This is a genomic window from Sinorhizobium alkalisoli, assembly GCF_008932245.1.
In the GTDB taxonomy this organism is placed as follows: Bacteria; Pseudomonadota; Alphaproteobacteria; order Rhizobiales; family Rhizobiaceae; genus Sinorhizobium; species Sinorhizobium alkalisoli.
This window is the reverse complement of sequence record NZ_CP034911.1, coordinates 170417-228087: the sequence shown is the minus strand read 5'-3', so window position 1 is coordinate 228087 and position 57671 is coordinate 170417. Positions and strand designations below refer to the sequence as shown.

Here is a 57671-nt window from a genome sequence, read left to right as displayed (position 1 = left end):
GCATCAGGATCGTCCAGGCGGATGCGCGATCGAGCCGGGCAGCCTCGGTGATTTCGTCCGGAACACTCAGGAGGCTCGCATAAAGCACGATGGCAAAGAAGGGTGTCCACTGCCAGATGTCGACGAAGAGGATCGCGGCTAGCGCGGTCGAAGGCGAGCCGAGAATGCCCTCCGCCGGCACCGGCAACCACAGCGATTTCAGCACCCAGGTTAAGAGGCCTCCGCCCGGATCGTAGAGATAGCGGAACAGGAAGCCGACCACGATTGGGGCGATGGTCGTCGGCAGGATCAGCAATGCCCGCACGACATTCATGCCGGGGACAGCCTTGAGCAGCACGAGCGCAATGGCGAGACCGAGCGCGAACTCGATTGCCGTCCCGACGATCGACAGGAGCAGCGTGTTGCCGAGCGCTGCCCTAAAGTCGAAGGCATTGAAGGCCTGCGCATAGTTTTCGAAGCCGACATAGGCGAGCGGCTGCGGCCCGACCTGCAGGTTCCAGAAATAGAAGCTCGACCGCAAGGCAAAGAGCATCGGATAAGCGATCAGTGCGAGCAGCATGATGACCGAGGGCGCGATCAGGAGATAAGGCAGGTTGCGGCGGACAAAGCTCCGCCTGACAGGCGCAAGCACCTGCGGCGAACGGAAAGTGGTGGTGTTCATTGCGAGATCCAGTTCTTTTTCGCTCGTTTCGCCGGCGCGGCGGGCGGCCGCGCCGGCGCGAGGAGAACTCTATTACGCCTTGGCGAGCTTGCCGATCAGGGCCTTTGCCCCGTCGAGCGTGTCAGCGAAGCTCTCCTTCTGATAGGGGATCATCAGATTGCCCTTCAGAATGCTCTCGAACAGCCCATTGGTGCGTTCGAGTGCAACCTTCGGATCTTCATTGCCCGTAAGCAGTTGGTTCAAAGTGAGGCCGAGCACGCTCTCCACGGCGGTGTAGCCTGGAACCGGCGGCCTTGTAATCTTGCCGTTGCCCTGTTTCATCATGGCGTACTGCACGTCAAGATAAGGATAGATCGCCTTCACCTCGTCATCCTCATACAGCGACGCGCGTGCGAAGTCGGAGAACTGGTAGTTGAGGTCCGGCCAGAGCGCCATCTTCTTCTGGGTCGCTTTCGACGTCGCCCATTTTATGAAGGCGAAACCGGCGTCCTGCCGCTCCGAGCTCGACGGGATGCCCAGGCTGTAGCCGCCGAGGCTGACGGTCTGCGGGACGCCCTCGGCCTTCGGTAACGCCGCGGTCGCATATTTGCCCATGACGTCTGATTTCTTGCCGGTCATGTAGCCGGAGTTGTTGACCAAATAGAAGTAGGGCGTCCACCAGTAGAACATGCCGACATCACCCTTGGCGAAGCGGGTGCCGGCATCGAACCAGAGATAGTTGATCGCTTCCGGGGGCGAGAGCTTGTAGAGCTGCCGGTAGATATCCACAGACTTCGCCCAGGCTGGACCGGTCGGCTGCGGCGAGAAGTCCCAAGGCGCGCCGGGGAACGACTTGAACCAGCTTGCGCCGTGACTGACCGACAGCTGCGTGAACATGTGGGTGATCGGCGACGGCTGCGAGCCGCAGATCACGGTCGGGAAAATCGGCTGGCCGCCAAAGCTCTTGCCTTCGAGCGACTTCAGCGTGTCGACATATTTCGTCCAGGTCCAGTCCTCGGAGGTCTCGGTCGGGGGAGAGGCGATGCCGAACTCGTCGAACATGTCCTTGCGGTACATGACGCCCTGCGCATAGGCCGCCACCGGCAGCGTGCCGATCTGCCCACGCCACATGTTGGAGGAGTAGAGCACCTCCGGGATGAAATCCGAAAGCTCGACCTCGCTGTCATTGGCAATGAAATCGTTGAGCGAAACGATCCAGCCATTGTCGAGATATTGGCCAAGCCACATCTGGTCGACGACGATAACGTCGGCGTCTGAGGTTTTGGCAACGAAGGCGGAGACGAGACGAGATTGAAGCGCATCATAGGACAGGCTTTCGAGCTCCACCTTGATGCCGGTCTCCTTCTCGTATTCGGGCACCAAAGCCTTCATCGAGAAGAAGAACGGGTCTTCGACCGAGAGCACCCGCACCGTCCCCGCCCCTTGAGCGCCAGCGCGCCGTGGTGCCACCAGCGTACCGACCGAAGCCAGGATTGCTGCCGCCGACGCGGATTTCAGCATGTCCCGGCGCGACATATTACCGATATCGATAGTCATGAAAGCCTCCTCAGTTGCTTTGTAACGCGACCGCAATCACTCCGCCGAAGCATTTGGGCTCCCCTTCCGGACTGAGATCGTACCCCTCAAAATCTGCTCATGTTAGCAGGTTAGTTTGTACTTCGCACAAACTTATGCTACTGTCAAGAAGCCGTCACATTGGAATTGCGTCGGCGACTTGGGCCAAGATCGGTCCGCACTGGTACCTTTTCGCGCCCTGTCTGGCCCATGACGAAACTAACGGGTAAAACTGTCCGACAAATCGGAGACCTATTTTGAAATTCGAGAACCAATCGTCCTATTCCTTGGGCCACCGGTCCCCCACCAGCAAGGAAGCTTTGGTCGGGGAGAACGGGAGCCAGGTGACGCTTGTCTCGCAGTCAGCGCTCGGCGCGATCAACCGCGGGCGCGTGCTGCAGGCCCTTTATGACAATGGTCCCAAGAGCCGCGCTGATCTTGCGCGGCTGGCTGGCGTCAACAGGACAACGATTACAGGCATCGTCCAGCCTATGATCGAGGAGCAACTCCTCGTCGAGGGCGACGCCGTTCCCTCGGACTTCAAGGGCGGCAAGCCGGCGCGGCCGCTCTACTTCAATCCCGATGCCCCGATGCTCGGCGCAGTCCTGCTGTTGCCGGGCAAGGTCCAGACATGTCTTGTCACTCTGGCAGGTGAGATCAGAGCCGTGGCGAAGGCCGAGTTCGACCCTCAAGGGGAGAAGGACGCGTTTGTCGCGATCATCAAGAAGACGCTTTCGTCCACGCTCTTGCAGGCCCACAAGGCTCCGTTCGGCATCGGCATTGCCTCGGCCGGGATGATCGATAGCGACAATGGCGTGATTCTCGCGGTCAACCTGGCGCCCGTCCTGACTGGCCTCCCCCTCGTCTCTATACTGCAGAAGCATTTTTCGCTTCCGGTGGTCATCGATCATCATCCCCGCGCCCTTCTCGTCGGCGACAGATGGTTCGGGCCCGGGCGCGGCCAGCAGAATTTCGCGGCCATCTATACCGGTGAGGTTCTAGGCGGCGCTTTCTTCATCGACGGAAAAGTCTATCGGGGCCTTGCAGGTTCGGGTGGTGAACTCGGCCACACCGTGGTGCAGATGGGTGGGGCGCGCTGCAACTGCGGCAAGCATGGCTGCTGGGAAACCGTCGCGGCCCTTCCCTGGCTTCGCGAGGAAGCGAGCAAAATGGGAATGGCCGAGCCGAGCAAGATCAGCTGCGCGCGGCTAGTCAAGGAGACAGAAGAAGGATCTGGAGCCGCTGGCGACCTGCTCGACCGCTACACCCGCAATATCGCGGTTGGTATCGTCAACCTTCAACAAACCCTCTCTCTCAACTCCTATGTTCTGCACGGCGACGTCGCCGGCGGTGGGCCCGCGGCGGCAGAGCGGATCAAAGCGCATGTCGAACAGTCGATCATCATGCGGCCTGGCCAGGAGATTTCCGTCACCGTCAACGGTATCGGCGAGGGCCATACCGCGCTTCGCGGCGCGGCAGGCCTGGTGCTCTCGAGCCACCTGAAGCTGGTCATCTAGGCGCTTTGCGGACCGAGGTGATCAGACAAAGAGCTCGTAAAACCGACCCGGTTCGGCTCTGGAGAGTACATCGAGCGGCGGAGCGCCGCGACAAATTTTACCTACTGGAGGAGAATGGCAAGAAGCCAACGAAGCCGGTAATCTTCCATGCCCCCTCCTCTTTCGTGCAGAAGAATACGGACTGCCAGTTCAGCTTTTGATCTCCGCCCGCCGCAAGGGCTATGGCGTCATCGAAGGTTTTGCGTGCCGTGGCGGCATGACCTTCGACCCGGATGTCCAGCATATTGGTCGCGCGGTAAAGCGCGCGCCTACGGTCCTCCGCATAGTCCGTCTGGGCCGCTTTTCGAGCATCGTCGAGCCAGGCGTCGCGGTAGGCTTCGACCGTCGGGAAGCGGAGCTCCCATTGGGACGGATCGAGCGAGCCCTTCGCGTCGAGCCCGCAAAACCCATCCTGTTTGAAGCATTGCGCGAAGATCGACCAATCCTGACCGACGAAGCCGTCGACGTCCTTGCGCACCAGCATCTCCCAGATGGCATGATGGTCGGTTTCGGCCGGAAATGGGTTGATATCATGAGGCATTGATGGGCTCCCGTTTGTGATTGAGAGCCCGCCTTAGCCAAAATCGAGTTGACTTTCCAGTATGTTTGTGCGACGCACGTACAAATGGGTTGCGGTCCGGATTATCAGCGGGACCATTGCGAGGTGCATGCAGCGCTGCCTGCCTGCAAGCGGACCCCTCGCGATAGTCCCGCTCCGGTAAGCGGATAGATGAACCCAACCACCAGCATCAACGTCCTGTGCCTTTGCTCAGGGCTCTTCAGGCCACCCGAGGCAGGATCATGAGCCGTTACATCCTTGGTATCGATGGTGGAGGAACGAGTTGCCGTGCTGCGGTCGCTCTGCCCGACGGGCGCATTCTGGGCCGCGCCAAGGCCGGCCCAGCCAACATCCTGACAGCGCCCGAGACCGCGCTGAACAATATCGTCGAAGCCGCGCGCCGCCTTTGTCGAGGCTGGTCTCGATTCGCGCCAGATCCACGAAGCGTGTGCGCTTCTCGGGGTCGCCGGCCACAATATCGGCGATGTGGCCCGCATCGTTAGGCGAAATCTTCCCTTCGCCACCGCCGAAATCGAATCTGATGGGCTGATCGCCCTGCAGGGCGCGCTGGGCGATAAGGATGGCGCCGTCGCGATCCTGGGAACCGGCACGATCTACATTTCCCGCGCACAAGACGTCGTTCACACCATCGGCGGCTGGGGCTTCAATGTTGGCGACCTCGGCAGCGGCTCGCGCATAGGCCATGCCTTGCTGCAGGAGTGCCTTTTGGCGCAAGATGGCATTCATCCTCCCTCCCCGGTCACTTGTTCCGTGCTTGCGGAGTTCGATCAGGATCCCCGGCAGATCGTGGAGTTTGCACAGACAGCCAAACCGGGCGATTATGGGCGCTTTGCTCCCCGCGTGTTCGAACACGCCAGAGACCAAGACCCGACCGCAATCACACTTCTGCGGCAGGCGGCCGCGGCGGTAGACGAGGTTCTCGACGCGCTTGTGGGACGCGGTATGCGGCAGATTTGCCTGCTTGGCGGACTTGCTCCCCTTTATCCCACGTGGCTTTCCGAGCGCCACCGACCACGCCTTTGTAAGCCCGAGAGCGACGCTCTATCCGGCGCCGTTGCCATGGCGGTCCATCGTTTTGCCGATCTGCCGGAGCGGCAACCGTGAAAGAGATTCTGGCGTTGGTACTCCCTTATAGCGACATCGACGATGGCCGCGCCGGGCCGCTCTATCACCGGCTTCGATTATCATTGGAAAGTGCGATCCAATCCGGGAAGCTTCGTGCAGGGGATGTGCTTTATCCGGAACGCGACCTCGCCGCATACGCAAACGTCAGTCGGGTCACGGTCCGGAAAGCCATCGATCTGCTGGTGCGCGACGGGCTCCTCATGCGCCGGCAGGGTTCGGGGACTTTCGTCGTCCATTCGACCCCTGTCGAACAGAAGACGACCAAACCCATATCCGTGACGGAAGGCATTTTCTGGCGCGGCGCCTCAAGCAAGGCTGAATGGATCGAGCGGAGGCGTTCCCTTCCCTCCCCGCAGGAGATGATGGCGCTCGGACTTCGCGCCGATGAAGAGGTGGCACGCTTCACCCGCCTGCAAATAGCGGACGGGCGACCACTTGCGGTCGAACGGACCAGTGTCCCGGCTTTCTTGATTCCGGATCCTCTGTGTGTCACCGATTCCGTCTATGCGGCGCTTGCCGGGGCTCGGCCTGTGCGAGCAGTGCAACGCATTTTCGCACAACCGATCCGAATGCCCGACGCGGGCTTGCTCAACGCCAGCGAGGGCGCCGCCGGCCTCGTCACCGAACGCGTCGCATTCCTCTCGACCGATCGCGCCGTCGAACTAACCCGAACAAACTTCCGGGACGACGCTGACGGCTTCGTAAGCGAGTTCGCCATCCGGAACAGTGATATTCAATAAGGGATACCATATGCAGAATAGCTCCGAGACGAACATGCGCCGCGAGATTGATGAGATACCAGAGGCCGCCGCGCGCCTTCTTGACCGCTCCGCAAAGGAGTTCGCGGCCATAGGCTCCGCGCTTCGCGACAAGGATCCGGCCTTCGTCGTGACGATCGCCCGGGGCTCCTCCGATCACGCCGCCCTCTTCCTCAAATACGCGATCGAGCTCACCGCATGTTTGCCGGTCGCCTCGCTCGGACCATCGCTGGCGTCGATCTATCACGCCGATCTGAAACTAGGCCGTAGTGCGACTTTCGCTATCTCGCAATCCGGTAGAAGCCCCGACATCGTTGCGATGCTGGAAGCGGCGACCAAGGCCGGTGCCACCTCGGTCGCCCTCACCAACACCTTGCCATCACCCCTTGCGGAAGCGAGCAGCCACTCTCTCGACATTCTTGCAGGACCCGAATATGCGGTTGCCGCGACTAAGTCCTACGTCAATTCCATCGTTGCGGGCCTCGGCATTCTTGCCGAATGGACCGGAGACGCCCCTCTCAAGACGGCGCTGGCTTCGCTCCCGCAGCACTTCGCTGCGGCGGTGAAGCTGGAATGGCCGGAACTTGCCGCGTCCGTGGCGGAAGCGGAATCGCTTTATGTCTTGGGCAGAGGCCCCACGCTGGCGATTGCGAGCGAAGCAGCGTTGAAGTTCAAGGAGACGACGGGCGTTCACGCGGAAGCCTATTCAGCTGCCGAAGTCCTGCATGGGCCGGTCGCACTCATTGGACATCGCTTTCCGGTGCTGGTGCTTGCCGCACGCGATGCGGCCGAGACATCCGTCGTCGAGATCGCCGACGGGCTCTGCGCCAAGGGGGCAATCGTTCATGCAACATCATCGCAGGCCGCGAGCGCGATGAGGCTTCCCTTCGTCAACACTGGCCACCCCATTACCGATGCTCTCGTCCTTATTCTCCCCTTCTACAGTTTCGTCGAAGCCAGTTCACGTGCGCGCGGCCGCAACCCCGACGCGCCTCAGAATCTCAAGAAGGTGACCGAAACCCGATGAAGACGACACTCAAGATAACAGGAGCGAGGATATTCGACGGCAACCGATGGCATGAGGAGGTCGACCTTGTCGTTGAGAACGGCCGCGTCGCTTCAATCGGGCCGCAGAGCGTCTCCGTGGAAGCCTCTGAGACAGTTGATGCGAAAGGTCAGTTGCTTGTTCCCGGATTCATAGATCTGCAGGTCAATGGCGGCGGCGGCGCGCTCTTAAACGAGCAACCGACGCTGGAAGGCATCCAGCGGATATGTCAGGCCCATGCCGCGTTCGGCACCACGGCCATGCTGCCGACACTGATCACCGACACGCGTGCGGTGACGCGTGCGGCGATCGCGGCCGGGGTCGCTGCCAAAGCGGCAGACATAACCGGATTCCTCGGTCTGCATCTCGAAGGGCCCCATCTTTCCGTCGCGCGAAAGGGTGCTCATGATCCGTCACTGATCCGCCCCATGGATGCTGATGACCTCGAGACACTGCTTACATGCATGCAGTCCATCGGCTGCCTCATGGTCACGCTCGCACCGGAGAACGTGAGCGAGCAACAGGTCCGGACGCTTGCCGATGCCGGAGTGATCGTCAGTCTCGGCCACACGGACGCGAGTTTCGTCACTGCTTGCGCTTACGCCGAAGCTGGTGCTAGTTGCGTGACACATCTCTTCAACGCCATGAGCGGCCTCGGCCACCGCGAGCCTGGCGTTGCCGGTGCGGCTCTTGCGGTTCGCTCGCTAAATGTCGGTCTGATTGCCGATGGCTTCCACGTCGATCCCGCGGTGATGCAGATCGCCATGCGCGGCAAGCAAGGACCAGGTCGGATCTTTCTGGTGACCGATGCCATGTCGACCATCGGCACCGATATGACACGCTTTTCGCTCAATGGTCGTGAGATCTTGAGGGAGAACGGACGTTTGACGCTTGCCGACGGCACACTCGCGGGTGCTGATATCGATATGCTGTCCTGCGTTCGCTATGTTCACCAGCAACTCGATCTACCTCTGAACGTGGCGCTTCGCATGGCGTCTGCTTATCCCGCCGAGGCTATCGGCCTGTCTGCACGTAAAGGCCGGCTGACCGGTGGAGCCGAGGCGGATTTCCTGCTGCTGACGGGGGATCTCACACTGCGGTCAACCTGGATAAACGGGCGAAAGGTGTTTGAGGCGGATGTTTCCTGCGTCGCATGAGCTCAGCCGTCGTCGAAACCGCGGTGCTACCGTCAGACGGGGGCGCAAACACGCGCAAGGTGGTTTCAAAAACGCAGTTCTCGCATCCCTTCCTCGGGCCTCGTCCTACAATCGCAGAGTTGGGACGGCGGCCAGCTGCACAGGTGGAACGAAGGCTTGCGCTGGTGACAGTGTCTAGGAGGTTCATAAGACTACCGTCCGCTCCAGGGGCAGGCGCGAAAGACCCGGACTTCGCCGCTGCAAGTGTTCGGCTCCACTTCTGGCAGAGCCGGAACTCGGAGTGCATGGCAATCGGAATCACGCCAAGATAATACGTCGGCCGGTCCGAACGCTTTCCAGTGCCGCGTCGGCAAGCTGAAGTGCAAGCATGCCATCTTCACCGCTGGGCGAGATCAACGCTCCGCTTTCGATCGCGGCAATGAAACCGGCAATTTCGTTGGCATAGGCTTCGATGTAGCGGGTCATGAAGAAATCGTGCAGCGGCGGGCGGGTGTAGCCTTCAGCAGTTGCAACCTCAATCGAGATCGGGCGCTGGTTTTCCGCGCTGGCCGAACCCAAGGAGCCGTGAACTTCGATGCGCTGGTCATAGCCATATGTGGCGCGTCGCGAGTTCGAAATCACGACCTGGCGCCCGGTGACCGTCTCGAGGATTACGGTCACACTATCGTAGTCTCCTGCAGCGCCAATAGCGGGGTCAACAAGAACAGCAGCGTGAGCGGAGACAGACGCGATCGCTTCACCATCCAGAAGGAAGCGCGCCATGTCAAAGTCGTGGATAGTCATATCGCGGAAGATGCCGCCGGAACGGCTAATATAGTCGAGTGGCGGAGGACCGGGATCGCGGGACGTGATGGTGATCATTTCAACCTTCCCGATACGGCCGTCGTCTATCGCCTGCTTGACCGCCATGAAATGCGGGTCGAAGCGACGGTTGAAGCCAACCATCAGCTTCGCGTCTGTCTCCTTGACGACGTCGATGCACGCTTTGACGCGGGCTATGTCCAGATCCACTGGCTTCTCGCAGAAGATGGCCTTGCCGGCCCTCGCAAACCTTTCGATCAGATCGGCGTGGGTATCGGTCGGTGTGCAGATGATCACCGCATGAATGTCGCGGGCAGCCTCGATCTCATCTATGGTGCGAACCTCTGCGCCATACTGAGCCGCGAACGATTGGGCGGCGGCTGGAAAGGCATCGGCCACGGCGACCAGCTTTGCATCCGGATTGCTGCCGACAGCCTTGGCATGGACGCGTCCGATACGGCCCGCGCCCAGAAGGGCGAAGTTTACGGTCATGGTCTTCTCTCCTATCGGCTCGGTCAGCCGTTGATCATGGTGTTGAAGCGGGCGAGTTCGTCGGCTGGCACACCGACATTATGTCGATCAGCAGGATAGGCGCCGCTTTCGACGTCGTGACGAAATTCGCGGAAAGCGGCAATCCGCTCTTGCTGGAGGCGGTCGTACTCCGCCGCGAAATTGCGATAAGTCTTGGCATGACGTGGAACGTGGCCACGGGTTTGGCCGAGCACGTCGTCAGCGAAAAGATACTGCGCATCACAGCCAGCGCCTGCGCCCATGGAAATCATGAAGAGCGAGGTCTTTGCACTGATGATTGCGGCGACTTCTGACGGAACGACCTCGATTTCCGCTGCGAAAGCCCCCGCCTCTTCCAGGGCCTGGACCGCCATCCAGATCGAAAGCGCGCTTTCGGCCGTTTTACCGACAGCCTTGAAACCGCCGGTCCAGGTTGCCTTCGAGGGGATGAGGCCGACATGACTGCAGACCGGGATGCCTTCGTCACGCAGCCTGCGAATAATGCCGAGGCTGGCTGCGCAATAGACGGCATCGCCGCCCGCTCGCATCGCCTGGAAGGCGGCTCGGAGATACTCCTCCGCTGTAATGAAGTCGCCGTATTCCAGGCCTGGAACAGCAAACACCGTCGGGGCCGCTTCGCGGAAGGCTGGTCCGAGCAAGGCCGGGGGAACGGAGACCATTTCGATCCCGGCCTTTTCAGCAGCCTCTGCCTCTTCGAGCGTGACAACCCGCAACATGCTCAATTGCCGCTTGCCCTTGAGTGCCCTTTTCGTCCCCCAGGGATCAGGCTCGGACCACCGTTGGGCACTCACACAAATGGAGTCTTCAACCCAAATAATTTATTTATTAAATTAATTGTTGACGACGACTGTAGGATGTGGCTTTTTGCGACCGTCGGCATTGGGAAAACCGACGGAGGAGCAACATCATGAAGTTTACGAACAAGCCTTTCGAAATGTCGCGTCGCCACTTTTTGGCAACCACGGGCTCGGCGATCGCTGCATCGGCCCTGTCGACGCCTGCCATCGGACAGACCCGCGAACTGACCATCATCTCCAACCGTGGGAATGTCGACCAGCGAAAGGCGCTGGAAGCGATCGCCGCAGCGTTCGGCAAGGAAGCGGGCGTCACTGTCTCGGTCAACAACATGGACCACGAGGCGCACAAGACGGCCATCCGCAACTATCTCGTCACCAGCCCGCCCGACATCTGCTTCTGGTTTTCGGGCAGCCGGATGCGGTCCTTCGTGACCCGCGGGTTGTTTGAAGACATTTCCGATCTAGTGGCGCGCGAAAACTATGCCGATGTCATCGGCAATACGCTGGGCTCGGTCACCGTTGACGGCAAGCAGTATGGCCTGCCGACTGGAGGCATCCTCTGGGGCCTGTTCTACCGGCAGGACACCTTCGACGAATTTGGCCTCACCGTGCCGAAGACATTCGACGACTTTTTCACGCTCGCGGAAAAATCCAAGGCATCCGGTCTCGTCCCCATGAGCATCGGCACCAAGGATCAGTGGCCCTGCGGCGGCTGGTTCGACCACATGAACCTGCGCATCAACGGTCTCGACCATCACATGGACCTGATGGCCGGCAAGATCCAGTACAGCGACGCCTCCCTCAAAGAGATCTTCGATCGCTGGGAAGCGCTGATCAAGGCAGACCTCTTCACGCCCAATCACACCTCCTTCTCATGGGATCCGGCAGCCGCCGCACTTGTGCAGAAGAAGGCCGCCATGATGGATCTCGGCAACTTCATCAAATATGCCTTCCCGGCAGAAGACCTGTCGCAGGTGCGGTTTGCACCCTTCCCCGAAATCAAGCCGGGTATGGAGCAGTTTGAAGACTTCTCGGTGGATTCGATCCACATGCCGTCAGGTGCGAAGAACAAGGATGCCGCACGGGAATTCCTCGCCTACTTCTACCGCCCGGAGAACCTGTCGGCCTATCTGATGCCGGAAGGCAATGTACCGGCCCGCAGCGACTGCGAAATCGGCGACGACCCGATCCTCAAGATGTCGGTCGAGGCCCTGAAGAGCGTCAAGGGGACCGCGCAGTTCTATGATCGCGACAGCGATCCGGATCTCGCCCAGGCCGGCCTGAAGGGCCTGCAGGAATTCATGGTTCGCCCCGAGCGGCGCGACACCATCCTCGCTCAGATCGAGCGCACCCGCGCCCGCATCCACGGCTGACCCTCTACAACGCGGGCGAACGCCGTTCGCCCGCCCCAAAACCGGTAGTAGACCCATGACAATTTGGTGGCGACGACACCGAAGCTGGCTGACGCCCGCTCTCCTTCTCACACCGGGACTTATTCTGTTCCTGGTCATCATCGTGGCCTCGTCGATCGAAACCTTCTGGATCTCGTTTTTCGAGTGGGATGGCATCGGTCCGAAGACCTGGATCGGGCTTGGCAACTATGTCGAGCTTCTCGACGATCCGCAGTTCTACACATCGCTGAAGAACAACGTCATCTGGCTCTTGATGTTCTTGGCTGCCCCTCCGGCGGGGCTCGCCATCGCACTGCTCGTCAATCAGAAAATCGCCGGGATGCGGCTGGCGAAATCCCTGTTCTTCATGCCGCTTGTCCTTGCGGCCGTCACCGTCGGCGTCATCTTCAACTGGTTTTACGACCCGACCTTTGGCCTGCTTGCCATCATCTACAACGCCCTCGGCGCAACGGCACCCGCCCTTTTGTCCGACGAGCACCTCGTCACCTTCGCGGTGATTATCGCTGCCCTTTGGCCCCAGATCGCCTTCTGCCTGGTGCTGTTCCTGGCAGGCCTCAACAATCTGGACGAAGAACTGATCGGCGCCGGGCGCGTCGACGGCGCCCGCGGCTGGAACATGCTGCGCCATGTTGTGCTGCCGCAACTGACGCAGGTCGCCTTCATCGCAGTCGCCATCACGCTCGTCGGTGCCTTGCGCTCCTTCGACCTCATCTCGGTGATGACGGCAGGCGGCCCGTTCGGTTCGTCCACGGTCCTCGCCTATCAGATGTATGAACAGTCGATCTTCTCGTACCGTTTCGGTTACGGCGCAGCGATTGCAACCGTTCTCTTCCTGATCATGGCGTTTTTCATCGCCTGGTACCTGCGTGGCCTGATCAAGGCTGAGAAAGGGACGTAACGCCATGTATCCCCGCCCCATTCCCGAGACACAGACCGCTGCACGCGCGCTTTACATGACGATGGTTTGCGCCATCCTCGTCCTTTGGCTGCTGCCCCTTTTCGCCATTCTCCTCACATCGTTTCGTTCGTTTGAAGATGTAATGGCCGGAAACTACTGGGGTTGGCCAACCGAGTTCAATCTCGTCGACAACTATGTTGCCGTCTTCCAGCAAACGAAGATGCTGCAATACTTCGTCAACAGCCTGATCATCACGGTGCCCTCGGTCATCATGGTGCTGGTGTTTTCGACCATGACGGGCTTTGTCCTGTCGCGCTATCCATTTCCCGGATCCATGGTAATCTTCGTGCTCTTTGTCGGCGGCAATTTCCTGCCACAACAGATCATGATGATCCCGATCCGGGACCTGATGGTGTCGCTTGGCCTCTACGACACCTTCTTCGCTCTGATGGCGTTTCACATCGCCTTCCAGACGGGTTTTGCCACCCTCTTCATGCGTAACTTCATCGCGGCCCTACCGGCGGAGCTCTTCCAGGCGGCCCGGGCAGAGGGCGCCTCGCCCTGGCAGATCCTGATCCACATCGTCGTGCCGCTCGTCCGGCCCGCCCTTGCCGCGCTCGCCATCCTCACCTTCACCTTCATCTGGAACGACTACTTCTGGGCGATCGTGCTGACCCAGAGTGATGCGGTGAAGCCGGTGACCGCGGGTCTTGCCAATCTCAAGGGCGAATGGGTGTCGCAATGGAACATCGTCTCTGCGGCCACGATCTTCGTCGCCATTCCACCGGTCCTGATGTTCTTCCTGATGCAGAAGCACTTCGTTTCGGGCCTGACCATGGGCGCCGTCAAGGGATGACCGACTGCGCCCGGCCTTTCATCGACACACTTGCAAGGGGCTGACCAATGAGCAGCGTCAAACTCGAAAACCTTCAGAAGCATTACGCACAGTTTCACGCTCTGAAGGATATCAATCTCACGATCGACAAGGGCGAGTTCATCGTCATGGTCGGCCCCTCCGGATGCGGAAAGTCGACACTTCTGAAGACGATCGCGGGCCTTGAGACAGTCACATCCGGCACGCTCTCGATCGGCGGACGCGACGTCACCCACGAGGAACCGGGTGACCGTGGCATTGCGATGGTTTTCCAGTCCTATGCGCTCTACCCGCATATGACAGTCGCCGAGAACATGGGCTTTGGCCTGAGAATGGCGAAGCGCCCCCAGGCGGAGATCGATGCGGCGGTCAAGCGCGCGGCGGAGATCCTCAGGATCACCGAACAATTGGATAAACGCCCAAGACAACTGTCTGGCGGCCAGCGGCAACGCGTCGCCATCGGCCGTGCGATTACCCGCTCTCCCGAAGTCTTCCTGTTCGATGAACCGTTGTCGAATCTCGATGCAGCACTGCGCACACAGATGCGCGTGGAGCTTTCGACGCTGCATGCCCGACTGGGCTCGACCATGATCTATGTGACCCACGATCAGGTCGAGGCCATGACCATGGCGACCCGGATCGTCGTCTTGAACAAGGGTGAGATCGAGCAGGTCGGATCGCCGCTGGAACTCTACACCAATCCGAAAAACCTCTTCGTCGCCGGCTTTCTCGGTGCGCCCCGCATGAATTTCTTCGAAGGAACGATCGCGGATATCTCGGGGAATACGGTCACCACGACCATTGAAGGTCTCCCACCCGTCAGCCTCGACGGTGTCGACACGCAGGGTCTTTCTCCGGGAGACAGGATCACGCTCGGCGTTCGACCAGAGAAGCTGGCGACAGGTGGCGGGTCAAGCGTGACCATTCCCGCCCGTATCCGGCTGGTCGAGCATCTCGGACGCGAGACCGTGTTCTATGCCGACGCCTCTCCCTTGAAGACTTCGGGGTCTGACACCGGAACCGAGAACATCACCGTGCAGCTGCCACAGATCGTGCCCTTCGCCAGCGATGCCGCGGTCACGATCGGCTTCGAGATCCCCGATGCCTATCTGTTCGGCCCGGATGGGCGGACCCTTACCGCACGCAAGCCGCTGCAAGCCATCTGAATACCAGGAGCATTCCCATGAAACGGACCCAACCCGCGCCACTTTCCGTCTGGCGCCCGATCTATCTCGACGACTTCCTGCTGGGCGTTCCGCACTATCCGGAGCATGTCGACGAAAGCTACTGGCAGCGCGACGCCGAACGGATGAAAGAAGCGGGCTTCAATGCGGTGCGCATGGGCGAATTCGCCTGGCACATCTGGGAACCCTTCGAGGGCAAGTTCGACTTCGACCTCTTCGACCGCGCCATCGAGGTGCTCGGCAAGGCCGGCATCAAGACCATCCTTTGCACCCCGACCGCCACCCCACCGCGCTGGCTGACGATGAACTATCCGGAAGTGCTGCGCGTCGATCGCAACGGCCGCCGCGCAAGCCATGGCTCAAGACAGCATTGCGACACCACGAGCCCGGTCCTGCGGCAGCACAGTCGCCGGATCACGACTGCGATGGCCGAGCACTACAAGGACAATCCGCATGTCATTGGCTGGCAGACGGACAACGAGTTGAACACGACGGTGTCGGAATCCTTCTCCGACTCCGCCGCGCTCGCGTTCCGCAACTATCTGCGCCATCGCTATCAGACGATCGATGATTTGAATTTTGCCTGGGGTGGCCATTTCTGGGCCACGGCTTACGACAATTTCGACCAGGTGGTCCTGCCGTTCCCGATGGCACCGTCTTTCAGCAGCCCTGGCCACGTGCAGGACTACCACCGCTTCCTGGCCTGGGCGACGGCTGCGTTTCAGCGGGACCAGGTCGAAATCCTCCGGGCGACCAATCCCGACTGGTTCATCTTCCACAATCTCGGCAATCTGCAGGACATCGATTTCCGCGCAGAATTCGGCCAGGATCTCGATTTCATCGGCTTTGACATCTATCCGATGCTCTATGACGAGTTCCGGCGGACCAATGGCCATGCCGCAACCCAGGCCCTGCAGCTTGATCTCTGCCGCAGCTACAGCGGAAACTTCCTGGTGCCCGAACAGGCGTCGGGTCTCGGCAGCCAGCCGTCCTTCACCACGATGAATCCCGAACCGGGTGAGATGCGCCGCATGGCCTTGTCTTCGGTGGCACGCGGCGCCGATGGCCTGATGTTCTTCCGCTGGCGTCCGGCCCACTTCGGTGCGGAAATCTACTGGATGGGAATTATCGACCACGATGATGTGCCGCGGCGGCGCTATCAGGAGGCCAAGCAATTCGCCTCCGACATCCACAAGATCAAGGATCGCCTGCTCGGAACGTCCGTGCATATGGATGTGGGCATCGCTGGTGCTGATTTCGACAATCAGGAGGCACACAAGACCTATCCCATCGGCCTGCCCTCCCCGCAGGACGACGGCACCCTCTTGCATGCTCACTGCTATCGGCGCGGCATCGCTTGCGGTTTCGTGCATCCGGAAGATGACCTGTCACGGCTCAAGGTCTTCTACGTGCCGCATTGGGTGATGTGGAAACCGGAATGGACCCCGAAGCTTGAGGCCTTCGTGGAGGCCGGCGGCACGCTCATCGTCGGAGCGATGACGGGCACGCGCGACATCAACAACCACATCATCCGGGAGCAGGCGCCCGGCGGAGCACTGGCGAAACTCTGCGGCGTCAAGGTCGTCGAATTCGGTCGTCTGACCGCGAAGAACGGAGACGGGCTCTTCCAGCGGATGACACCCCAGGCCGGGTTGTATGACAATCCCAATCGTCCGCCCCCCTCTTCGGCGGAACGGATCTATGCCCTGGACTTTGCCGGACGGCGACTGGAAGTCGAGCACCTCTACGAGCAGATCGAGACCGAGCCGGACGTAGAGATCCTCGCACGCTGGTCGAACCGCTTCCTTCAAGGCGAACCGGCCGTTACCCGCCGCAAGGTTGGCAAGGGCGAGGTCATTTATGTTGCGACCTATCTCACCCCAGATCTGGTTGAAGCCCTCGAGGAGCAGGTTCTTTCACCACGCGGCGTCAGCCCGCTCCTCGACGATCTTCCGGCCGGTATCGAAGTAACCTTGCGCAGCTCCGAAGACCAGAAGCTTCTGTTCGTGCTGAACACGCTTGAAACACCGACCATGGTTCGTGGCCTGCCGTCCGGTTTCGATTTGCTGTCGGGCCGGGCCGTCTCCCGGGAGGAAGAGCTCGAAGCCTACGGCTGCCTGATCATCAGTCTCGATTGAACCCCATAATCTCCCAAGCAACTGGGCGGTGGAACATCAGTTCCACCGCCTCTTTTTATTCCGCTTCTTTCAGACCGCTGCCACTGGCTTCGAAATTGAACAGTGCCTGCGTTGCAAGGGCGGCCGCTCCAGAGCTCCAGAAATCATCCCGTTCATCCGGAACGATCGCAGGCGGCTCATCATAACATCGCGCCGCCAGGCTCTCGCGCATGGGCCCGAAGAGCAGATCGCCAAAACTGACGGCCTCTGCGCCCACGATCACGACCTCCGGGTCCATGATGTTGACGGCGTCCGCCAGATGGTAACCGATCGCCTTGCCGGCCTCCTGAAGGATGCGCCGGGCAACGGGATCGCCCTGGATTGCCGCTTCCTTCATCGCATACCGATCAACGCCCGCTGGCAAGCCCCGCTCGGATCGCCAGGCCTCGACAATTGCAGGTTCCGAGTAGAAGGCCTGCAGACAGCCTCGGCGGCCGCATTCACAAAGGGGCCCGTTCGGATCATGCGTCACATGCCCCAGTTTCCCGGCCCGGCCATGGGCGCCTCGGTGAATAACGCCATCGTTGACTGTCGCACAGGCAATGCCAACGCCAAGCGCAAGGGCCGTGAAAATCTTATGATGCCGCCCAAGCCCGAAGAGATGTTGGGCCAAGGCAAAGGCCAGCGTATCGTCTTCCATCCAGACCGGTGCATTGACCCGCTGCTGCAACATCCGGCCGAATGGCACGTTTTCCCACTGGAAACGTCGGCTCTGCACGCAGATCGCCTGCTCGATGTCGACGGTCGCCGGCATGGAGAAACCAATGCCGATCAGCTTTCCCTGCAGATCCGGAGCCGTGCGTCGTAGTCGGACAATGGCCTGCTCCGCGGCATCGAGCACATCTTCCGGCTTGGACGACTTGTACTCGACCGTCAGGCTGGAGAGGACCGATGTCGACAGGTCAGTCAAAACACATCCGAGCGTCCCGACGTTCATCTTGATGCCGATCGCATAATGGCCCGCATAATTCAGCTCGAGCGGTATCGGTCGCCTGCCGCTTGCCCCTGGCTGTGTCTCACCTTCACGCAAGTAGCCTTCGGCAATGAGGTCCGCGACGACAAAGGTCACGGCCGCCGGGCTCAAGCCGGTAACGGTCGCGATATCAGCCCTGCTCGCTGGCCCTTCACGCCGAAGAAGGTTGAGTATGAGCCGCCGGTTCATGGCCCGGGTCATACGCTGATCAATCTTCACGAATTCGACACTCCAAACAGTGCTGCGGTCTTAACGAGAGACACCCAACTACCAGATCGAGTCGACGTTGTCGCCCGAATGCGGCGCTGACGCGCCTCGGCAGGACGTGCTGATGACCGCGCAGGGATGGCATCGTCTCCCGTTGCGTCCTGCCATACAACTGCACCCAAAAAATCTGTGCGAACTAATGGCAGGATTCACGATTTGGACGGTGAAATATCGTCAAGGAAGCTACCTCAATAGGGGGGGTTAGATGCCTAGATAGTAGCCTCCGCCTTGAACAGATTCGAACCTTCGACCCGCCCGTCATAAAGCCCTACCCAACTAAAATTATTGATGCTCTCTTCTAGCATCTGCGGCAGCGTCGTATCAGGAACAATTTTTGGCACCAGTGATGGGTCTGGCGGCTTTAAGCTAGAGGCATTTGGCGCGGAGATACGGGTTGAAGCGGCGGGCAACGAGGGCCAGCAGGAAAGGCTTGGCGGACGATGATGACCCTTCGGCCAACAATTACGGCGCGTGCTGCCTATCGTACGGACTGGCAGGCCCAGGAGCGTCCATATGCGATCTCCTAGCGCCCTACACGGGCAGTAAGGCAGGAATTCTCGACACGGCGCTTCTCTCACACCTTTCCATCGCTGTTGCCATATTGCATAGAATGGGGGTGCCGTGATTCGTTTCTGGTTTTTTATCCTGCCCGCATCAGCGGTGAGCGCCCATTTTCCAGTGCGCCTGACCATTTCGATTCAGATTGGCAGAATCCGCCAGCGTGGAAATGAACTGTCGCCGAAAAATGGCGGCGTATTTGCCGCGTCTTCAGCGACACCAAGGCGCCCAAGGAGAACAGGGGCGTTCACGCTACGAGAACTTACCCGAGGTCGAGACTTTCACTAAGCATGTGCGTAAAGGACCTTCGTCGATCGCGCGAAGAATTAAGCGACTTCTCGCGGCAGCTCGGATTGAGGCTCGGGGGCTGTCTCGAAGGTATTGCGGATAATTTGGTTTGTCCACGCATCGACCGTTTCCGCAGCCATTCCGTTTTCGCGGAATATTTCCTTCAGCCGCGACTTCACGGTGTTCCCAGCATCAACCCAGCTGTCAACAGCAGCTTTGTTCATGTATTGGGTCAATGTGCGGTCCTCGCTATCATGTCAGCTCGAATAGACGGTCTGATCTCTAATTACCAAGTTCTGGTGACGTGCATATTACGGTTGCGAAACTGAATGCTACCTTAACCATTCACGTCAAGCACCAATTTTTCACGTCATACGCCGTTTCCGACCTAATAGCTAGGAAATGATTCAGCTTTTCAACGCGGGCCGCACGAAAAAAGCGAAATTTTCCACGAAAATTCCCAATCAGCGGTTGATTGGGCTCGAATTTTCATATTGGTAACCCTTGGTACACCGGCGCATATCCAGGCAAGCATGGTTAAGATATCGAAAAGTGATCGGCGCAAACGCGCAACGGTCAAAGAAATCATCAAACGAATCTTTCCCGAAGGGACCAATGAAACAGGTAAATCCTGTGACGATCCTCCGGCGTTTCCCCCGGATGTCTTCGCCGCTGCTGCATTCCTTCTGGAGCGCTCCGGTCTTTACGTCTACCTGTCACCGGGTGAACGACATATCTGGGGACAGCCGTGGTTCTTCGTCGACCCCCATATGAAAGAAACCTGGTTTGAGGCTGCGCAACAATGGAAGCGCTCGCCAAAGACGCCTATCGCCGTTCAGAATCTTTGGAAGGAACTGTACGTCGATAGCGGCAACGCAGAATTTACGCTCATCCCCGAGCAGAACGAACCGATGCCTCGATGGGTCACTGCCGCATTCGGTTTGATGTACATCGCCGATGAGGCATGCAGTGACGTCGGATATCTCCATCACCGGCAGATCACCAAGGACAGCAGTTGGATCGCCTTGAATCTGCTGGATGCCGAAATCGAGAACATCAAACGCTCGGTCGAAGCCATGGGCGGCAATGCGACGCACACGCGTATCAAGCATCACCAGTATTCGATCACCAAGCAAGCATCGCTCGATATGGTGAGTGTGCAGCCGAAAGCCCATACCTCGCAAGTCGGGCTCAGCATGCGCGCGATCTCGCAAAACCTTGCGCTTCTGCCTTCGCCAAGTCGAATGGCTGCAACGTGGAACCGGATCACCGGGAACATCGAAGGCCAGACGGGGCTGAATATTCTGCTGATACCCTATCCCTTTGAAATTGAAGCACATCATATTCACAAGCAAATACATGGCGACCCCGATCAGCCGTCCTGGGGCTGGTTCGACGTCCGCCAAGGCTGGCTTCCCGATAAACACGTTCTATTCGAATTCGTTTCTGCGCTTATCCAGCGCGCAGAGGAGCAAAGTCAAAGCCCTGTTGATGTCCTTGTATTCCCTGAGCTCTCACTAAGTTGGGTACATCACGAATATCTCGTCGACAACCTTGCCAAGGCACATCGAGAGTTGGAATTCGTGGTGTCTGGCTCGAGCACCAACTGCGATGGTCATGCCGGTAATTTCGCGCTCACGAGTTCCATCAACTGGGACGGACCTAACCATACAATCCACACGAACTCGCGGGGAAAACACCACCGCTGGCGCTTGGATGAGGGTCAGATCAAGATGTACGACCTCGAAGAGAGCCTTCCGGGCTCGACATCTGTCTGGTGGGAAAAGATTTCGGTGGCTCGTCGACTGGTCCATACCCATGTTTTCCGTAACAACTCATGCTTTACAACATTCATATGTGAGGATCTCGCACGTTCCGATCCAGCGCATGAGACCGTTCGCGCGTTGGGACCGAGTATCGTCTTCTGCCTTCTAATGGATGGACCGCAACTTACGACGCGATGGGGTGCCCGCTATGCACTCGGTCTTGTAGAAGACCCAGGCTCGGCTGTCCTGACCTTCACGTCACGCGGATTGATGCAGCGCACCCGAAACAAGGCGCTGCGGGAAGCTGATGGCGAAGTTCCTGACGCCAGATCGCGTGGAAAAGCCTATCCGCGAGCAGAAAACTGGTCAGTTGGGCTGTGGCGAGACGTCGATAGCGGCCCCGTCGAGTTGCACTGCCCTCCGCCCGATCACGCGGTCATGCTGAAGCTCAAGGCCGCAGAGAAGGCTGACCATTCCTATGACGGTCGCGTCAACGGCGATGGTGTGTCCTGGCGCTACGAATCCTCCCAGACGATCCGGCTGCCCGTTGGTGATCCTGCGCTGGCCGCTCTTGAGAAAGCCAAGGCCTGAGGTTTCGGATGCTGCTCTCGCGTGTGGCTAGCTATGTGCGTGACAAACTCAATTGCGGGTTCTATTTGAAGTTGCGTCGGATAGAGATTTACTCCCAAAAAGATCATGTTCGCGAGACGATCTAAGCAACTACCCCTAGATTTGCAGACACCTTCTCCCCCAAATTTGAGGCAGAAGGCCAAGGAGCGTGTAATGAGTATAGTTACGCCGCTTGATCATCAAGCGAGGTGGAGCGTCCTGCGGAGATTGGGAAATTCAACCGTCGCGAAGGCCACTATTGCGGTGCCTCTGATCGGCTATCTCCTACTCTTCAACGGGGAAATCGTGAAGTTTCTCAGCCTACATACGGATTTCTGCCAGCCAGCGGATTGCGGCCCATCGCTGCGGCTTCTCTTGCTATATCTCGGGTGCTGTTCAATCGCGATGGGCGCAGCGCTTTACAGCCTCAAATGTCCGGCGCTAATCAAAAAATACGATTCGGCGGCTGCCTTCTTTGAAGCGGAAAAGACCTATTTCTGTCAGCCACGAAATCTCGACTATCTCCTGAAACTGATCGAGTCAGGAACCGAGGCCGAGCCGCTTGCTCAAGATGCGGCTTACTTCAAATACAATGGCGAAAGACGCGATGTAGATCCAAATAGCTTAGCGGACCCGATGGGGGAACTCTACCGGATCCTGAATGTCTCATATCCGCGCATCAGGTTAACTGCGTTAATCGCGTATTGCGTCGGCATAGTTATTCTACTCGTCCCCACGTTAATTACGTTCTTTCAAGTGGTTGTCACTTATAATTTCGGGCGAGGTGTGTCGTAGTCGCGCATCATATTTCCCGAGATATTGGACGCGGTTTTACGGCTGCCAATCCGTCATCTGCAGCACGTTTCCTCCGAGCTTCTGAAACGCCCGTTGGCGACAGGAGAACACGATAATCTGCTGGTCTCGAGACTGCCTGTGGAGTGCGTCGAACATCTTCTCGATGCGGTCGTCGTCCGAATACACCAGCGCATCATCGAGGATAACGGGTGCGGGGCGGCCGTCGCGGGCGAGAAGCCGGGCGAAAGCCAGCCGCGTCAGGACGGACAACTGCTCCCGCATCCCACCGCTCAGGCGATCGACATCCTCTTCCTGCCCATTGCGCAGGATGGTCTGGGGTAGAAGCGTCTTGTCGTCGAAGGTGATCGCAACATCGTCGAAGAGCAGTCGAAGCAGCGGTCCGAGCTCAGCCATAACAGGTTTGAGGTAGAGCTCCTGAGCCTCGGACCTGGCATTCTCCAAGGCGGTGGTCACGCGCTGGAGGACAGCCACCTCCTTCTCATATGCAGCCATCCGCGCGTTCGCAGCAGTGAGTGCCTCCGAAGTCTCCCGGCACTTCTCTTCCACAGCCTCTTCTGATTGTGCCCGTATCTCTGCGTTCAGTCCGGCCATGGTCTCCCGAAGTGCCGATTCCGATGAAGCCGCCCCTTTGTTCCGAGATGATTGCGCCCCCGGATTCCGGGATGATCTCGCCCCCTGTTTCAGCGGGGTCTGCGGGCAGTGATTGTTGTCAGTTCGTTCAATTCCGGTGTCAAGCTTTTCGAGGCAGATTTCGACGTAGGCTTTCTCCGCTGAGCTCGATGCGGTGGGCGTTGTGTACGAGGCGATCCAGGATGGCGTCGGCGTAGGTGGGGTCCCCAATGACGCCATGCCAGGCGGATACGGGGAGCTGGCTGGTAATGATCGTCGATCGGCGGCCGTAGCGGTCCTCAAGGATTTCCAAAAGATCGTGACGGGCCTGTTCGTTGAGCGGCTCAAGACCCCAGTCGTCCAGGATCAGGACCTGAACATGGCCCAGGGTGCGTTGCAGCCTGGCGTATCTGCCGTCACCGCGGGCGAGCGCGAGCTGGGCAAAGAGCCGAGGGACACGCTGATAGAGAACGGAACGGTCGTCGCGGCAAGCCTTATGGCCGAGGGCACATGCCAACCAGCTCTTTCCGACGCCTGAGGGGCCGCAGATAGCGAGATTGTCGTGAGCGCCGATCCAGTCACCACCGAGCAGCTTCATGAAGAGCGCACGGTCAAGGCCGCGTTCGGCGCGATAATCGACATCCTCCGGAGTAGCCTGGTGGCGGAGCTTGGCGAATCTGAGGCGCGCGGCAAGCTTGCGGTCATAACGAGAACTCCATTCCCGCTCGAGCAGCAGTCCAAGCCATTCAGCATGCGAGAGATGTTCGGCTTCGCCGTTGGCGACGAGTTCGCCGAAGGCCTTTGCCATGCCGGCCAGGCCCATGGCGTTCAGTCTATCAAGTGTCGGATGAGCAAGCATTTTCCTTCTCCTTAGTGGTAGTAGCGAGGTCCGCGGATGTTTTCGTGGTGGATGGGTTCACGCGACGCGGCTCCTTTTGAGTCCGCTGTCCGGTCGAGGTGATTGTCGAGGATGGAGCGCACCGAACCATAGGTCCGGGCCCCGATCTCCAGCGCCCGGGCGCAGGCGGCATTGACCCTGTCGCGGCCAAAGCTTCTGCCGAGACGGATAATCCCGAGGCAGGCGCGAAAGCCCTGCTCGGGATGCGGCCGATCGGCAAGGATGCGATCGCACAACAGGCCGACATCCGACCCCATGGCAGAGGCTTCGCGCCGAATGCGTTCAATCGCCCAGTCGGCAAAACGACGATGCGCCGAGGGCATATGATCGGGGATGGTCGTGTGCTTGCCGTTACCGCTCGCGCGGCGGTGAGCGGCAATCCGCTCGCCCTTGTGGAATATCTCGATCGTATTGGCCGTGATGCGCGCCTCGACCTGCTCGCGGGCAAAGCGATAGGGAACGGAATAATAATGCCGTTCGATCTCGACGTGGTAATCCAGCCCGGCACGCCGGATACGCCATTCGGCGAAGACATAGCGCTCGACAGGCAAAGGCCGCAAAGCCGGACGATCAAGCTCTTCGAACAGTTGGCGGCGGGTAACGCCAACCCGGCGCAGGACACGCTTGTCGTTGAGGTCGTAAAGCAATTCGGCGATCGCCGCATTCACCTCGGCCAGGCTGTAGAAGACCCGATGGCGAAGGCGACCCAGCAACCAACGCTCAACGATACGAACCGCGGCCTCCACTTTTGCCTTGTCGCGCGGCCGCCGCGGCCGTGTCGGAAGAACAGCGCTCCCATAGTGCGCCGCCATTGCGCTATAGGTCCTGTTGACCTGGGGATCGAAGTGGCATGCCTTGATGATCGCCACCTTGGCATTGTCGGGAACCAGCAAGGCTGGCGCAGCACCAAAGAACTCCAGCGCCTGAATATGGCATTCGATCCAGTCGGGTAGTGTCTCTGTCCAGCGCGCCTGCGCAAACGAAAGGCTGGACGCTCCCAGGACCGCCACGAACAAGTGCGCCTGCCGCGTCTTGCCCGACAGCCGATCAATGACGACCGTGACCGTGTCGCCGGCATAATCGACGAACAGCTTGTCGCCGGCAGCATGATCTTGCCGCATCGTCACCGGCAGCTTCAGCGCCCAGCCGCGATAGAGGTCACAATACCGGCTGTAGCGGTAGCCGTCGGGATAACGGCTCATGTATTCGTCCCAGAGAATTTGCAGCGTCACGTGCTTGCGCTTCAGCTCGCGATGGACCTGCGCCCAGTCCGGCTCCGGCGCGCGACGATGACCCGTCTTCGTCCCCGCCGCCTTGTAGAGCGCCGCTTCCAGGACGGCATCGCTCACGTCATCACCCAACGGCCACGAAAGACCCGCAAGCGTTGCGCGCCGCAGCGTCTCGCGCACCGTCGACGGTGCTGCCCCGACCCGAACCGCAATCGATTTGTGGCCCAGTCCTTGTTCGAAACGATATCTCAGTATCTCGCGGACACGCCGCATCTCCAGTCTCTCCGCAGGCATCCCGTTCCTTCCTCGTCAACATCGACGGAAGGAACTTCACACCGGCAGAACCCCCACGCCACATCCCTGCCAAAGGGGGCGGCATCATCTCGGAACAAGGGGGCGACTATTTCTCGGAATGGAGGGGCGAGATCATTTCGGAATCAGGGGGCGGTTTGCCTCGGAATTTGCACCCGAAGCGCATTGATCTCCTTGCCGACCGCAGCTTCGACCGAGCGAGCGCGCGTCAGCGCCGCCTCGATTGACGCGAGATCACCGGCATCTGTGCCGAGTTTGAGGGCATGGGCCTCAGCCTCCGAAAGCGATTGATCTAGATCGATGAGCGTAGCCAACAACGAGCGCCCACGCTCAGCACGCGCTTCTTCAGGCCCGAGGATCGCAGCAAACTGCGCCTGATCGGAAATCAGAGACGCCAGCGTCGTTTCAGCGACGACGAACGCGTCATCGGCACGAGACTGGTCTGGCTCGACTTCACGCAGGGCGAGGCGTGCCTGCTTGCGGCGTTCTTCTGCTTGTGCCAGCGCAGTGCGTAGGAGCGCCGGATCCTCATCCAAGTCGAGACCCTCAAGGCTGATGGTGTTACCTGCTTCGACTTCCTCTCTCAGTTTCGCCAAGCCCTCTGGAGCAATGAAGGACAGCCGGTCTTTCAACCCCGTAAGTCAGCATCGGCCTGCTGTGCCTTGGCCTGCCTGTCTCGCGCTGCAGAGAGGCTATCGACGCCCATTGAGGCAAGAAGAGCGGTTCGCACCGCTTCTGCCTGCACTATTTGATTGTGGTTCCGGCCGGGGCGGTTCGAACGCAGGGTGATTGTCCCAATTCCTGCGACGTCAAGACGAGCCTGTCCGTCGTAGGTCCGGTCTTCCCCATCTGCCAAAATCTTGCCGTCGAGGGTCACCGTTCCGGCCGCATCTGCCTCGTAATGGATTGAGACTGATGGGCGAGCTGCCTCATCGATAGCACGCAACTTGGCGATTTCGACTTCGCATGCCTGCAGCTCTTCGATGGATTTTGTCGGGATTTGCATGAGTGCGAGTTGAGCCTCACCCTCTTCAATGTTCTGACGGACCTTCTCTGCCTCGGCCAATCGCTGCTTCAGATCAGCCAGGCGCTCGAACGCCTCACGTGCCTTTGTTGCCGCCTCAAAGTGGGTTAGCCGCTCGCGGACCTTCTGCTCCTCAGCCTCCGCGAGATCCACGTTCTCACGTGCCATTTCGATCGCATCGGCCGCCTGCCGGCGCCGCTTTATCGCTTCAGCCCTATTGTTCTCTGCAGAAGCTACCTCTTCTTGCAGAAGGGCTGCCTTCTCCCGAGCTTCAGTAAACGCCTTGAATTCCCGCTCTGCTGCGTTTCGCCTTTCACGGACAAGCTTTAGTTCCGCTTCTGCCGTCTTCAGTTTTTCGTTCTGCGCCTTGGCGGCATCAAACCTGCTCTGGGCTGCCTGAATGGCCGTCCTGCGCTCTTCTCTTTCCGCAGGACTGTCGAGTTCGACAAGCCTCGCTGCTGCGGTCGCGCGTTGATCCAGCGCTTGGCGCAATCGGGTCACCTCGGCTGCCAGCCGCCCCTCATCCGCGGCAAGCCGATCCCGTTCCTCGATCGCAGCCGCATAGCGACCGCCAGTTTTTGGTCTCCCGGTCGCCGTGACCATGTCTGACAGGGCCTCTTTCACGGCCGCCATGATCTCGGCCATCCGGCGCCCGCCGGTGACGGCTTCCACCTCGCCCTGGACGGATTCGAGCAGACCTTGACGGACCTGTTTCTCCCCCTCCTCCTCGGTCCGGCTTCGCTTCTCCATGCCGGTGATACCCTGGCGCACCCAGAGGAGACCCGCAGGTCCGGAGGTACCTCCCCTGATGAGGCTGCTGATGAAGTTCTCTGCCTCATCCGCCTGAGCGACGAGACGGCCGGATCCAAGATGCACCACACGGGCTGACCGCCCACCATAATACTGCTTGGTAATTCGGAAGCTGCCCTCGCCGGTCGTGATATCGGCTTCGACCAACGGGTTCCCACCACTATAGGGGCGCAGTCTCTGAACATCGCCAGGGGTGCCGGAATGGGGTTGGAAGAAGAGTGCATGCAGGGCCTCGAAGCTCGTTCACGCCATCTCCAATGCCTTCGATGGCAACGCCGCGGCCGCCAAACCGTTTGACGTTGAAAAGGCGCAGGGCTGAGATCTTCATGGCGTGATCGCTTGTGTGTAGGAGTAGAGACGCATCAAGGCCGCTCGCGCAATCTCACGCTCAGACAAGGGTCGACGTTCATCGGTGGACTCGGCAAGCAGCGCATTGGCAGCCTCACGCAGGGCGCCGCCGCGATCGATCTGGTCCAGGTCTTCGAGCTCGCATTCCGTGACCAATCCATCCTGGTCTAGCTCCAGAAAAGCGAAATCTGGAACGGCCCTATCAACGGCAGCGAAGAGCTCCGTGCGCGCTGCGAGGCGAATGTGCCCCGATGCCACCAGTCGGATCAGCGAGTTCCTGCGTTCCCTCAAAGCCGGCAGCAGGGAATGGAGAGCAACCTCCGGAGTATCGCCTTCGAGCAGGTGAAGATCGAGGCTTCGCCAGGCGAACGTTGCCGTGGGCAAGGCCTGGATTTTGGGCAGCATCGAGGGACCGGGAATCGTAACCAGGAGCGCCGTGCCTGGCGCCTCATGCTTGAAGCGGTCCGGCTCAGGCGTGCCGCAATAATGGGTTCGCGGATCCACACTCACCATGCCGTGCCAATCGCCGAGCGCAAGATAGTCGAGCCTCGCGCGTCTTGCCCGGTCCGGCGCGATAACCTCGGAGGCGGCACCCTCTTCTGAAAAACTGCGAATGGCACCATGGGCAAGCCCAATGCGCAGCGTGCCATCGGGTGTGGCTTGACCATCCATCCATTCTGTCAAGTCTCGGCCGGGGCGACGAGTGGTGCAGGGTGCGGGGAACAGGACGACACCACTCGCCAACTCGATCGGCTGAGGCTCGACCGCGAGCAAAACGTTTTCGGGTGCTTCTGCCCTTAACGTGGTCCAGAGCTGGGAGGCCTGCAGGGAGTCGTGATTTCCCGGCAACATGACCCATCTGATCGCGGGATCGTGCGCCATCTCGGCAAAAGCCTGGCGTCGCACCTGCGCTGCAGGCGTCTCGGTATCGAAGGTGTCTCCAGCGAGCAGCACTGTTGTTGCATTTTGCTCGCGGGCATGTGCAGCCAGCCGCGTGATTACAGTGTGTCTTGCTTCCCGCAAACGGCTGGGCAAGTCACCCTCAAAGTTGCCGAAACGCTTTCCGAGATGAAGATCGCTAGAATGGATAAACCGAAACATGACTACTCAGGTGTTTGGATGGTTGACGCATGCGACCGCGCCACTGCAATTGCTTCTTCCAGCCGTGCGCGGGAAACGGCGGCAAGGCGTTCGACACCGAGCAGCCGAGCCAGATCACGCGCCGGGTCTGGCTGATCCAGCAGATCTGGGTTGTCGGAGACGACAGAGGCAAGTTCCGCAAGCGGTATATCTGCGATCGACCTGCGCGCGTCCTCGCTGGTCGGCTGCCGATACGGCATGATCTTTGAAACGGTGCCCACCTTCCATATGAATTCGCCGCTCGACTCCTTGGTCGTGTCATAACCGCGGAGGTGGAGATCTATCCGCTCCCTGATCCGCCCGCCCGTGCGCAACCAGCCATGCGCCCGGGATATACGCTGGGCAAGAATGTCTGCGCGTAACGGGCTTTCAGTTTCGATGACTGCCTCGATCATCCTGCGCAGGGTATCGCGATAGCCAAATTCAAAAAACTGATCTGGCTCGGCTCGGAAACTGGAAAGATCGGTGACCTTGTATCCCCGCTCGTTCGAAGTTTTGTTGCTGGCCAAGGTGGGCGTGGGTGGCATTTCCAGAGTTTGCGGCTCGCTGGACAGTGGCCGCTCCTCCGCAGAAACGCGTTCAGCCTCGAAGGCGACCGGCGGGAACTCGATCGGCTCAACGGAGGTTGTAGTTTCGTCGATATGATTTTCTTCGGTCCCTTCAACCTCGTGTCCCATATCCCAACGGGTCACAGCGCTTTCTGTTTCTGCAGTACGACGTGCCCGGCTCTCCTCCAATAGGGCCTCCAGGCTGCCATGAAGCCGCTCGGCGCAGCCTGTGGCATCGAACCACCAATCGGTCGACCAGACGCGGAGTATGTTCCAGCCGAGACCTCTCAACACCTGTTCACGGACCTTGTCGCGGTCTCTGGCGGTGGCGGATCGGTGATACGTCGCCCCGTCGCATTCGATGCCTGCCAGGAAAGTGCCAGCTAGGTCCGGGTGAAGGATACCGAAATCGATCCGGAATCCGGAGATGCCCACCTGCGGCACGATACGCCAGCCACGCCGTTCCAGCTGCGCCGCCACGGCCTCTTCAAAAGGAGACTCGAAACCGCCAACAGAGCCAATATCCGCAGCCGGCAGGGCGACCGGTCCGCGCTCGGCATAGTCGAGGAAGGTCTTCAGATGATGCACGGCCAGTGACTTGGTGCGTGTGGGGTCGATCTGGTCTGCTGTGAATCCCGAGAATACGACAAGTTCCTGCCGGGCGCGCGTGACGGCGACGTTCAGGCGACGTTCGCCTCCATCACGGTTCAGTGCGCCGAAGTCCATCGTGAGCTTGCCTGCGGCATCCTTCCAGAAGGTGATCGAGAAAAGGATAACGTCACGTTCATCGCCCTGAACGTTCTCCAGGTTTTTGACAATGGTAGGTTCGACCCGCTCTTCGGCAAAAAACCACTCGAGTTCCGGCTCATCGCGGCGCGCGGCATCAAGAAGATCGAGAATCAGCGATTGCTGCTGCGCGTTGAAGGTGATCACTCCCAACGTCGGGCGATCGATTTCGGGCAACTTGAGCCATGTCTTCATTCGAGAAATGGCTTCTTTTACGACCGCATCCGCTTCTGGTCGATTGGTTCGGCTCTTGCCGCGATCATAAACACCCGCTGGTACTTTCCGCAGATGAACGGCGCGGTCTTCAACGACCGGCGACGGAAAGGTCACCAACCGGTTCTGATAGTAATGATGATTGGAGAAGGCGATCAGGGACTCGCTGCGGCTGCGATAGTGCCATCGCAAATCACGAGTAGGGATGCCTGCCGCCTTGGCCTCGTCGAGAATGCTTTCCAGGTCCTTCTCGTGATCAGCGACGTCCTCCTCTTCCTCGTTGCGTCCGAAGAAGTTCGTCGGCGGCAACTGCTTGGGATCGCCGACGATGATCGTCTGACGGGCTCGCGCGATGGCGCCCACAGCGTCCCAGGTCGTAATTTGCGACGCCTCGTCGAAAATCACAACATCGAACAACTGCTGGTTCGGTGGCAGATACTGAGCGATCGACAAGGGTGACATCAGCATGCAGGGGGCCAGCTTGGAAAAGCTCTGCGGCATCTTGCTGATCATATCCCGTATGGACTGGCTCGGTCGCTGCAACTCCATCTGATAGCGCAGCAGCCCGAGCTCTGAATTACGGGGAACGCTCTGCACTGGCGGCAAGCCGTGGGCGATCGCACTGATGACGCGCGAGGTCGCATGTGAGCGCACGAGATCGTCGATGTCGCGGAATTCACTGATCGCATTCTCGTGCTGAAAACGCCTAAAGTTTCGCAAAACTGGGTCGGCATCGAGGACCTTTGGAAGCCACCACCTGGCATAGCCTAAGCGAAACGCCGCCCGTGTTTCATCAGGTCGGATCGCGCCTGTTTCGAGCTGGTCGACCAGCGATGACAGATTCGCCTGCATCGCCTGATTTCTGATCCGGCACCAGGCTGACCAATCACGAAGCAGATGCCTTGCGCCGATAAGAGCATCGAGTTTGTCCCTCAGCGTCGCGAGATCGACGACGTTCTTTTCAAAAAGACTGTCGCGGCCGGCGATCGTGCTGAAGCGCCTTTGCGCCTCCTTCATGCCATCGACCGCCGCCAGAAACCTGTCGCCTGCATGTCGGACCACATCGTCTTGGACGACCGCGCGAAGACACGGCGCAAGAATGCGGAGCGTCGTCCGCGTCTCTTCTTGATCGCGGCCCGGTAGCGGGATTGTCGCACGGAGCTCCCGCGCAATTTCCAGCACTGCCGCAACGGCTCCAACATCTGTCGTCAGACCACCGACCGGCAGAGGTTTGCCGTTCAAGAGATTCTGATCGATCGCTGAAAGGCAAGCCTTCATGCGCCGCAAAAGGGGAAGATCCCGTTCCGGATCCACGGAGCCCTGCTCAGCATAGCTCTGGAGGAGCTTCTGAACCTTGCGCTTGCCCAGCATCGCATTCGGCCAGAATGAAGCACTGGCCTCACGCCACTGACGATCCAGGACGTCAGCCTCGAGGTCGCGGACGGCGGCGGCACTGTAGGAAGCAGCAGCCCCGCGCTCTGCTTCTCGATAGGCATTGATGGAGTTGGCGAGACTTTCCAGCGCTTCCGCGCATCGGGGAAAATCCCGATCAAAGACGATCGATACGTCATAGCCCCGCGATTTCTGCAGCACCCCTGCCAAGCTTAACAGTGCCTGCAGCTCAATTCGTGACAGCCGCTCCTGCGGTTTGAGGCCAAGGCGGGCGACAAATCCATTCGCCGAGTCAACCAGCAGTTCGATCGCATTCAGCAGCGACTGTGCTGCCGCAATTACGCCATCCTGCCAGCCGGAACTCCATTCGTTGACATTGATGAGGTCAAGTGCCGGCTGACGTTCAACCGAACCGAAGACGAGACCGAGTTCGCTGGCGAGCTCTTCGAGCTCGCGTAACGTCTGTGAGTCATGTGCGTCGCGTTCCAACCACGACAAGCCTGGTGCAGGCGCCTCCGCAGCTTTGAGAGCGATGCCCAACGCGAGATACGGAGTCCATCCGTTTGAGTAGCGTCTGTGCAGTGCGCCGACATAGGCATTCAGCTCGTCGCGACGCAACCGAAGGCGCTCGTTGATCGCGATCCATTCGGACGCATCATTCCGTCCACCATGCTCCCAAGCCGCTTTCAGTTGACCCAGGAAATGGCGGCGATCAGCCTTGTTCGAGTGCAGTTCGACGCAATGATCTCCAAGACCATGTGTCCGCAAGCGGCGATAAACCACGTCGAGCGCGGCCGTCTTTTCAGCGACGAACAGCACCGTCTTTCCAACGGCAAGACAGTTGGCGATCATGTTGGCGATCGTCTGGCTCTTGCCCGTGCCGGGCGGGCCAACGATGACAAAATCCCGCCCTTCGGCTGCGGCCAAGCTTGCCGCTGTTTGCGACGAGTCTGATGGAAGAAGACAGATGATGTCCGCTGGCGCATAAGCCTGATCGAGCTCGCGCTCATCGCGAAACGTCGTTTCTCCGCTTCCTTGATGAAATGCCTGCTCAGGCGTGTCGATCAAGTGCCGAACGACCCTGTTCTCGCGCAAGGCGTCCGTGCGTTCGACGAGATCCTTCCACATAAGAAATTTGGCGAAGGAGAAGGTCGACAGGGCCGTCTCGTCCACAACCTCCATCCCCGGAACATCGCGAATGGCCTGGCGCATCAATGAGAATACGCGCGGCACGTCTATCCCATTGTCGTCGAGCGGCAGGTCACCGCTGATTTGAGGGAGGGACAGGTCAAAATCCCGTTCCAAAAACTGAAGGAGTGTCGCATTGAACCGCGGTTCATCTTCATGGAAGCGGATGGTGAAGCGTGAACTGGCGCTGCGGCGCTCAAGTCTGACTGGGACAAGTAGAAGCGGCGCGCGATAGCTGCGCTCGTCTTCCGGCTTCTTCTTCCACCTGAGGAATCCGACTGCCAAAAAAAGAGTGTTGGCGCCACCCTCGGCGAAATCGTTGCGAACCTGCCGATAGAGATCGATCAACCGAGCTTCGAGCTGGCGCACGTCGAGGGGCGAGGGCAACTCGTCCCGAAGCAATGCTTCCGCCGCGAAGCCACGTTGGAGATCCCGGCCATGGACATCCCGATAAAGTGCTGCATCCCGTTCACCGAGCGGGTTCTGCTCAGGCAAGGATATGATGCGTATTGCTGCTCCGTTCGCCAGCCGATCTTCGAGATAGGCCACGTCGGTGCAGAGAAATGGGATCGTTTTCTTGGAATCCGGGAAATTGAGAAGTCGATTGCGAAGCGTCAGATCGAGCAGTTTTTTCTGCCATCTATCGATGCGACCGGCAGCGTTGGTTGGTTTTACCTCAACGGTTTCAGCCGGCATCTCTGTGAAACTGGGGGCAGAGGGAAGCGGCAAGTCGGCCACAGGGGCCGAGTCATCCTCCTGGACATTACGGCGGAAAGGCTCATGTGAAGCAAGAGGCATGATACCGCCGCTACGCGATCGCCTGACATCAATAGCTGCCACAAAAGCATGCGCCTCGTCCACTCCAAGCCGGCTGTCCAGGGCCCGAAGCGCGCTTTCAAACGTCATGGCAGGCCGATGTGTCACGCCAGTCGTTTCAAAGACGATCAACTCGCGCGATGCCAGGGCCTTGCGAACCTCCATCTGGTCCGGCTCCACGGCATGTGCGAAGGTTCTCTTCGCAAGCCACACACCAACGGCAGCATGCCCCTCGAACATCAAGATGACCGGGTTCAACCCAGCAGCTTCCAACCCGGCGGCGAAAAGAAGCGTGGTATCGAGGCAGGTGGCGAGCCGCTCCTCAGCGACCGTGCTCGGACGCCGGATCTTCTGGCCGCGATTCTCGAAGCTTGCAGGCGGCTCGGCATAGTGCAACCCGGTCCCGGCAATCGCTGAGTAGACTGCCGCAGCCAGCATATAGGCGCGCTGGGGATTGTTTGACTGGTACCCATCCAGTCCGCCTGAATGGCCATGAGCATTGAGCCTTTCCGCAGCCATTCGCAAAACGGTGGCCACACCAGGATCGTTGGGCATGACGAAGGCCGGAAGCAGCTGCACCATGTCGGCCACCCCTCCCCATTCGTCGCGTGCGAGCAGTCTGACGGGAAGGCGCCGCTCGTCCAGAGTTTGTCCGCCGGATGCAATGCGAAGTGTGATCTCGCCGCGCTCTGCTTCGTTCAGCCCCGAGAGATACCCTGGATCGAATTCCACTTTTCGATCTGCGAGCACAAGCCGATCCCCCGGCACCAGGCAATCAACGATCCATGACTTCGGCCGCAGGAAAGCTGGCGACGCCGTCAGCTCTATGCGGCAGTTCTCGAAGTGTCTGTCCGTATTGTTCTCGACCGAGATCGATCGGATGACCGGGATTGCGTTCTGGTAGGACGCATAGGTGAAGCATGCGGCAATATCGGCAACAATGGCAGGATTGTCGGGCTTACTGACCTCTTGGTTCTCCTTGCCACTCATTTCTGAAAACTGCATCGTCATATCCCCCTAGCGGGAGATTAGCGACGTTTCTCAACTTTAAGAAGACTAATATTAGGACCAGAATAACTTTTTGAATGGTTTTGCCCGCCACTGCGGCACTTGGATTCTGTGCACTAACGCTTTTGATCCGCGCTCGTGGAGCAAACGAATAAAGAAGCGGCAAACAGTATCCCCGTGAAAGCACGTGGCTCTCGCGGTTTGCTCAGGTTCCAAGTCATTGCTCGCCAGTTCAACGCCTTCTTCGATGTCTCTCGAAGGGGGACTGCGACAGATGAGCAACAATACTCTCCGGCAAGGATGCTGTCCCGCGTTGCGACGATAATACCTTTAATCCCTATGGGTACAGTTGCCATTGTTAGTATCCTGTAATTTGCTCTTGCTTTTGTTATCGCTCAGCAAAATGATGTCCTCAACCTGAACGAGCTAAGGATTCGTTTTTGATTGAGCCATTACGAAAACATCGCAAAGACGGCCGCCTCTACGAAAGACGCGCCGAAACTACGGCGATTCTCACACAACTCGAAAGCTTACCATCTGACCAGTTGGCCGAGCGCGCTAAAATTCGAGCAAAGACAGATCCTCTATATCTCCCCTCAGAATGCCTCCTTCACTTCATGCGGCGATCTAAGCGAGACAACTCCGATCGGTTCTTCGAGTCTCTCTTCCGCATTCTTCTGGCAAGAGTGGAGAGCGCGGCGACGCTGCGGAGCGAAATCTATCGTCTTCCAAACGGAAAGATCGCAATCACAGCCTTCGGAACAAAGGTCCGAGATTATGTTGTCGATCGTTTTTTGGCTCGCCTTATTGCCGATCGCGATGGCTACGATGAGCGACTCGACTACTTCGAGGTCAATTTTTCCCACGCGATCGCCAGCTTGCGAGCAACAGGAAAAAAAGGAGCTGCAGATGAAGAAAATCGCTCACAGCCTCTCTCAACAGACGATGATGAAGAGGTATCCGCAGCGGTTGAAAAGGCTGCAGGAGTGTTTGATCCTTTTGACGCATCAAAAATCGACGATGGAAATTACCGGTTCCGGCTTTTTGCAGCGATCAAGAAGTTACCTGAGAAAGAGCGCCATGTCGTTGCGTTGCTTTTTAAAGAATATCCAATCGAGTCAAACGACCCCAGCAAGCCCTCAATTTGCAAAATTCTGGGGTGCGTTGAGAAAACGGTAAGGAATCGACGTGACCGCGCCTTTGAAAAACTTAAGACAGCTCTATCGGAGGAAGAGATAGATGCCTGACCAACGCAAAGACAACGCCGAGGAAACACTTTCCGCGTTTGCCGTAGAACCATCTCACGACAAAGCTACGCTTGATTTCTATCTGAAGCAGCACCCAGAGCTGGCGAATGAACTGATCGATTTATCGCTCGAGTTGGAAATGGCTGATCCAACGGAAGAAGACGTTTTCGACACCGACAGTGCGATCGTCAATACCGCGTGGGCAGCGTTTATTGCCGGTGGCGCTACCTACGCGCCGATCACAGCTGCGTCGTTTACTCGTGAAGTTGCCCACAGTTTGGGCATAAAATCGTCTGCGCTGATGGGTCTCCGCGACAAGAAAGTTGAAATCCAGTCGCTGCCAATCGCCTTTTCTACACGCCTATCCAGAGCGCTTGCCACGTCTGTCGAGCGATTGGTGGAGTACCTCGCAGGCCCGCAAGCGATGCCGGTTGGCGCTAGCTTCAAATCCGACGCGAAGCCAGAGCAGAAATCGAAGATTTCGATAGAACAGTTGCTCGCTGAATGCGGCCATACTCCCGAGCAAATTGCCAATATCCTGCGGGAGGATTGAGCATGGATGCCGTCGAGCTGGCGCGACAACGAGCCCAAGAACTCAATAGAGCCGCGGTTCAGGCAGGAGTTGATGCTTGGAGCCCCTACGCATTGAGCCAGCACGAAGCGGCGCGGAGGGGGATTGAGATTGATCGCGTCGCAAAAGGAAGTAGCGTTCTTAACGGAGCGCGTGCCCTCTATGATCCAAGCCTTCCGCTGATTATTCATGAGGAGACCGGGAGCGCCTTTGAGGACGCGTTTCTTGTGGCCCATGAACTTGGTCATGTGGAACTTGGCGACGCCACACTTCGCGACGAAGCCATTTCGATAGATCCCGCACGTGCTGCTGAGATGCCACCAGTCGGCGCCGAGCGCGTTGAAGACTACAGCAGGCGCCAGCGTCGCGAGGTCCAAATGGATCTTTTCGCCCGAGAATTTCTCTTTCCCAGGACATTGGCTCGCGAAGCCCACATCAATGAAAAGGCAACTGCCGATGAGATTGCGGAACGGCTAGGCGCCTCCAAAGCTGTCGTGGCACAACAGATGCTAGATGCTTTGTTGCTCCCCGAGCCGGTCATCGAAGCGGAAGAGCCGAGAGTCTCGCGCCCGCTCAACAAGCGGCAGAAGGAAGCAGCGGAACACTGGGGGCCAGCCTATCTCCTCGAGGCCGGCCCAGGAACAGGTAAAACGCAAACGCTGGTCGGTCGAATTCTTTGGCTCTTGGATAAAGGGATCGATCCTCGCGGAATCCTGGTCTTGACCTTCTCCAATAAGGCTGCTGGCGAACTGTTCGATCGCGTAGCGCAAGTGAACCCTACCGCCGCAGCCGCCATCTGGATCGGCACGTTCCACGCATTCGGGCTAGATATTATTAGGCGCCATCATGACCGCCTCGGCCTGCCTGACGATCCTAAGATGATCGTCAAGGCCGACGCCATTGAATTGCTTGAGGACGTGGCACCTCGGCTAAACCTGGTCCAGTTCCGCAATATTAGCGATCCGACAGAGAATCTGGATAAAATATTGGCCGCCATCTCTCGGGCGAAGGACGAATTGGCGAGTCCTGCAGACTTCGACGGGCTTGCACAGGCGATGAAGTTGGCTGCGTCAACGCCTGACGAGGAAAAGGAAGCGGAGCGGCAGATTGAAGTCGCGAACGTTTACCGGCGATATGAGGAGCTTAAGGCCGGATTGAAACGGCTAGACTTTGGTGACCTTGTAACCCTCCCAATTCAGCTTTTAGACGAAAATGAGGACGTTCGAGCCGCGATTGCCTCAACTTACGAGCACGTCTTGGTCGATGAATATCAGGACGTGAACTGAAGCAGTGTCGCCCTTTTGGAGAAGCTCAAGCCGGGTGGAACCAATCTTTGGGTGGTCGGCGACATAAAGCAATCGATTTACCGCTTCCGTGGGGCGTCCTCCATCAACATGACGAAATTCGCAACGGGAGATTTCCCTGGTGCGAGTATCGGCCGGCTTGAGGTCAACTATCGCTCGACACAGGAGATCGTCAGTACCTTTTCAAATTTTGCGGTCAATATGAACGTTGCGCAAGGCCGCGATAGTTCACTCGAAGCACATCGAGGCTCCTCGGGTTGTTCCCCGGAGCACAGGCTGACCGTTTCAGCTCAAAATGAAACAGAAGCTGTAGCTGATGCCATCTCCGAAATGCAAAACCTCGGGATTTCTTACAGAGATCAAGCGGTTCTTTGCACCGGTAACGATCGCCTCGCAAAGATCGGTTCTGCATTGGAAACGTTGAATATCCCAGTGCTTTATCTCGGCAGTATCTTCGAGCGGGAGGAAGTCAAGGACCTCCTATCATTCCTATCACTTCTGGTAGATCGCAAACCGATGGGTCTCGTGCGCCTTGCGACCATGGACGACTTCTCGATGTCGCTTGAGGACGTTGGTGTTATCTTGGACGCCGTTAGCAAAGGGAAGGCACCGGGTCCTATCTGGACTTTTGGGGAAGAAGATCTGCCGGACCTTTCCTTTGATGGCAGGAATGCGCTGGCGAAAGCGGCGCGTGCTCTTTCTGGCCTGCACGAGGCCTCGCAGCCATGGGAAGTGCTCGTCTCGCTTTTGCTTGATCGCACTCGAATAGCGGCCGGAATTGCTGAGGCAGCGACAATCTCGTCCCGAGCACGCGGAATAGCGATCTGGCAACTTCTCAACTTTTGCCGCACACAGCCTAGTGGCAAAGGCTTGCCTATCAGACGGCTCCTCGATCGAGTGAGGCGCCTTGTTCGTCTTGCCGATGACCGAGATCTACGTCAGTTGCCAAATGCTGCGCACGGACTCGACGCCGTGCGGCTAATGACCGTACATGGATCCAAGGGCCTTGAATTTCGAGCGGTTCATTTTCCCGGAATCAGCACTGATAGTATTCCCCGATCACCAAACCATTTTCAGGGCATAGAATCGCCCGACGGTCTCGTTAAGGAGGTGCCGGGCAAGGCGGCGGCGGTTAGATCCGCTGCGCATCTCGATGAGCAGGAATGTCTATTCTATGTCGCCTTGTCTCGGGCAAGAGACCGCCTCTTTCTCTATTCGCCCACAAAGAAGGCAAATGGCCACAGCTGGTCAGTTTCACCGTTTGTAGCGCGACTGATACCTCCGATGGTTCAGCTACCAAAGAACCCAACAGTGCGGCTTCCGACGAAGAGCGAGGAAGTTATCGATCTGCGTTTCGACGGTAGGCCAACGTTCAAAGATACTCAGCTGGCCATCTATGAGAAGTGTCCTCGTCGGTTCCTTTACACCTATGTGCTTCAGACGGGCGGCCGGCGAGTTGAGTCCACCTTTATGAAAATGCACGACGCGGTCCAAGACGTGGTTGATTGGATCACAACCTCTGACCCCGCGGCTGTTGTTGTTTCAGAAGCCTTTGGTCGGTTGCAAGCAGCGATGACGGCTCACGGTCTCGACGAAAGCGGTTATGTCGATGATTATCTAGCGATCGCCCAAGTGTTGATCTCCAACCTGCTCGACAGCAGGCAAGGTTATTCACTCAAGGACAACTATGGGCTTTCAATTTCTGCTGGCACGATCAAGGTCGCCGTCCGCGTGGATGAGCTGCTTCAGACGGCCGATGGCAGGATCGTCGCTCGAAGGATACGCACGGGGCATGGAACAAAGGCTTCACAGTCAGATTTGGCGGCCAGTTCCTTCTTTATGGCGGTCCGAGACGCATTTCCGAATGCCACGGTCGAATTGATGAATCTCGCTGACGAAGTACCGATCAGGCTCGAATTCGACAAACTTGCCAGCCGTCGTCAGAAGATAGGCGACATTGTCGGCGGGGTTGCGAGCGGCCGCTTCCCTGCGAAGCCAAGTAATCGGACATGCCATCGATGCCCTGCATTTTTCATCTGCGGCCCCGTACCTCCCGGCCCGCTTTCAAAAAAATCTGAATAAAATTACCGGTCTGCCATTTCAGCTCCGATTAACACTCCAGAGACGCATCGCAATCAAGCGAGCGCTCCTGGAGAAAAAGAAATGTCTGAAATTAACAACGCGGCGGGCTCTGGCAACAAGCCCTTCCATATTCGCTTCACCACTGACGGTATTTCGTATCGCGATGCCTCGATTGGTGATCCGGTCCCTGTGGGGAGCCAGCTCCTTTCGGCTGCCGGCGTACGTGACGTGGAGAACTACAGCCTCTTCGCCATCCTCCCCAACGGTGAGTTCGAGGATATCCGCCTCGACGAAACCTTCGATCTTCGCGCAAAGGGCGTTGAAACGTTCGCCTACTTTGAGAGCGACCGTTCCTTCAATTTCACGATTGAAAGCCGCCAGATGTCCTGGGGCAAGAATCTGATCAGCGGCAAGGCACTTCGCAACCTGGCCGGTGTCGACGCTCGCTACAGCATCTATCTCGAAGTGCGCGGCGGTCATGATCGCCTGATCGAGGATCACGATCTGGTCGATCTGGCAGGCAAGGGCATCGAGCGCTTCATCACCGTGATCAGTGAAACCACGGAGGGCCTGGAGACCCTCCCCTCCGCTGACCGTCGCTTTCTGGAAGCGCATGGACTGGCTTATGAGATCATCAACGATGGCGGTATCGGAGCGGTCGTGATCAAGGATTTTGCCCTTCCTCCGGGCAAGTTCGATCACGACAAGGTCGACGTGATGATCCAGCTTCCGGCGGGTTATCCCGATGCCAGCGTCGATATGTTCTACACGCTGCCCTGGATCAAGCTGAATGCGACAAACACGTACGCGGCGTGCGCGGATGTTCCGCAGCTTTTCGCCGGCGCCAGCTGGCAGCGCTGGTCCCGACATGCGGAATGGCGCGCAGGCATCGATGGCATCCGCACCATGGTGACCCGAGCCCAGATGGCTTTCGAGAAGGCAAAGTGAAATGACGATGCTGGACATTACTTTTCTCGAGCAACATATGCAGATCCTCACGGGCCTGCTTCCGGACGCTACGTCTCCGGAAGCAGCTAGCTACATTCTGTTTGGATCGTCGGATATCGCTGAGGATCCTTGGTCGGGCGCCCCGCGCCACCGTCTAATTTCACATCGGGTCATTGAGATTCCCGCAACAGACATGCTCAGCTCGTCCGGTGTGCATGTGACATGGAGTACCCGCAGCTTCATGCGGATGCTCGGCGACGCTGCGATCGCGGGCAAGATTCCCGCAATCTTTCACACCCATCCGGGCAGTCATGCATTTTTCTCCGATCAGGACGACGCCAACGAGCGAGAGCTTGCGCGGACGGCTCACCAGAAGGGCGCGAGAGGTCTTGTCAGTATCGTTCTCGGCGGAGACGGCGCAGTCTGCGGGCGAATCTGGCATAGCGCCGATGCTTACACCATGGCTGACGCTGTTCAGGTCGTCGGTGGACGATATCGGCGAGATCAACGTTATCTCGCTAAGAACAGAGTCCATCACCACCTGGACCGTCAGCGCCGGCTGTTTGGGCAGAGCTTCAACGACAATCTCGCACCGTTACGCGTATGCGTCGTCGGGTGCGGCGGTACCGGTAGCCCGGTCGCGCTTCTGTTGGCTCGGCTTGGGGTTGGGCACATATTCCTCGTCGATAAGGATGTGATTGACGAGACAAACCTAAACCGGGTCCATGGAGCACGCCGCGACGATATCGGACGACCGAAAGTCGAGGTCCTTAAGCGAGAGATCGAATTGATGGGCATCGGATGCCATGTTGAAATCGCGCAGGACTGGATAAACGTTGCGCGGGTCCGAGATGCGCTCAAGGCATCCGACTTTGTCTTCGGATGCACCGACGACAACTCAGGACGAATTTTGATCAATCGCCTTGCCCATTTTTACGGTATCCCCGTCATCGACGTCGGCTTGCGCATGGTCGCAGCGGCTCAGGGGCACGGACATGATCTCAATGGACGGGTCACGACGGTAGTTCCGGGCCGCCCCTGTTTGATTTGCGGTGGTGTTGTGAACGCCATTCGCGCGCAGGAAGAAGAGCTCGAACGCAATCAGCCGGATGAATTTCGACGCCGTAAGGTCGAGGCCTACGTCGTTGGCGCCGGTGATCCCGCCCCCGCGGTCGTGACGTTTACGACCGAGATGGCATCTGTTGCCGTCAATGAAATGATTGCCGCACTTACTGGATTTCACGGCGCTAATGGAATGATCCCAACCCGTGTCAGACGCTGGCATGTTCGCGATGATCGGTTTCTGGACTTCAAGGCCCGAGAAGGTTGCCCGGTTTGCCAATCCGATGACTCACGTGGAGCCGGCGATGTATCGCCCTTCCTCGATATGGCAGGGTGAGATCATGCGAAGAACGATAGCACTCACCCTCCGCTTCTTCGGGTTGCTCAAGTTTGACCGGCTTGCGGGGCTCTCGTCCAAATATCCGTCGACCGGCGAGTTGCCAGAAAAGGATGTCGTCGTCGTTCGCGATGGCGACGTCGCAAAATGGGCGTGCCTGACCTGCCCCGGCGGTTGCGGTAAGATGATTGCACTTTCGCTTAACCCCACTCGACGGCCGAAATGGCAAGTGACATTGGATTTCTGGAACCGTCCGACGCTCAAACCTTCGGTTCACCAGTTAAATGAATGTGGCTGCCACTTCTGGATCACAAACGGCGAGATCGAATGGTGCCCCGGCGGGCGGCCCACCGCATAGAGAAGAGCGTTTCAATGAATGAGCAGGTATCCCAAGTTGCGCATTTTCCTTTTCGCGAACAAGCGCGGAAGCGCCTTAAATTAGCTGAGGAGCTGCTTTGCGGTGAAGGGCAGCAACTCGTTTACGCCTGCCTCGAGCTTCGTCTAGCAATCGAGGCAATCGTGTATGAAACGCTCCAAGCCTACGAGAAAAATCTGAGCCCCGACGTCGCGGAGGCACATCAACATTGGCAACCCAACAAAGTCCTGGAACTCCTTTCCGCACACGACCGACTCGTCGATACGTCGCTTCGGGTTCAGGTCCGCGAAGTTGGCGAGAATGGCGCCCCCGTCGGTGGCCCCCCACTCTTCGATGGAATTGATCGACGCTTAACCGTCAACTGGGTGGAAAAGGCCCATCGATCTCTCGGAAGTTTCCTTCATCAGCGAACCATTTCCCAGCTCAAGAAAGGGAAGTCGATAGAAGAAACTAAACTGAGGACTGAGGCGAACCGCATTCACATCCGGCTCAAGGAGGTTTTGGGATCTGAAGTCTACGGTATCCAATTTGCCGGCGGACTTCCGATTTGTTGCGAGACCTGCGGTTCTGATTTGGCCGCTACGATGGCTTCCCTGATTCTCGATGGGGTCGTCGATGTGAAGTGTGCAACCTGTAACGTCAGTCGCTTGGTGGAAATGGACAAGACAACCGGTGAGCTTAGATATGTCGATAAGATCACGGCCACCGGCTGAATCCTCGGCTACTCTGGCGCTGTCGGTGGGGTGTAGTATGCTTCCGGCTACGGTCGGCAAGTCCCTCGAAACTAAGCAGTGAGATTTGTGGCGGGTGGAACGTGATGGGGGGCAATTTGCAATAGCGCCAGAATGGCCGATTTCGCTGGTAGAAAAGCGTCATCATAGCTGAAAGCGTGCCAATCGATCTCCTGCCGCGCACCTAACCGATCCTGATGCATCTTGTCACGGACGGATTTAATTCCTCGAACCTTGGCTTCGAGATCAAGGTTTCCGTTCGGGTCGGCAACCGCGACAAGAGAAGCAATCCAGTGGTTCGGAGCGATACGCGGGGCATTGGCTCCGTTATTGCCGACATCCCTCAGGCGGAAGGCCGTTCCCAACCCTTCGCAGACGGAAAATGCGCCAACGCAGAACTCGAAGATCATCATGGTATAGTAGGGCTCAAATAGCACCGATGCGTTGCCCGCTCCTCGCGTCGCATGGGGCGTAATCAATCCAGCCTTCATCTCCATACCAACCAAAATGTGCTTTAGGTTGGAGCGAAGCCGGCTGCGGACGTCAGAATCGAGAACGTTCGGTATGACCCTTACAAGCCACGCATCCCATTCAGTCGCAGTAGCGAGGGTATGAACGTAGCCGAACTGGCCAGCTTGATACGCGGAAAGATAGTACATTTTAGCTCCGGCTCGATAAGACTGTCAATCGGCACTGAACTTTGACCCCCGATTGGAGTGCGCCCCTTAGGGTGGACAGATTGGGAAATGGAATTGACCATGTCTGCCGTGTTTTCGCAGAGAGAACCATGGCAAAACATCGCAGCCACAGCATCGAGTTTAAGCGCCAAGTCGTGCAGGAATATCTGTCCGGCGAGACACTGCACGGTCTGGCAAGACGGCATGACCTCCAACGCCAACTGATCCGCATCTGGGTCAGCAAATATGAGGAAGGAGCCTTCGACGAGGATGCTCAGGCCGCTGACCTCATTCAGGCGTACGAGGCCCGGATTGCAGCACTCGAGCGCCTGGTCGGCAAACAGGCTCTGGAACTGGAGTTTCTAAAGGGGGCACTGAAAAACGCACCGCGGCCGAGAAACGAGACTACATCCGTCATCACCGGCCCCATGGCATCTCCGTCTCGGAAGGATGTCGACTGATGGGGATCGCTCGTTCGACCTATTATGACCGCCGCGATGGGCAGGCCGACGACACCGCTGTCGTCGAAGCCATGTTTGCGATCTGCGACGAGTTCGAGTTCTACGGCTATCGCCGCGTCGGCGCAGCTCTTCGTCAAAAGGGCCTTGTCGTGAACCACAAGAAGATCCGCCGTCTAATGCGCGAACACGGGTTGCAGCCGAAGGTCAGGCGGCGCTTCGTTGCCACGACCGACAGCGATCACAATGGGCCGATCTTTCCGAATTTGGCGCGCGAATTCGCTCCGACCGGACCGGACCAGCTCTGGCAGGCAGATATAACCTACGTTGCCCTGCCGGATCGCTTCGTCTATGTCGCCGTCATCCTTGATGCCTGGTCACGGATGGTCGTCGGGTATGCCATCGGACGGTCAATCGATGCCCGTCTGACTTTGGCGGCACTGAAGACGGCCATCGAATGCAGACGACCACCGGCCGGCTGCATCCACCATTCCGATCGTGGATCGCAATACGCTGCGGAAACCTATCGCCAACACCTCGGCCATCACGGGCTAGCCGGTTCCATGGGGCGCCGAGGCAACCCCTACGACAATGCAAAGGCCGAAAGCTTCATGAAGACGCTCAAGGTCGAGGCCGTGTATCCGATGGCGTTCCAAACCTATGACGACGTCATCGAACATCTTCCCGACTTCATCGAGACCATCTACAACAAACGACGGCTGCACTCGGCGCTGGGTTATCTCAGTCCGCAGCAGTTCGAGGATCAACACATCCGGCAGACGGGCAAAACCGCAGCCTGATCACTGTCCACCCCAAGGGGCGCACTCCAGATCGGCATCCAATATTGACCCCCATACGCACCGCGGATCAGCACTTGGCCAGCCCGGCGCTGGCCGGGGTTGCAGAGGGCGGGCCAAGTGCGGGTGATGGAGGAATCCGGCTTTAGCCTTGCGAGCGGTTCTTGAAGCGCCAGGACTCGTTTCCGGTCTCGACGATCTCGCAGTGGTGCGTCAGCCGGTCGAGAAGGGCGGTGGTCATCTTGGCGTCGCCGAAGACGCTCGGCCATTCTCCGAAGGCGAGATTCGTCGTTACGATGATGGAGGTGCGCTCGTAGAGCCTGCTGATCAGATGGAACAGGAGTTGGCCGCCGGCCTGAGCGAAGGGCAGATAGCCGAGCTCGTCGAGGATGATGAAGTCGAGGCGATTCAGATAATCGGCGAGCCGCCCCTGCTTGCCGGAGCGGGCTTCGGTCTCGAGCCGGTTGACGAGATCGACGACATTGAAGAAGCGACCGCGCGAGCCGTTACGGATGAGGGCACGCGCGATGGCGATGGCCAGATGGCTCTTGCCGGTTCCCGTTCCGCCGACGAGGACGATGTTGTGCTGTTCGGCCAGGAAGTTACCGGTGGCGAGTTCGCGGATCAGCCCCTCGTTGATGGGCGTTCCGTCGAAGTCGAAGTCGTCGATGTCCTTGGCGAACGGCAGCTTGGCGATTGTGAGCTGGTAGCGGATGGAGCGCGCCTGCTTCTCGGCGATCTCCGACTGCAACAGGTCGCCGACGATACGCGGCGGCTCGTGCTGCCGCTTGATGGCGTTCCCCATGATCTCGTCATAAGCGCTGCGCATGCCGAAGAGCTTCAGCGTGCTCATCAGTTCGAGAACCTGCGTGCGTTCCATCAGCTTGCCCTCCTGAGGCTGTCGTAACGGGCGCAATCGGCCACCGGCTCATGGGTCAGCCGAAGCGCGTCGGGAATGGAAAGGCGCTCGGCCGGCGCGGGATCGCGGGCGCGGGCGCGGGCGAGGATGTTGATGATGACGGCGGCCGAGAAGACGCCGTGATCGAGGGCTTCCTGGCAGGCCGCTTCGACGGCCGGCAATCCATCGGTCGCGACGCATCCGAGGATCGCGACCATCTGCCGATCGCCGTCCGGGGCGTTCTTCAGCTTGCGCCGCACCTTCTCCATCGCCGCGGGCAGAACCCATTCCCGGAACGGCGCACCGTTGCGCAGAGCGCCGGGTTTGCGGGCGAGAACAGGCACGTAATGCCACGGATCGTAGATCGTCTCACCGCGGCCGAATGAGCGGGCGTGTTCGGCGACGATCACCCCGTCCTGGCGAATGACGATCCGGTCGGCATAGGCCTGCACCTCGACGGGGCGGCCGACGGCGGTCGAGAGGACGGAATATTTGTTGTTGTCGAAGCGCACTGTGCAGGTCTTCGACACCGAGGCCGGGGTTGAGTGGAAACCGTCGAACGGTCCGGCATAACCGACCAGCGAGCCGCGCTCGACCTCGAAGGCCTGCCAGATCGTCCGGTCGGTCTGCTCGGGATGGCGATGCGCTCGGGCATAGGCGATGCACTTGTCGAGCAGCCAGACGTTCAGCTCCTCCAGACTTTTGACGCGCAGGCGCGGCGTGAAGAAGCGCTCGCGCACGAGACCGACCTGGTTCTCGACCTGTCCCTTCTCCCAGCCGGAGGCGGGCGTGCAGGCAACCGGCTGCACCAGGTAATGGCTGCACATCTGCAGGAAGCGGCGATTGTATTGCCGGTCCTTGCCGACGAAGACCGTCTCCACCGCCGTCTTCATGTTGTCGTAGATGCCGCGCGTGCAGGTGCCGCGGAAAAAGGCGAAGGCCTTGTCATGCGCGTCGAACACCATCTCCTGGCTCTCGCGCATATAGGCCCGCACGAACAGCATCCGGCTGTGGCAGAGCCGGAGATGGGCGACCTTCACCGTCACAGTGACACCGTTGATCAGGACGATCTCGTGGCTCCAGTCGAACTGGTAGGCCTCGCCCGGCGCGTAGTAGAGCGGCACATAGGCCTCCGCTGTCACCGCGCCGCGCTTCTTCGACCACGCTCGCGCATAGCGCCGAACGGCGTCGTAGCTGCCTTCATAGCCGAGCGCCCGGACCTCTTCGTAAATCCGGATCAGCGTCAGCCGCTCGCGCGAGGATTTCCCCTCGTTGGCGATCAGGAATCGATCCAGATGCTCCCGCCACGGTCCGATCCGCGGCAGAGGCTGGCGTTCCCGTTCGTAGCTGAAGGAGGTCTCGTCGGAGCGCAGTATCTTGCGCACGGTGTTGCGCGAGACATGCAGGTCGCGGCTGATCTTCTTGACCGACCAACCCTGAACATGGAAGGCGCGACGCACGCGGGCAATCGTGTCCACTGTCTTCAACTCCCCTCTCCATCCGCAAATGACCGGATGGACGATCTTTCCAAAGGGGGGTCAATTTTCGATGCCGATCACCCCGCCATTGGTCAAAATTGCATGCCGAAACACATAGAGACTCACACAGGGGGGACGCCATGCCGGAACATCATTTGATTACGCGGGAGATCGGTATAGATGCATCGCATCCCACATCATGAATCCAAGTGTCACAATCTGCACGGGCACCGGTACAGGATCGCGGCAACATGCCTTGGGCCTCTCTGCGATGAAGGGGAGCAGACCGGTATGGTGTTGGATTTCGGTTTTCTCAAAACCGAAATGATGGGAGAGATCGATGCCTGCTGCGATCACGGCATGATGATCTGGGTCGATGATCCCTGGATCGCTTCGTTTCTTCCCTTCACCTCAAGAGAGGCGTCGGCAGAGGTAATGCAGCAATATCGAGCCGAGGTACGCGAAACCGGTCAGAAGCTGATTGAAGGTCCGTTCGGCAAGACCCTCTTGTTGTCGCAGGTGCCTACTGCGGAAAACCTCGCGAAACACTGGTTTCGAAGATTGGCACCCCGGGTCAGATTGCGAAGCGGCAACCGCGCCGATCTCCTGAGCGTCGTCGTTTGGGAAACACCCAATTGCATGGCCACGTATCATGCACCGGACCTCGGCCGTTCGAGGCCGGGGTTGTCTCCGAGACATAGTCATTCTGAAAAGTTTCCAAACGAAATAGGGGGCATTGCGGGAGAGGGCGGAAATCTAGGCTCTCATGAGCGATCTACGTTTTCCCAGCGTTTTTAAACAAACCCGGCCGGTCGGCGCGAAGCTGCGCGAACGGCCTCCTCTGGGCGCGCTCCGGCGTCAGTTCGAAGCCGATACTCACAGAAGCGCCGAAAGGAGGCGCGGTAATCTAGGTCTTCGGCGAGCTTGACGTCGGACAGGTCGTACCTGACCGGCAGTAGCATTGCCCTGAACAACACCGGCGGCGGCCAAGCCGATGCGCCCTGGCAACACAGGAAATCACGCCGAGCGGAGCATCGATCGGCATCCAATGGATCAGCCTGACGGGCGTTGTCACGTTGTTGGTCGCTTAACGTGTGATGGCTAATCGATCGCTATGAACACGCCAACCGTCAGCTACAAGAACCACCGCTTTCGAGTAGAAGCTATTGCTGAGCCCTGATCTGGGGGACGGTTGACAGCTTCCGGTCCAAATTGATGATCTGATGTGCCAAAGCGAGGATTACGGAATGTGAGTCGACATGGGCCGCTCATTGCTGGCGACCCGGCCGAATCCAAGCTCTCCTTTGACGACTTTCAGCATGGTCACGGTCCGTAAGAGTTGGTGCCCCAAAAGCGCTTGTTGGGCGTGCGGGGCGTCTTGCGGGACGTCACCTGCATCACGTCGAGGATCCTGTTGTCCCAGGTGCGGAGCGAGAACAGCACAAGGTAAGCAACCGGCGCGATGAGCAACGCCAGCAGGTCGTTCGTTGCAAGCCAGCCGATGATGGTGACGCCAACAATCAGCACCACCGCCATGTAGGGTACGCCCCAAAGCGTTGGTGATCGGGTTAACCCGATCACCAACGGCGTCAGAGCTGGTTTTTCGTCCTGAAACTCACTCATCGGTCACTGAACGACCGCCGAGATCATCTCGTCGACGATCGCGGGTGCGCCAAACACCAGACCGATTCCCATCACCACCGCGCCGGCAGTGAACCACGACAAGCGTCCGGCGAATGCCAGAAAGCCAAGCCCAATAACGGCGATGATCGCGAGCAGCCGGCCGAACGGGCCGGTGATGAAATCGACGATCATCTGCACCGCCGTCTGCAGCGGCCCGAACGCGCCCCCTGCACTCTGCGCCAGAGCCACGTCAGCTCCCGCGACTTGGAATGCCGCCACGATGCCGAGCGTGGCTGCGAGCTTCACCGCCTGAGACTTCTTCGTTTGCATTTCAAATTGCATGTTTCTCTCCTTCAAAAGTGCATCACACCGCCGACAAACTTGCCGGTCTTCTTCACGGCGATGGCACCGGCGTCGCCGCTGCCACTCGCATCCGAGACCGCCTGTGAAGCGGCAGCCGGCCTCGCCTTGCCTTTCGCCGACGGCATTGGCAGCCCGAGTTGATAGTTCACCACCTTGGCGACGTATCCGACTGTTTCCTGGAACGGCGGAATGCCGCCGTGTTGGTAGATCCGCTGTTCGCCGCTGTTGTAGGCAGCCGCGACGAGGAGCGGGTTCTGAAACTCATCAAGCAGAAACCGCTCACTGTGCTTCACCCATACCGGCCAGCCAAACGGGACAGAGCGTCTCGCCTCTTTGGAGACGGCTGAGCGCCGCGACGGCCCGCCAACCTCGCTCAGTGTCGGCGGCCGCCGGCGGTCCCGGATCCAGGTGGTGGCAGCTCGGCAAGACCGACATCAACGTCCTGGTGCTGCGATCGCCGGCAGGAAGGCGCGGGTGCCGCTGCTGTGGACGATGATCGACGCGCATCGCCCTCATCCGCCGCTTCTGTGATCTCTTCGGCAAGGACCAGATCGCCCTTTTGGTCGCTGATCGCGACTTCATTGGCGCACAATGGTTTGATTTCCCTGTGGAAACAGACATTCCCTTCGTCATTCGCGTCAAGCAGAACCTCTCCGTGGTGCTCGCTGACGGCCGCCCACACCGACGTCGAGACGCTGTTCTCGCACCGGCTCTGGCGCAACCGCGAGACCATGTCGGGCCTGCGCTTCGAAGGCATGAAGCCGCCTTCGGCACAACGCTTCGCGCTCGCGGCAAAGACGATCAAAACGGGCGAACGCCTTGTGCTTGCCACCAACCGAGACCCACGCCGGGCCGACGGACTTTACCGCCGACGCTGGCAGATTGAATGCCTCTTTGCCGAAACCAAGACGCGCGGCCTCAACATCGAAGATACCCGCCGGCGGCAGCCGAACAAGGTCTGCCTGCTCCTCGCCATCGTCGGATCACCATTGCCTGCGCCCAACGGGTGGCCCGCAAGGTCCAAGGCCGCACCGGCATCAAAAGGGCAACACATGGCTACCGCCGAAAACCCACCTTCCGCACCGGATTCGACCACCTGCGCCAATGCATCAACGATCGATCGCCGCTCCCTGACAGTCTACTTCTTGGGGCACGCCCTTGGGTGGACGCTCTATGGTGCGCGCCGGCATCTTCGCATTGAGGCATAGGCACAACGCCTCGCCAAAAATTGCGCCGCGCCGGACGCTTACTCTTCGACGGATCGCCTATGTCGTTGTGGCGCTGCAGTGAAGAACCTGTCCCATGATCTGCCCGATCGGGAGGCGCATTGTGGGATTCTGAGGAACGACCGATTTCATTCCTCGCTGTTTGCGTTCTCTGCCCTGTCCTGGATGCCGAGCAGATTCGGACGGCATGACAGGCGGCTAAGTGCCGGGCAACCCGCGCGGCTATTCCGAAGCCAGGGAGGATGTGTCGAACACTCCTCTCAATGACTTGTTTATGTCTATTAGAAATTTCGACGCTATGGCCTGAAAATCTCTCGCGTGGCCGAAGGCTAGTTCGAGTCGTTCCCGCGCGAACTTCGATTGGAGTTCGAAAAGCTGAGAGGGCGTTTTTGCTGCAGCTAACGCCTGAAGGTGACCTAGATCGGCCTCGACAGTCGCTTGCAGGGCTGCCGTTGATCGCAACGATAGTTCATTGCCAGCCCGAACTATGATTTCCGAGATCTGTTTCTGCATTTCTTGACCTGCGTGAGCGCTTGAGGTGAGGGTCTGAATGCCGTCCACCAGGCTTGCGGTTGCGCTCGTGGCAGCGGCGCGAGGGTATCTAGTCGCTTCAGGGGATCGGCTGTCGATTCTTTCAGTGGGGTTGTCTGAGGTCCTGACCATAGACTTATCTCCGATGAATGACCAAAAGGGAGGAAACGGTCGTGGCTGTTTCCCGTTTTTTTGCCTTTTTGTGATCGGCGCACCGCCGATCGGCTCACCATATACTTCAAGACTTGTGCCAATGCGTGAGACAGAGAGCAGGAATAGGATTTTTGCTTTCATATCAGGCCTTCGCCGAAGACACGTAAGTCCATCCTTGCGGCGGAGGGCCGACAAATGCGACGCATGTGTCGCATCTCAGCCAAGGTGTAAGCCTGACGTCTTTGACCAGAGACCCATATTCCCTCCAGCTTTCGGGAGAGTCTTGGGTTTTCATTGACGTGGGACCCGATTTTGGACCATCCGGCTGGGGGATTTCCCGTGGGGCAGCTCACGGCGGACCGGATGCGCGGGAGCCATTCATGAGCGATATCGGCGGTTTTTTGCCGATGGCGCTGTGAGGGCGAACCTCGTCGTACAACGAAACAACGGAACACCCACGGGACGGAAGTTCGCGAGCTGTTATATCCGTGGCATCCCTGGTTTGGGCGGCCCGTTCATATTCATGAGGTGCTCGCGAAGGGAACCGCTGTTTTCCGTTGCAGCCTTTCCGGCGCTTCCTCTGGCAGATCTCTGGAAGTACCAGCATGGATGTTCGATCGGTCTCTGAGTGCGAATTGGCGCACCATGCCGTTTGCGCATGTTGAACTTGCCTGCCTGCAATCTTTGGCCGGGTTGCTTGAAGAGGCAGGCGGCCCATCACAATCGGCCAAGATGAGCGCAGCATCGGTCTCTCACGAAGCGAGTCGGAGAGATGTCCATGCCACGCCAGTTCATGACATATCAGTTCGATCTGTTCTCGGGTCTACACAGCGGGAGGACAGCGGCGATGCCGCAATGGCAGGAGTTGCCGGAAGGGACGCGCCAGGCCCTGACGGCGCTCATGGTGCGCCTGCTCATCGACCACGCAAACGGCGGACGCGCCTCTCAACGGAAGGAGGCCGGTCATGATGCATGAGAAGATCGGGCCACACCATCTGGAGCGCAAGGCCATCCTGTACGTCCGACAGTCGTCTGTTTCTCAGGTTCTGCACAATCGCGAAAGCAGCGCTCTTCAATACGCCATGCGCGACCGGCTGACAGCACTTGGGTGGTCGCGCATTGAGACGGTGGATGACGATCTTGGTCGTTCGGCGGCCGGAGGCGTGACCCGTGCCGGTTTCGACCGAATGGTCGCCGAGGTCTGCCTCGGCAAGGTGGGCGCTGTGGCCGCACGAGAGGTGTCGCGATTTGCCCGCAACAGCCGCGATTGGCAGCAGCTCATCGAGATGTGCCGCGTCGTTGATACCGTTCTGATCGACCAGGAAGCGGTTTACGCCCCACGCCAGGGCAATGACCGGCTGCTCTTGGGCCTGAAGGGCAGCCTCAACGAGTATGAGCTCGATCTCTTGCGTCAGCGTTCCCTTTCCGCCCGCTACGAGAAGGCCCGCCGCGGAGAGCTTGTCGTCACGGTCCCGGTCGGCTTTTTGAAGGTTGGCGACAGGATCGAGAAAGATCCCGATCGGCGCATCCAGGAAGCCATTGCACTCGTCTTCAACAAGGTCGCCGAACTCGGCAGTGCACGACAGGCGCTGCTGTGGTTCCTCGAACATGGGTTGGATCTGCCGGTCAGGCGCGCCAATGGTGATGCCATCTGGCGCAGACCCAACTATGCGACCATCCACCGGATGATTGCGAACCCGATCTACGGCGGCGCTTATGCTTATGGTAAGAGTCGTTCCGTGCCGGGATACGGTGGCCGATCTGGAATTCGTCGCAAGGCGCGTGATGAATGGCTGGCCTTGATCCCGGATGCGCACGAAGGTTACGTCAGTTGGGAACGGGCGGAGGCGATCCGCAAGATGGTCAGCGACAATGTACCGGCCAGCCGCCATCATGGAGCGCCCAAGCATGGCGACGCTCTGCTTGCCGGTCTTTTCCGCTGCAAAAGATGCGGCCGGAAGCTGACGGTCCGATACACAGGGGCCAACCATAACATCCCGCGCTACTCCTGCTGGCGAGGGCTGCTCGACAATGGCGAGCCACGTTGCATCGCTTTCGGCGGCCTGCGGGTCGATGACGCGATCGAAGAGGCGCTGCTCGGGGTGGTCGAACCGGGAGCCATCGCGGCCGCCGTCGAAGCAGAGCGCAATAGGGCCAGCCAACGCGACCAGGTCCAGGACGCCCTCCTACGCGATCTTGAGGCAGCACGCTACGCCGCCGACCGGGCATTCCGGCAATACGACGCGGCTGATCCTGAGAACCGGCTGGTGACGTCGGAGCTTGAGGCGCGCTGGAACAAGGCGCTCACGCGCGTCAGCGAGATGGAGAGTAAGATCGCCAGCCACCAAGCCGCGACGCCACAATCAACGCCTATGTCGACATTGGAGATGGCAGCGCTTGCGGGGAGCCTTCGCACCGTCTGGGCAGCGCCAGCGACCGATGCAAGGCTCAAGAAACGCATCGTGCGCACGGTTATTCATGAAGTGATCGCCGATCTCGACGATATGACCTCGGAGATCGTCCTCGTCATCCATTGGGTTGGCGGGATCCACACGGAACTGCGCTTGCCGAAGCGGCATCGCGGGCAACGAAACGCCACGCCCGACGACATCATTGAGGCGGTGCGGCAACTCGTCCTCATCGCCAACGACGATGTGATTGCCGGGGTCCTCAACCGCAATGGATTGATGACCGGCAATGGCAATCGCTGGACCCGCGAGCGGGTCACCGCACTGCGGTCATACCGCAAGATTCCGGTCTTTCGCCCGCAGTCAGACGGGATCGAGCCCTGGCTTAATCTGGGCGATGCGGCGCGGTTGCTCGGGGTCGCGCCAAAGACGTTGAGGCTAGCCGCAGAGGCCGGCGAGATCGAAGGCGTTCATCCCTTGCCGGACGGTCCGTGGATCTTCAGCCGGTCAAAACTCGCCACTTCGCGAGCGCAACAAATCGTTCATCGCGCCCGACAGAACCCTAGATACCCCACGGGATCGCCTCCAGATCAGGAAAATCTATTCCCTTCAACAACATAGAAAGATGGGCGTTATGAAACAGGATTGTAATCGTCGACCCATTCGGCGATGGCGCTGCGGGCATGGCCGAGACCGAAGAACAGGCTTTCGTTCAGCAGTTCGTCGCGCATCCTTCCGTTGAGGACTCGACATAACCGTGTCTCACATCGGCTTTCCCGGTGCGATGTAGTGCCAGTCGACCTTGTGGTCCTTCGCCCAGGCGAGGATGGCATTCGACGTAAGTTCGGTGCCGTTGTCGGAGACGATCATTCCGGGCTTGCCGCGCCGTTCTATCAATGTCGTCAGTTCGCGAGCAACACGGCGGCCGGAGATCGACGTGTCCGGGATCGCTGCCAGGCATTCGCGCGTCACGTCATCGACGATGTTGAGCACGCGGAAGCGTCTGCCGCAGGCGAACTGGTCGTGGACGAAATCCAGCGACCAGCGAGCATTGGCCTTCGCTTCGACGAGGATCGGCGCGCGCGTGCCGACGGCACGGCGTCTGGCTTTGCGCTTGCGGACCGAAAGACCTTCCTCGCGATAAAGACGATAGATGCGATAGACCCCGGACGGCTCTCCCTCCCGCTTGAGCAGGACGAACAGCCGCCGGTACCGACATATTTTGAACTGATACTGCCTCGTTCGCAACAAAGAGATCGAACTGCTGCGTCATTCGGCTATTCCGGCTCATTCTGAAGTACGACTCTTCCTGACTGCATCGCCCCACCAAATTCGCTATAAGGCAACCGCCCAAACAAATCAGGATAAATCATGGAAACCGTGGAAATCAGCAGCCGAAGCGACTTCGCCCTGTGGGCGATCCAACGCGCGCAGGAAATCGTTACGGCAGAGGGCGCAGCTTTCGCGATGGCCGCTCGTGACATGAACGAGGAAGCGTTGGCGGCGACCGCCGCCGCGCTCGGCAGGGCCATCAGTGACGCCATGCTCGAAGTTTTCAATGGGCTGATGGATGGATAAATCTGACTAGGGCAGGTACATTCAGAGGCGCTCCCCTCGGAATGAACGGTTCCATATTTTCTTTGGTCTACGGGCGAATCTCAGCGGGTTTCTTGGCTCCGACGCAAGTGATGCGAGCTCGCTATTCGGCATCAAATCGTTCGAGCATCTTCTTGAGCCAAAGGTTCTGTGCACGAAGGTGTTTAGCCAACAACCCCTTGAGGCGCTTGTTGTCCGCCTCCAGGGCAGCAAGCTCGTCGAGGGAGATCGGATTGTCGACGGTCCCAGTCTGCGCCTCTCGATCCTCGTGCCCAACGTTCGAGTTGTGCGCGATCGTCTGGGCGGGCGCGCGCTTGGCGCGCTTTCGAGGTGTGCCGGTTGATGTCGTTCGAGGCTTTGATGCAGGTTGGCTCGCCTGCACCTGCACAACCGCTTCGGCCGGATGATCGGCCTCATGGTGCTTTAGGGTTTCGATCTCTACGCCATCGGCTACTGGTATCGCTGCAGGTGCAACGTCGACATCGGTGGCGCGTTCGTTGACAGGCTCGGCAGTGATCGGATCAGCCGGCCCGATTTCACCTGAGTCAGGCGTTCCAGGTGCTTTACTTGAACTGAACAGATGCGCCGCGGTATTTTCCACTTCGCGGGCCAAAGCCTTGAGATCCGTGTCTCCCCAGATTGATTTCGTCTGAGCTTTCGGCTGTCGTTTCCCCGACTTGAATTCAACAACGAATCTTCGTTGTGGCGTCTTCATCTATTTTCGATCCCAGGCAACGTAAAAGAGGCAACGCCGATTGGCGCAGCTGCATTCCTGCTGCCGCAGCAATACAGCCCTTCCTCTCGCGCTTCAACCGCGCGCCAACCTCAAGCTAGCGCGCCTTTCACCGGTAAGAGCGGGAAGCAGCGCGGCTTCGTTTGCCACGACCAGGCCAGCGGAGAGCAAATATAAACTTCTGGCGCAACACCGAGAGCGGCGAACAAACTATCGCCCGGCATTCCCGGTCTTGTCAGCCCAGACCGAGCCTCTTGCGCAGTTCGGCATTTTCCGCTCGCAGCTTCTCCGCCAGCAGCTTGCGGAGCCTCTGGTTTTCCTCTTCGAGCTGGACAAGATCTGCCAACTCATCACCAGCCGGCAGGGGCTTGGTGCTCTTGGTGTCCTTTTGCACGACAGGCTTCGCAGCACCTTTCCAATGATAGTAGGTTTGCTCCGATATGCCGGCGCTCTTGATAGCGTCCTTGAGGGTGCTGCCTTCGCTGACTTGCGTCTCGATCAGCTTCAGCTTTTCGCTCTTCTCTTGTTCGCTATACCTCCTGGGTCTAGCGGCCGGCGTCTTTGATCGAGCCGGTTCGGAAGCCACCTTCTGAGGCCGTGGCGACCTCGGCTTCTTTGTCGTTGGTGCTTTCACTTCTGCGTCCGCTACAGCCGCAGCAACTGGTCCCGCATTACTCTCGTCAGCCATCAGCAATTCCCTCCTTTAGTCATCGCCTGTTTTCGGCTGAGTGCACCACAGAGTCAACACAACCATCAGAGTCCTGCTTTACGGATCGTTGATGTGTGGTTTGTGCCTGGAGCCTGGCGATCGACGGTGAAGGGCTCCTGGCTCAATCGAGTTTGGCGCAGATCCGGCGCAAGCGCGAACTGTATCCGTATGATGCCGCAGGGCACTCCTTCTAGAGAGGAGGCCGCCGGCGCTCAGCGGCGAATACTCACCGACTGCTGGCAGCAGGCTTTCGCACCATTTAATCGAGTGGCGGAGAGGGCTTCGCCGCCAGTCAAAGATGACCCAACTGCGCGATTATCGGGAGCGCAGCCAAAATCACGAAACGTCGAAGCGTTCGAGCATCTTCTTTAGCTGAACGTTCTGCAGATGAAGCTTTCGAGCGAGTTGGGTCCTCAGCATTTTAATTTCTTCTTCAAGTGTTCCCACTTCCTGGAAGAACAAGTCACGTGAAGACAAGGGCTGCAAGCTTTGATGATGCTTTGGGGCGACGGCGCGATGGGCAGCCACGTGGGGCTTGGCTCTCGTACTACGTTCTCGACGCTTGACCAGTGGTTTGCTCTGCGCCTTTGTGCTTGCCGCTCTTTTCGGAACTAACGAATTCGCTTCGGCACCCGAAGGGTCGGCTTCATGTTGC

Annotated in this window: 47 protein-coding genes and 6 pseudogenes (2 of these 53 running past the window's edge); 27 read left to right on the top strand and 26 right to left on the bottom strand. The window is 58.9% G+C overall.

What is annotated here, in order from left to right:
• Both EKH55_RS28155 and EKH55_RS28150 read right to left on the bottom strand, forming a co-directional pair.
• Positions 1–661: the 5' portion of a carbohydrate ABC transporter permease gene (locus tag EKH55_RS28155; protein ID WP_069456837.1), read on the bottom strand. The gene continues 269 nt to the left of window position 1, outside the view; 661 of the gene's 930 nt are visible here — the first part of the coding sequence; the start codon lies at positions 659–661; its stop codon lies beyond the left edge, outside the window.
• 72 nt (positions 662–733) lie between these two features.
• Positions 734–2197 carry an extracellular solute-binding protein gene (locus EKH55_RS28150; protein ID WP_069456836.1) on the bottom strand — a complete coding sequence of 488 codons (1464 nt, stop codon included), beginning with the start codon at positions 2195–2197 and terminating at the stop codon, positions 734–736.
• A gap of 275 nt (positions 2198–2472) precedes the next feature.
• Here EKH55_RS28150 and EKH55_RS28145 point away from each other — a divergent pair, with 275 nt between their 5' ends.
• Complete coding sequence (locus EKH55_RS28145) at positions 2473–3732, top strand: ROK family transcriptional regulator (RefSeq protein WP_069456835.1); 1260 nt, start codon at positions 2473–2475, stop codon at positions 3730–3732.
• Between the two features lie 97 nt (positions 3733–3829).
• On the opposite strand, the gene EKH55_RS28140 is transcribed toward EKH55_RS28145, so the two are convergent.
• Positions 3830–4312 carry a hypothetical protein gene (locus tag EKH55_RS28140; protein WP_069456834.1) on the bottom strand — a complete coding sequence of 161 codons (483 nt, stop codon included), beginning with the start codon at positions 4310–4312 and terminating at the stop codon, positions 3830–3832.
• Between the two features lie 260 nt (positions 4313–4572).
• Between EKH55_RS28140 and EKH55_RS28135 the strand changes: the two are divergent.
• The 4 genes and pseudogenes from EKH55_RS28135 (at position 4573) to nagA (ending at position 8436) form a co-directional block, all read left to right on the top strand.
• Positions 4573–5455 (top strand): annotated as a pseudogene (locus tag EKH55_RS28135) (glucosamine kinase nucleotide-binding domain-containing protein).
• Positions 5452–6216 (top strand): GntR family transcriptional regulator, encoded by a 765-nt coding sequence (locus EKH55_RS28130; RefSeq protein ID WP_069456833.1) that lies wholly within the window; start codon positions 5452–5454, stop codon positions 6214–6216. The pseudogene EKH55_RS28135 and the gene EKH55_RS28130 overlap by 4 nt, the downstream one beginning before the upstream one ends.
• Positions 6217–6226: 10 nt before the next feature.
• Complete coding sequence (locus EKH55_RS28125) at positions 6227–7261, top strand: SIS domain-containing protein (protein ID WP_069456832.1); 1035 nt, start codon at positions 6227–6229, stop codon at positions 7259–7261.
• A complete protein-coding gene (gene nagA / locus EKH55_RS28120) occupies positions 7258–8436 on the top strand; it encodes an N-acetylglucosamine-6-phosphate deacetylase (protein ID WP_069456831.1) in 1179 nt (392 codons plus the stop codon). The genes EKH55_RS28125 and nagA overlap by 4 nt, the downstream gene beginning before the upstream one ends.
• A 297-nt stretch (positions 8437–8733) precedes the next feature.
• Here nagA and iolG read toward each other — a convergent pair whose 3' ends face one another.
• Positions 8734–9729 carry an inositol 2-dehydrogenase gene (iolG, locus tag EKH55_RS28115; RefSeq protein WP_069456830.1) on the bottom strand — a complete coding sequence of 332 codons (996 nt, stop codon included), beginning with the start codon at positions 9727–9729 and terminating at the stop codon, positions 8734–8736.
• Positions 9730–9752: 23 nt separating this feature from the next.
• Entirely contained in the window at positions 9753–10559 is an 807-nt protein-coding gene (locus EKH55_RS28110; RefSeq protein WP_069456829.1) for a 3-methyl-2-oxobutanoate hydroxymethyltransferase, read from the bottom strand.
• 116 nt (positions 10560–10675) lie between these two features.
• Between EKH55_RS28110 and EKH55_RS28105 the strand changes: the two genes are divergently transcribed.
• The 5 genes from EKH55_RS28105 to EKH55_RS28085 are packed head-to-tail and all read left to right on the top strand — an operon-like array spanning position 10676 to position 17071.
• The gene (locus EKH55_RS28105) at positions 10676–11938 is read left to right on the top strand and encodes an ABC transporter substrate-binding protein (RefSeq protein WP_069456828.1); all 1263 of its coding nucleotides are present in this window, start codon (positions 10676–10678) and stop codon (positions 11936–11938) included.
• Positions 11939–11993: 55 nt separating this feature from the next.
• On the top strand, positions 11994–12875 hold the full coding sequence (locus EKH55_RS28100) for a carbohydrate ABC transporter permease (protein ID WP_069456827.1): 882 nt from the start codon (positions 11994–11996) through the stop codon (positions 12873–12875).
• Positions 12876–12879: 4 nt separating this feature from the next.
• Positions 12880–13731, top strand: a complete 852-nt coding sequence (locus tag EKH55_RS28095; protein WP_069456826.1) for a carbohydrate ABC transporter permease — start codon at positions 12880–12882, stop codon at positions 13729–13731.
• 47 nt (positions 13732–13778) lie between these two features.
• Positions 13779–14915, top strand: a complete 1137-nt coding sequence (locus EKH55_RS28090) for an ABC transporter ATP-binding protein (RefSeq protein WP_069456825.1) — start codon at positions 13779–13781, stop codon at positions 14913–14915.
• A 17-nt stretch (positions 14916–14932) separates the two neighbouring features.
• The gene (locus EKH55_RS28085) at positions 14933–17071 is read left to right on the top strand and encodes a beta-galactosidase (RefSeq protein WP_069456824.1); all 2139 of its coding nucleotides are present in this window, start codon (positions 14933–14935) and stop codon (positions 17069–17071) included.
• Positions 17072–17126: 55 nt separating this feature from the next.
• Here EKH55_RS28085 and EKH55_RS28080 read toward each other — a convergent pair whose 3' ends face one another.
• Together EKH55_RS28080 and EKH55_RS28075 are read right to left on the bottom strand one after the other, a co-directional pair.
• Positions 17127–18302, bottom strand: coding sequence for an ROK family protein (locus EKH55_RS28080; protein WP_342585772.1), 1176 nt, complete (start codon positions 18300–18302; stop codon positions 17127–17129).
• 932 nt (positions 18303–19234) lie between these two features.
• Positions 19235–19432, bottom strand: coding sequence for a hypothetical protein (locus EKH55_RS28075; RefSeq protein WP_131820457.1), 198 nt, complete (start codon positions 19430–19432; stop codon positions 19235–19237).
• Positions 19433–19729: 297 nt separating this feature from the next.
• Between EKH55_RS28075 and EKH55_RS28070 the strand changes: the two genes are divergently transcribed.
• Positions 19730–21553 carry a hypothetical protein gene (locus EKH55_RS28070; RefSeq protein ID WP_069456821.1) on the top strand — a complete coding sequence of 608 codons (1824 nt, stop codon included), beginning with the start codon at positions 19730–19732 and terminating at the stop codon, positions 21551–21553.
• 192 nt (positions 21554–21745) lie between these two features.
• Entirely contained in the window at positions 21746–22366 is a 621-nt protein-coding gene (locus EKH55_RS28065; RefSeq protein ID WP_069456820.1) for a hypothetical protein, read from the top strand.
• Between the two features lie 36 nt (positions 22367–22402).
• Here the strand turns inward: EKH55_RS28065 and EKH55_RS28060 are convergent.
• From EKH55_RS28060 to proA, 7 genes and pseudogenes are all read right to left on the bottom strand, one after another.
• Positions 22403–23125, bottom strand: a pseudogene (locus tag EKH55_RS28060) (ATP-binding protein); the annotation flags it as partial.
• The gene (istB, locus tag EKH55_RS28055; RefSeq protein WP_069456397.1) at positions 23118–23855 is read right to left on the bottom strand and encodes an IS21-like element helper ATPase IstB; all 738 of its coding nucleotides are present in this window, start codon (positions 23853–23855) and stop codon (positions 23118–23120) included. The gene istB (EKH55_RS28055) and the pseudogene EKH55_RS28060, both read right to left, overlap by 8 nt.
• Before the next feature lie 11 nt (positions 23856–23866).
• Positions 23867–25396: an IS21 family transposase gene (gene istA, locus EKH55_RS28050; protein WP_083265143.1), complete on the bottom strand. Its 1530-nt coding sequence runs from the start codon at positions 25394–25396 to the stop codon at positions 23867–23869.
• Positions 25397–25560: 164 nt separating this feature from the next.
• The gene (locus EKH55_RS29575; RefSeq protein ID WP_069456473.1) at positions 25561–26031 is read right to left on the bottom strand and encodes a hypothetical protein; all 471 of its coding nucleotides are present in this window, start codon (positions 26029–26031) and stop codon (positions 25561–25563) included.
• A gap of 32 nt (positions 26032–26063) precedes the next feature.
• A complete protein-coding gene (locus tag EKH55_RS29570; RefSeq protein ID WP_192803900.1) occupies positions 26064–27209 on the bottom strand; it encodes a coiled-coil domain-containing protein in 1146 nt (381 codons plus the stop codon).
• 384 nt (positions 27210–27593) lie between these two features.
• On the bottom strand, positions 27594–28718 hold the full coding sequence (locus EKH55_RS28035) for a metallophosphoesterase family protein (protein ID WP_069456471.1): 1125 nt from the start codon (positions 28716–28718) through the stop codon (positions 27594–27596).
• A 2-nt stretch (positions 28719–28720) separates the two neighbouring features.
• Positions 28721–34705 carry an anti-phage protein ProA gene (gene proA / locus EKH55_RS28030; protein WP_069456475.1) on the bottom strand — a complete coding sequence of 1995 codons (5985 nt, stop codon included), beginning with the start codon at positions 34703–34705 and terminating at the stop codon, positions 28721–28723.
• Positions 34706–35148: 443 nt separating this feature from the next.
• On the opposite strand from proA, the gene EKH55_RS28025 reads away from it, so the two are divergent.
• The 8 genes and pseudogenes from EKH55_RS28025 (at position 35149) to EKH55_RS27995 (ending at position 43348) form a co-directional block, all read left to right on the top strand.
• Positions 35149–35955 (top strand): RNA polymerase sigma factor, encoded by an 807-nt coding sequence (locus EKH55_RS28025; protein WP_131820448.1) that lies wholly within the window; start codon positions 35149–35151, stop codon positions 35953–35955.
• On the top strand, positions 35948–36508 hold the full coding sequence (locus EKH55_RS28020) for a hypothetical protein (RefSeq protein WP_069456468.1): 561 nt from the start codon (positions 35948–35950) through the stop codon (positions 36506–36508). Before EKH55_RS28025 ends, EKH55_RS28020 begins: the two co-directional genes overlap by 8 nt.
• Positions 36460–37875 (top strand): annotated as a pseudogene (locus EKH55_RS30225) (ImmA/IrrE family metallo-endopeptidase); the annotation flags it as partial. The gene EKH55_RS28020 and the pseudogene EKH55_RS30225, both read left to right, overlap by 49 nt.
• A 45-nt stretch (positions 37876–37920) precedes the next feature.
• Positions 37921–39912: a 3'-5' exonuclease gene (locus EKH55_RS30220; protein WP_342585767.1), complete on the top strand. Its 1992-nt coding sequence runs from the start codon at positions 37921–37923 to the stop codon at positions 39910–39912.
• A gap of 81 nt (positions 39913–39993) precedes the next feature.
• A complete protein-coding gene (locus EKH55_RS28010; protein ID WP_083265155.1) occupies positions 39994–40860 on the top strand; it encodes a multiubiquitin domain-containing protein in 867 nt (288 codons plus the stop codon).
• 1 nt (position 40861) lies between these two features.
• The gene (locus EKH55_RS28005) at positions 40862–42259 is read left to right on the top strand and encodes a ThiF family adenylyltransferase (RefSeq protein WP_069456467.1); all 1398 of its coding nucleotides are present in this window, start codon (positions 40862–40864) and stop codon (positions 42257–42259) included.
• A complete protein-coding gene (locus EKH55_RS28000; protein WP_207544000.1) occupies positions 42228–42617 on the top strand; it encodes a ubiquitination-like system serine protease family protein in 390 nt (129 codons plus the stop codon). Before EKH55_RS28005 ends, EKH55_RS28000 begins: the two co-directional genes overlap by 32 nt.
• 14 nt (positions 42618–42631) lie before the next feature.
• Positions 42632–43348 (top strand): hypothetical protein, encoded by a 717-nt coding sequence (locus EKH55_RS27995; protein ID WP_151613998.1) that lies wholly within the window; start codon positions 42632–42634, stop codon positions 43346–43348.
• Between the two features lie 71 nt (positions 43349–43419).
• Here EKH55_RS27995 and EKH55_RS27990 read toward each other — a convergent pair whose 3' ends face one another.
• Positions 43420–44025, bottom strand: a complete 606-nt coding sequence (locus tag EKH55_RS27990; protein ID WP_069456385.1) for a hypothetical protein — start codon at positions 44023–44025, stop codon at positions 43420–43422.
• Positions 44026–44153: 128 nt separating this feature from the next.
• Here EKH55_RS27990 and EKH55_RS27985 point away from each other — a divergent pair, with 128 nt between their 5' ends.
• Together EKH55_RS27985 and EKH55_RS27980 are read left to right on the top strand one after the other, a co-directional pair.
• Entirely contained in the window at positions 44154–44504 is a 351-nt protein-coding gene (locus tag EKH55_RS27985; protein ID WP_069456383.1) for a transposase, read from the top strand.
• Complete coding sequence (locus EKH55_RS27980) at positions 44453–45301, top strand: IS3 family transposase (protein ID WP_151613983.1); 849 nt, start codon at positions 44453–44455, stop codon at positions 45299–45301. Before EKH55_RS27985 ends, EKH55_RS27980 begins: the two co-directional genes overlap by 52 nt.
• Positions 45302–45443: 142 nt before the next feature.
• Here EKH55_RS27980 and istB (EKH55_RS27975) read toward each other — a convergent pair whose 3' ends face one another.
• Together istB (EKH55_RS27975) and istA (EKH55_RS27970) are read right to left on the bottom strand one after the other, a co-directional pair.
• Positions 45444–46178, bottom strand: a complete 735-nt coding sequence (gene istB / locus EKH55_RS27975) for an IS21-like element helper ATPase IstB (protein WP_069456416.1) — start codon at positions 46176–46178, stop codon at positions 45444–45446.
• Positions 46111–47683: pseudogene (istA, locus tag EKH55_RS27970) on the bottom strand (IS21 family transposase). The gene istB (EKH55_RS27975) and the pseudogene istA (EKH55_RS27970) overlap by 68 nt, the downstream one beginning before the upstream one ends.
• Before the next feature lie 171 nt (positions 47684–47854).
• Here istA (EKH55_RS27970) and EKH55_RS27965 point away from each other — a divergent pair.
• Positions 47855–48472, top strand: coding sequence for a 6-carboxytetrahydropterin synthase (locus tag EKH55_RS27965; RefSeq protein ID WP_207543997.1), 618 nt, complete (start codon positions 47855–47857; stop codon positions 48470–48472).
• Here EKH55_RS27965 and EKH55_RS27960 read toward each other — a convergent pair.
• From EKH55_RS27960 to EKH55_RS27945, 4 genes and pseudogenes are all read right to left on the bottom strand, one after another.
• On the bottom strand, positions 48469–48636 hold the full coding sequence (locus EKH55_RS27960; RefSeq protein WP_083265146.1) for a hypothetical protein: 168 nt from the start codon (positions 48634–48636) through the stop codon (positions 48469–48471). The two genes, EKH55_RS27965 and EKH55_RS27960, sit on opposite strands and share 4 nt — an antisense overlap.
• A gap of 361 nt (positions 48637–48997) precedes the next feature.
• A complete protein-coding gene (locus EKH55_RS27955; protein ID WP_083265147.1) occupies positions 48998–49297 on the bottom strand; it encodes a VirB3 family type IV secretion system protein in 300 nt (99 codons plus the stop codon).
• 3 nt (positions 49298–49300) lie between these two features.
• The gene (locus EKH55_RS27950) at positions 49301–49639 is read right to left on the bottom strand and encodes a TrbC/VirB2 family type IV secretion system protein (protein ID WP_069456420.1); all 339 of its coding nucleotides are present in this window, start codon (positions 49637–49639) and stop codon (positions 49301–49303) included.
• Positions 49640–49650: 11 nt separating this feature from the next.
• Positions 49651–49938: pseudogene (locus tag EKH55_RS27945) on the bottom strand (lytic transglycosylase domain-containing protein); the annotation flags it as partial.
• 303 nt (positions 49939–50241) lie between these two features.
• Between EKH55_RS27945 and EKH55_RS27940 the strand changes: the two are divergent.
• Positions 50242–50868 (top strand): transposase, encoded by a 627-nt coding sequence (locus tag EKH55_RS27940; protein ID WP_131820446.1) that lies wholly within the window; start codon positions 50242–50244, stop codon positions 50866–50868.
• 240 nt (positions 50869–51108) lie between these two features.
• Here EKH55_RS27940 and EKH55_RS27935 read toward each other — a convergent pair whose 3' ends face one another.
• Positions 51109–51711, bottom strand: coding sequence for a phasin family protein (locus EKH55_RS27935; protein WP_083265148.1), 603 nt, complete (start codon positions 51709–51711; stop codon positions 51109–51111).
• A gap of 637 nt (positions 51712–52348) precedes the next feature.
• Here EKH55_RS27935 and EKH55_RS27930 point away from each other — a divergent pair.
• Both EKH55_RS27930 and EKH55_RS27925 read left to right on the top strand, forming a co-directional pair.
• On the top strand, positions 52349–52546 hold the full coding sequence (locus EKH55_RS27930) for a hypothetical protein (RefSeq protein WP_069456401.1): 198 nt from the start codon (positions 52349–52351) through the stop codon (positions 52544–52546).
• Positions 52536–54599: a recombinase family protein gene (locus EKH55_RS27925; RefSeq protein ID WP_069456400.1), complete on the top strand. Its 2064-nt coding sequence runs from the start codon at positions 52536–52538 to the stop codon at positions 54597–54599. The genes EKH55_RS27930 and EKH55_RS27925 overlap by 11 nt, the downstream gene beginning before the upstream one ends.
• A 23-nt stretch (positions 54600–54622) precedes the next feature.
• Here EKH55_RS27925 and EKH55_RS27920 read toward each other — a convergent pair.
• A pseudogene (locus tag EKH55_RS27920) lies at positions 54623–55190 on the bottom strand (DDE-type integrase/transposase/recombinase); the annotation flags it as partial.
• A 159-nt stretch (positions 55191–55349) separates the two neighbouring features.
• Between EKH55_RS27920 and EKH55_RS27915 the strand changes: the two are divergent.
• A complete protein-coding gene (locus EKH55_RS27915) occupies positions 55350–55556 on the top strand; it encodes a hypothetical protein (protein ID WP_069456575.1) in 207 nt (68 codons plus the stop codon).
• 121 nt (positions 55557–55677) lie between these two features.
• Here the strand turns inward: EKH55_RS27915 and EKH55_RS27910 are convergent, their stop codons facing one another.
• From EKH55_RS27910 to EKH55_RS27900, 3 genes are all read right to left on the bottom strand, one after another.
• On the bottom strand, positions 55678–56289 hold the full coding sequence (locus EKH55_RS27910; protein ID WP_069456576.1) for a hypothetical protein: 612 nt from the start codon (positions 56287–56289) through the stop codon (positions 55678–55680).
• Between the two features lie 253 nt (positions 56290–56542).
• Entirely contained in the window at positions 56543–56995 is a 453-nt protein-coding gene (locus EKH55_RS27905) for a transposase (protein WP_069456577.1), read from the bottom strand.
• A 357-nt stretch (positions 56996–57352) separates the two neighbouring features.
• Positions 57353–57671, bottom strand: the 3' portion of a protein-coding gene (locus EKH55_RS27900) for a hypothetical protein (RefSeq protein WP_069456596.1). It continues 272 nt past the right edge of the window; only the last 319 of its 591 coding nucleotides appear in the window; the start codon falls outside the window, past its right edge; it ends in the stop codon at positions 57353–57355.

Bases quoted from the DNA above. Each gene is read 5' to 3' on its own strand.
- EKH55_RS27905 (WP_069456577.1), bottom strand. From the start codon at position 56,995: ATGGCTGACGAGAGTAATGCGGGACCAGTTGCTGCGGCTGTAGCGGAC.
- EKH55_RS27965 (WP_207543997.1), top strand. From the start codon at position 47,855: ATGCATCGCATCCCACATCATGAATCCAAGTGTCACAATCTGCACGGG.
- EKH55_RS28020 (WP_069456468.1), top strand. From the start codon at position 35,948: ATGCCTGACCAACGCAAAGACAACGCCGAGGAAACACTTTCCGCGTTT.
- EKH55_RS28065 (WP_069456820.1), top strand. From the start codon at position 21,746: ATGAGTATAGTTACGCCGCTTGATCATCAAGCGAGGTGGAGCGTCCTG.
- EKH55_RS27955 (WP_083265147.1), bottom strand. From the start codon at position 49,297: ATGAGTGAGTTTCAGGACGAAAAACCAGCTCTGACGCCGTTGGTGATC.
- EKH55_RS28010 (WP_083265155.1), top strand. From the start codon at position 39,994: ATGTCTGAAATTAACAACGCGGCGGGCTCTGGCAACAAGCCCTTCCAT.
- EKH55_RS27935 (WP_083265148.1), bottom strand. From the start codon at position 51,711: ATGAAAGCAAAAATCCTATTCCTGCTCTCTGTCTCACGCATTGGCACA.
- proA (WP_069456475.1), bottom strand. From the start codon at position 34,705: ATGCAGTTTTCAGAAATGAGTGGCAAGGAGAACCAAGAGGTCAGTAAG.
- EKH55_RS28035 (WP_069456471.1), bottom strand. From the start codon at position 28,718: ATGTTTCGGTTTATCCATTCTAGCGATCTTCATCTCGGAAAGCGTTTC.
- EKH55_RS29570 (WP_192803900.1), bottom strand. From the start codon at position 27,209: ATGGAGAAGCGAAGCCGGACCGAGGAGGAGGGGGAGAAACAGGTCCGT.
- EKH55_RS28070 (WP_069456821.1), top strand. From the start codon at position 19,730: ATGGTTAAGATATCGAAAAGTGATCGGCGCAAACGCGCAACGGTCAAA.
- EKH55_RS27915 (WP_069456575.1), top strand. From the start codon at position 55,350: ATGGAAACCGTGGAAATCAGCAGCCGAAGCGACTTCGCCCTGTGGGCG.
- EKH55_RS27960 (WP_083265146.1), bottom strand. From the start codon at position 48,636: ATGCTACTGCCGGTCAGGTACGACCTGTCCGACGTCAAGCTCGCCGAA.
- EKH55_RS27910 (WP_069456576.1), bottom strand. From the start codon at position 56,289: ATGAAGACGCCACAACGAAGATTCGTTGTTGAATTCAAGTCGGGGAAA.
- istB (WP_069456416.1), bottom strand. From the start codon at position 46,178: ATGGAACGCACGCAGGTTCTCGAACTGATGAGCACGCTGAAGCTCTTC.
- EKH55_RS28090 (WP_069456825.1), top strand. From the start codon at position 13,779: ATGAGCAGCGTCAAACTCGAAAACCTTCAGAAGCATTACGCACAGTTT.
- nagA (WP_069456831.1), top strand. From the start codon at position 7,258: ATGAAGACGACACTCAAGATAACAGGAGCGAGGATATTCGACGGCAAC.
- EKH55_RS28125 (WP_069456832.1), top strand. From the start codon at position 6,227: ATGCAGAATAGCTCCGAGACGAACATGCGCCGCGAGATTGATGAGATA.
- EKH55_RS28005 (WP_069456467.1), top strand. From the start codon at position 40,862: ATGACGATGCTGGACATTACTTTTCTCGAGCAACATATGCAGATCCTC.
- EKH55_RS28105 (WP_069456828.1), top strand. From the start codon at position 10,676: ATGAAGTTTACGAACAAGCCTTTCGAAATGTCGCGTCGCCACTTTTTG.
- EKH55_RS28100 (WP_069456827.1), top strand. From the start codon at position 11,994: ATGACAATTTGGTGGCGACGACACCGAAGCTGGCTGACGCCCGCTCTC.
- EKH55_RS27985 (WP_069456383.1), top strand. From the start codon at position 44,154: ATGGCAAAACATCGCAGCCACAGCATCGAGTTTAAGCGCCAAGTCGTG.
- iolG (WP_069456830.1), bottom strand. From the start codon at position 9,729: ATGACCGTAAACTTCGCCCTTCTGGGCGCGGGCCGTATCGGACGCGTC.
- istA (WP_083265143.1), bottom strand. From the start codon at position 25,396: ATGCGGCGTGTCCGCGAGATACTGAGATATCGTTTCGAACAAGGACTG.
- EKH55_RS28140 (WP_069456834.1), bottom strand. From the start codon at position 4,312: ATGCCTCATGATATCAACCCATTTCCGGCCGAAACCGACCATCATGCC.
- istB (WP_069456397.1), bottom strand. From the start codon at position 23,855: ATGCTTGCTCATCCGACACTTGATAGACTGAACGCCATGGGCCTGGCC.
- EKH55_RS28150 (WP_069456836.1), bottom strand. From the start codon at position 2,197: ATGACTATCGATATCGGTAATATGTCGCGCCGGGACATGCTGAAATCC.
- EKH55_RS27925 (WP_069456400.1), top strand. From the start codon at position 52,536: ATGATGCATGAGAAGATCGGGCCACACCATCTGGAGCGCAAGGCCATC.
- EKH55_RS28000 (WP_207544000.1), top strand. From the start codon at position 42,228: ATGTATCGCCCTTCCTCGATATGGCAGGGTGAGATCATGCGAAGAACG.
- EKH55_RS28085 (WP_069456824.1), top strand. From the start codon at position 14,933: ATGAAACGGACCCAACCCGCGCCACTTTCCGTCTGGCGCCCGATCTAT.
- EKH55_RS30220 (WP_342585767.1), top strand. From the start codon at position 37,921: ATGACGAAATTCGCAACGGGAGATTTCCCTGGTGCGAGTATCGGCCGG.
- EKH55_RS27930 (WP_069456401.1), top strand. From the start codon at position 52,349: ATGCCACGCCAGTTCATGACATATCAGTTCGATCTGTTCTCGGGTCTA.
- EKH55_RS28095 (WP_069456826.1), top strand. From the start codon at position 12,880: ATGTATCCCCGCCCCATTCCCGAGACACAGACCGCTGCACGCGCGCTT.
- EKH55_RS27995 (WP_151613998.1), top strand. From the start codon at position 42,632: ATGAATGAGCAGGTATCCCAAGTTGCGCATTTTCCTTTTCGCGAACAA.
- EKH55_RS27990 (WP_069456385.1), bottom strand. From the start codon at position 44,025: ATGTACTATCTTTCCGCGTATCAAGCTGGCCAGTTCGGCTACGTTCAT.
- EKH55_RS27950 (WP_069456420.1), bottom strand. From the start codon at position 49,639: ATGCAATTTGAAATGCAAACGAAGAAGTCTCAGGCGGTGAAGCTCGCA.